This is a genomic window from Bradyrhizobium sp. BR2003, from assembly GCF_009720285.1.
Lineage (GTDB): Bacteria > Pseudomonadota > Alphaproteobacteria > Rhizobiales > Xanthobacteraceae > Bradyrhizobium > Bradyrhizobium elkanii.
Window position 1 is genome coordinate 1 of sequence record NZ_SMYJ01000035.1, and the last position, 57,671, is coordinate 57,671.

Genomic DNA, 57,671 nt, shown 5'->3' on the forward strand with positions numbered 1-57,671 from the left:
CGGGGAGATGTCGACGAATTTGCATATCGCTTGATGTCACTGCCGCTCGACTCGAATCGCGAAGGAAGTTTTCCTGCGTGCGCGAGGGTCGGGCTCTCAGCTCGTTCGGTAAAGAGGAAACGGCCCACCCGAGCAATCGGACGAGCCGTTCCGAAGCGACTTCTATATGCTAAATGCATGTGAACCAATAGCTGGCGCCGCTGATGACGATCACCGCGGGAGCGCCCCACAGCAGAAATACCGGCATCGGTGGTCCTGCTCTTTTTTCTTGGTCAGCCGAAATCGGCCCAGGCGAAATCCTTACTGTTCGGTGCAGACCTTCGTGGTCTTGACGGCGGATTCGGCTTCCGTCTTGGTCTTGTAAACGCCATCGCCCACGACCGTCGTGGTGGTCGTCGTCGGCTTGGTATCGACAACGGTGCACTTCTTGGTGGTGGCATCGCGCACGATATAGAACTCGGCCGCGCTGGCAGCCTGCGTGCCGAGAGTGAACGCGGCGAGCGCGCCGCAAAAGATAAGCTTCTTCATGATGTCTCCTCCAATGGCTTCTAAGTAGTCACTGCCAACGAGCGAGCTGGCGCGAAGTTCCTTTTGTTCCGGATAGCTGGGAGGCCGCGCGTCGCCGCAATGCGGGGATGATTCCTCTGCCGCCCGGAAGGATTTTCGGCTGCGCCGTTTCAACCGATTTGCCGAAACTTCCCGGGCAGGAACCCGACGCTTGGTCCGGTGTTGTTCGGCGACTATTAGGAGGATTTCAGATGAAGCGTTTATTCTTGGCTACGACCGCCGCAGTCGCGCTCGCGACTTCGGCTCTCGCGCAATCTTCTCCGGGCACGTCGAACTCCAATCCGTCGGCTACGCAGCGTCAGCAGGATTCCACATCGGCGCCGCCGCCGTCCTCTTCGGCGTCGACACCGTCGTCCAACTCCTCTTCGGGATCCGCGCAGGCCAATCCTTCGACGAATTCGACCCAGACACAGCCTCCGTCATCGGCCGGCCAGAGCGCTGCAGGCCAGACGTCCAACTCGGGTACGACCACGCAGGCGCCTACGTCGAACAGCTCCGCCAACCAGGCGCGGACCACCCAGCCCTCAAACCAGACCAATCCACCTTCGAACGAGGCGCAGACCAATCCGCCTGCAAACAAACAGACGCAGAGCGCGAACCCGCCGGCTTCAGGCACCAATCAGGCGCGGTCCCCGACGGGTAGCAATTCGACCACCACGGCCCAGCAGCCGAACAGCCAGCATAACACGGCCGATCGCTCGTCGAACACGAACGTAAATGCGTCTGTAAACATCAACGATCAGCAGCGCACCCGGATCAGCACTTCGATTTCGCACCTGAACGTGAAGCCGCTCAACAACGTGAATTTCTCGTTGTCGGTCGGTGCGGCCGTGCCGCGCGATGTGCGCCTGCAGCCGCTGCCTGCGGAGGTCGTCGAGATCGTGCCGCAGTACCGGGGCTACAACTTCGTGCTGGTGAAGGACGAGATCGTGATCGTGGAGCCCTCCAGCTACAAGATCGTCGCGGTCCTGCCGTACTCGGGCCGCTCCACAGCGGCCGCGCCGGCGCCCGCCGAGCAGCGCAAGACGACGTTCACCGACAAGGATCGCGAGGTGATCCGCAAGCACGCCAAGGCGCGCCCGCTCGAGCGCGAGCGTCGCACCACGGGCAGCACGGTTCGTACCGAGATCCGCACCGGAGAGCGCGTGCCGGAGGGTGTGGAGATCGAAGCGTTCCCCGAAGAGGTCTATCGGGATGCTCCGACCCTGCGCGAGTACCGGTACATCAACCGGGATAGCCGCACCTACATCGTCGAACCCCATGCGCGTCGCATCATCGAAGAGATCGACTGACCCGCCAAGGAGACCACCCAAAAGACCATCGCGCTAGGAGCTCTCGCGGCGCCCCTGTGGCGTCGCCCGCGAGTATTGCACCTGCGGCCACCGCGTCGATGGAGGTCGCGTGCATCGAGCACGTGCGCCTCGTCTGCGATGTGTATGGCCGCTGCTACCGGACCCGTGATCGCCGCTATGTCCAACGCTACTACGGCGGAGACGACGGCTATATGGTCCGCCGGAGCTACGGCTACTACAGCGGGCCGGGCTACTACGATCGCGGTTACGGCTTTTACAGCGGTAGCATCGGTTTCAGCTTGGCACCCGGAGCTGGTGAACTGGAAGAAAAGGCCGCTCTCTGCGCGGCCCTTTCGACGTCAATCCTGTTTCTTCGGTGATGAGATGTCCGCTGTTGCGAAGCTCCTTGGTCAGAGGACTCAATTGCTCGCGCGGCTCGAAACCGATCCCGGCTCGAACGAGCGCGCCGAAATCCCGGCGCTCCTCGCCAAGATCGAGACCGCGCTGAAGTTGCTCGGCACCCAGGAATTCCGCTGCTGTAGGCGAAGACGAGCCTCTGGGGAGCAAAGGATCGAGGGATTAGAGCTTTCCCGAAGTCTTCCTCGCGGCGCTTCCCAGGCTTGGCGGACGAAGGCCCAGGGGGTTCGCTCCTTGGGGCAGCGCGTCACCGCAAGGACGAGGGCGCGAAGAAGGGCCTGTGCGTCGGAGCGCCGGGACCCAGCGGCGGCCGCTCTTGATGTGGCGTTTGCCATGACGCTTCCCGTCGCCATAGGGAGCAGCACCTAATAGCGCCGCGGCGATCTCGTTGCTCACCTGCCCGAGCTCCGGCATTCCTGCGATGAGGTTTGCGGAGGTCATTTCGGCGAAGCCAGGCACGCTCTCGATGATTTCAGCACGTTCGGCAACGTGTGGTGTGCTCTTGATCTTGGCAGAGATGGCGGCCTCGAACTTGGCAATTTCGCCGGCCACGCTTTTCAAGCCGCGGGCATTCGCTTTCTGAGCCGGTCCTGGCGCTGCATGTCCGCTTTGGCTCTGCAATCGTATCTTAAGTTCGAGCAGGCCTATCCGAGCTTCCTCGAATTCCGCAACGCCTACTCCGATTCAGAGCTTGGAGCACCTTTCAAGGTGCGCTCTAACTCTACGAGGGCATTCAGCACCAGGTTGCGCCGATAGAGCGAGCGGAGCTACGGCGCGAACTGGTGCGGCGCAAGTCGAAGTTTGCGGAAGTCGACTGGCCGTGATCTTCACCTCGACCAAGCGCGAGCGCCCAATCGAACGCTCGCGCCGACGCGCTACTTCTTCTCGGGCACCCAAGTGGTGCTTGCGCGGTCGTATTTGAAGCCCGGAGCGCCCTTCAGATCGTCCTTGGTTTCGTCCAGGGTCAACCACCACTTGTCGTTCTTCTTGGCGGTCTTGACGGCGGTAAAGGGCACGATGACATCCTTCTCGCCAGCGCCGAGAAACCCGCCGACGCCGATCACAAGACCGGTGATCTTGCCGGTCTTGTCTACGAGAACGTCGTCGATGTCGCCGATCTTGCTTTCCTTCGGATCGTAAACGGCTTGCTTGTAGTAGTTCGTGACCGTCCAGCTTTCCGTCGGCGCCGCCGTGAGCACGGTTGTCGCGGCAAAGGCACCCGTGGCTAGGGTCGCCGCCAGCAAGGATCCGATAGCAAAAGATGTCTTCATCTCGTTGTCCTCCGTGAATAGTATGATCTCAACCAACGGGAAAATGTGGCAAACGTTCCAAAGTCGGAACATCGGGAAGTTAGCAGCGAAGTCCGGCGATGATCAGAGTCTCGCGCTGCGTGCAAATCTTCTTGACCCAGTCGTTGCCGCGTCGGCTGGCATAAGTGCTGTCGCGGACTTCGACACGGCGCCTTCAGCACGGAAACCAGAGAGAAAGTTGCTCGTGCCATGATGGGCTCCTCGTTGTTGATGGAGCCGCCGTCTTCTGAATTCAGTACTTGGGTAACGGGTAGTGTAGCGAACAACTCAATTCAATTATCGGCTTATTACTTGAAGGCGTTTCTCGGGCTGAAGAAAGTCGTTGCCTGGGTGATCAGACATTCCCGCGCTATGGCTTTCACGTCAGTGCGGTGATGTAGAAGATGAACTCAGGGTATATCCTGTACATTTTTCCGCTCCTCATTCTTGCCGAGTTCTGCTTCCTCTTGAATGATCTTCTGGCGCTTCTGACGAAGCGGCATCTTCGGACGCTGCTCGGCGCAACGTTCTCTGAAGTGAAATTTACGTACGATCTCGTCAACATCAATTCTTAGATGCGCAGCTTCTGACGACAGTCATGCGAGCAGATGCGAAAGTTGACGATGCCGGAAAACGAAATCGATGATAAAGGCAGCGACGCGCTTTTGGAAAAGCTCGCCGCGCTGATCGCCGAGCGCAAGAAATACGTTGCCGAGCACCGAAAGAGCGCGCCAAAGGCATCATCCTTCGATCCGGTGGTCGGGATACGCTGAAGGCGCAGATCAAGCGGTAGCCACTCGGCATGGAGGTCGTGCCGCCCCTTGCGGCACGACGCTCCGATCAGGAACCAGCTGCCGCCACGCCGCTTATTCCTCAGCCGCCGACCCCCGGCGGATCGATGAGGACTGCCCGGTGATTGACGACCTCTGGTACAAGAATGGCGTGATCTACTGCCTCTCCGTCGGCACCTACATGGATGCCAATGGCGACGGCGTCGGCGATTTCAGCGGCTTGCTGCGGCGACTGGACTATCTGCACGGGCTCGGCATCACCGCGATCTGGCTGATGCCGTTTCAGCCTTCGCCCAACAGGGACGACGCTACGACATCTCGAACTATTACGGCGTCGATCCGCGTACGGCACGCTGGGCGATTTCGTTGAATTTACCCATGGCTGCCAGCAGCGCGGCATCCGCGTCATCATCGATCTCGTCGTCAATCACACCTCCGATCAGCACGACTGGTTTCGATCAGCGCGCAGCTCGAAGGACTCGCCGTACCGCGACTGGTACGTCTGGTCGGACAAGAAGCCCGCCAATGCCAACACCGGCATGGTATTTCCCGGCGTCCAGAAATCGACCTGGACGCGCGACAAGCAAGCCGGTGCCTGGTACTTTCACCGCTTCTACGATTTCCAGCCGGACCTCAACACGTCGAACCCGCATGTGCAGGCCGAGACCTCAAGATCATGGGGTTCTGGATTCAGCTCGGCGTCTCGGGCTTCCGCATGGACGCCGTGCCGTTCGTGATCGCGACCAAGGGCGCCTCCAGTCGCAAGCCGGTCGAGCAGTACGACATGCTGCGATCGTTTCGGGAATTCCTGCAATGGCGCCAGGGCAACGCGATCATTCTCGCCGAAGCCAACGTATTACCCGAGACGGACATGGAATATTTCGGGCGTGACGGCGACCGCATGCACATGATGTTCAACTTCCACGTCAATCAGCATCTGTTCTACGCGCTGGCGTCCGCCGACACGAAGCCGCTAGCGAAGGCCCTGACGGCAACCAAGCCACGGCCCGCGACCGCACAATGGGGCTTGTTCCTGCGCAACCATGATGAACTCGACCTCGGCCGCCTCTCCAAGCCGCAGCGCGAGACGGTGTTCAAGGCATTCGGTGCCGACAAGAGCATGCAGCTCTACGACCGGGGCATCCGGCGACGGCTTGCGCCCATGCTAGGCGGCGACCGCCGGCGCATCGAGCTCGCCTACAGCGTGATGTGCACGCTTCCCGGCACGCCCGTGATCCGCTACGGCGATGAGCTCGGCATGGGCGACAATCTCGACCTGCCCGAACGCGGTTGCGCGCGCACGCCGATGCAATGGTCCACTGAGCCCCACGCCGGCTTCACCGAGAGCGACTGCCCATGTGTGCCCATCATCGACAATGGACCGTATGGCTACGAGCACGTCAACGCGGCCAAGCAACGGCGCGACCCCAATTCGATGCTGAACTGGACCGAGCGCATCGTCCGGATGCGCAAGGAAGTCCCCGAGGTCGGCTGGGGAGATTTCAAGGTTATCGCAACCCGAAATCGCGCCATCCTGATCGTCCGGTACGACTGGCGTAACAACTCTGTGCTGTTCGTGCACAATTTCGCGGAAAAGCCGCTCGAGATATCTTTCAACGTCGGGCTGCCCGACGACGCCGGCAATCTCCTCGTCAATCTCCTGACCGAGGACCACAGCCGCGCCGACGATGCCAGTCGCCACAAGCTTCTGATCGAGGCCTACGGCTATCGCTGGTATCGGGTCGGTGGGCTCGACTACCTGCTCAAGCGCAGCGACATCGATACCAATGAGCCCCGCACACGGCGTCAATCGTCCTGATGCGGACCGAGGATCACGCCCTCATTGGCGCGCAGATCGAGCACGCCTTCGACCTTCTCGCCCTGCCGGTCCATCAAGGTCGACAGCAGGACTTCATTGCTGAAGCCGATCGCGCTCGAGGAGACCGACGCGGCGGCCGCGCCGAAATTCAGCGCGATCACGACGACGCCGTCGGTGCTGCGCCGCCGGTAGAGCAGCACATCACCGTGCGCCGCCACCGGCTCATAGCTGCCATGGACGAGCTGCGGCAGCCTTCGCCGCAGCTCGATCAGCGCCTTGTAGAGGTTGAGGATCGACGCCCGCTCCGCCTCGAGACTTGCGACATTGTCGCTGGCAAAGTCCTGCGCCAGCGGCAGCCACGGCGGGGCCGTCGAGAAGCCGGCATGGCGCTCGGCGCTCCATTGCATCGGCGTGCGGCAGCCGTCACGGCCGACGCCGATATCCGGCACGTTCTTCTCGAAGGGATCGCGCACCTGATCCGGCGCAATCGCAACCTGGCGCATGCCGATCTCATCGCCGTAATAGAGCGTCGGCGTGCCGCGCAGCGTCAGCAGCAGCATCGCGGCAACCGGCGCCTGCGCCGGCCCCACCCGGCTCGCCACCCGCGGCCGGTCGTGATTGCCGAGCACCCAGTTTGGCCACGCACCCGGCGGCAGCGCCTTTTCGTAATCGGCGATGATCATCTCGACCGCTCGCGCGCTCCACAAGGTCGACAGCAGCGCAAAGTTGAACGGCATCTGCGCGCCGCGCAGATCGTTGCCGTAATAGGCAACCAGCCGGTGCAGCGGCAGATAGATCTCGCCGATCAGCACGCGGTTGTCGAATTCCTCGGTGACGCCGCGCATCTCGGTGATGACGGTGTGCACCTCGAGCTGATCGGTCGAATATTGCGTCAGCAGCTTCTCGTGCGGTGGCCGGTCCGCCCGATAATGCGGGTTCGTCGGGTTATCGCGGAATTCGGCATCCTTGATGAGGTGCCAGATCACGTCGACGCGAAAACCGTCGACGCCCTTGCGCAGCCAGAAGCGCATCACGTCGTAGATCGCGTCCCTGACCTCGCGATTGCGCCAGTTGAGATCGGGCTGCTGCGCGAGGAAGGCGTGATAATAGTATTGGCCCGAGGCCTCGTCATACGCCCAGGCGCTGCCGCCGAACTCGGACAGCCAGTTGTTGGGCGGGCCGCCGTCCGGCGCCGGATCGCGCCAGATGTACCAGTCGCGTTTGGGGTTGTCGTGAGAGCTCTTCGCCTCGATGAACCAGGGATGCTGGTCGGATGTGTGGTTCGGCACCAGATCGAGGATCAGCTTGAGGCCGGAATCGTGCGCGGCCGCGATCAACGCGTCGAAATCCTCCATCGTCCCGAACGACGGATCGATGCCGGTGTAATCGGAGATATCGTAGCCGAAATCGGCCATCGGCGACGGGAAGATCGGCGACAACCACACCGCGTCGACGCCAAGCCGCGTCAGGTAGGGCAGTCGCGTGATGATCCCCTTGAGATCGCCGATGCCGTCACCGTCGCTATCCTGAAACGAGCGCGGATAGACCTGATAGAAAATGCCGCGCCGCCACCAGTCCCTGTTGTCCTGATCCATCCGGTCCCCCCCAAGCTCGCAGCCCGGCCCCAGGCGGCCCCGCGCCCGGGGGCGGCCGATCGGTTCAGGGATGACGCACAATTCGGGACGGAAAAATGGCGCCGTAGCCGGATGAAGCGAAGCGCAATCCGGGACGAACTTGACCGACTGGCCAGGACTCCCGGATTTCGCTGCGCTGCATCCGGGCTACGCTCATCGCAAGGCCCATTAGTGCCGGGCCATCGCCAGCTGATAGATGGTGATCAGCACCTCGAACAGGATCAGAAAGACGATGATCAGCTCCAGCCGCAGCGAGCGGCTGGTGTCGATGATATCGGTCAGCACCTGCGCGGTCTCGGCAACCACCGCGAGCTTGCGGTTCAGCGATTCCGCACGCTCCTTCAATTCATACTCGTCCTCGAGCCGGGCGTAGAGTCGCTCGAGGTGCGGCTTGTCCCATAGGATATCGGGCTTCTCCGACACTTCGACCGGTCCTGCCACGCGATGCCGCACCAGCAGCGCGTTGCCGATGTGCTTGAGGATCGCAACGCGGCCGCCATGGACGCGGCCACCCTTGGCGAGCTCACGTGCAAGCGGCTCGGTCGTGTCGAAGACGGCCCGGACCTCGCGCTCGTGCCGCGCCAGCACCACGCTTTTCGCCAACGCCTCGCCGACCAGGATCAGCCGCTCCGGCGAGAGGCCTTGCAGATAGATCGGGCCGCCCGGCGGAATCTGATCCTCCTTCTCGGCGGCGAGCTCGATGATTGCGATCTCCTCCTCGCGCCGCGTGAACAGGCCGGTCATGCGCGACTGCAGGCTGCGCAGGAATTCATCCTCCTCCAGCGCATTGAGGCCGATCAGGACGACGACGCCGTAGCGGAACAGGATCGCCACGCCGTTTTCATTGACGCGAAATGCCAGCGGCGTCGTGGCCAGCACGTCGCCGCGCTCGAGGCCCGACGTGTTGATGCGATCCGCGACGAAGAAGGCGCGCGCGGTGGTCCGGGGTCCGCCGATCGGTGATTTGGGAGTCTGGGTCATGAAGTTCCGGACTGCGAGGACTTGAATCATGATCGAGAGCAGCCGCGTACCGGCCTGCTCGCGAACTTGGTCTGCTGGAGGAGACCTTATCACGGTCCGTTTTGGGATCACACGCCGGGGCAGCCGCATTTCCCGGCGCGTGTTGACGGCGTTTGCCGGAAGCCTATGGTGCCGTCATGAACGAGACAACCGACACCAAACCGAAGGCCGGCGCGATCATCGTGCCGGTGACGCTGTTCGAGCAGAACTGCACCATCATCTGGCACGAGCCCACCAAGAAGGCCGTGGTGATCGACCCCGGCGGCGACGTGGCGAAAATCCAGGCCGCGATCAAGCAGACCGGCGTGACGGTCGAGAAGATCTGGCTGACCCACGGCCATATCGACCATGTCGGCGGCGCCGCCGAACTGCGCGACGCGCTGCAGGTCAAGATCGAGGGCCCGCATATCGCCGACAAATATCTGCTCGACAATGTCGTCTCGAGCGGCGAACGCTTCGGCATGACCGGGGTGCGCAATTTCGGGCCGGACCGGTGGCTCGATGAGGGTGATCAGGTCTCGATCGGCGACCTCACCTTCGACATCCTGCACTGCCCCGGCCACTCACCGGGCAGCGTGGTGTTCTTCAACAAGGAGCTGCGCTTCGCCCATGTCGGCGACGTGCTGTTCGCCGGCTCGGTCGGGCGGACCGACCTGCCCGGCGGCAGTCATGCGACGCTGATCCAGTCGATCAAGGACAAGCTGCTGCCACTCGGCGACGATGTCGGCTTCATCTGCGGCCACGGTGCGGGATCGAGCATCGGCCAGGAGCGGATGACGAATCCGTTCCTGACCGGTGAGATGTAGCTACTTCATCAGCCCTTACTCATCAGCCCTGCGGCGGAGAGCGCCCGCGTGATGACGCCGCCGACATCGACACCCTTGCTCCGTCGCTTGCGCGGCCGGCCGCTTTTGCGGCCGGATGCCACCTCCGGCTCGGCCGCGGGCACCGGTACCGTCATCGAGACCGTGTCGGCGCGCTCGCGCGGAATTCCGGTTGGCGCGATAGGCGGCTGACGAACCTTGTCGGTCAGACCGAAGAAGCTTGCGATGTGATACGACGAGGAGATTCCGGCCTCGATCAGGAACGCGCCCTCCACGCCATAGCGCTCGTCATTGTCGGCAAGCCCGAGCGGCGTGCCATGCGCCATGTCGGCGATGGTGTAGGACTCGACCAGGGTTTCGCCGTCGGCGTTCCACCAGACCTCGCGCGGATGACCATCGACATCCGCCTTCGACATCGCGGCAAGGGGCAGGCCATGCACGTCGAGCCACTGCCGCACGATCGCATCGGCATTGCCCGGATGCACGGTGCGGTCGGCGCTGCCGTGCCACACCGAAATCTTCGGCCAGGCGCCGCCATGCGTCGAGGCGTTGCGGACGAGACCGCCGAGCTCGGGCGCGGACAGCGCGCTGCCATGCATCATCGCGTGCAGCGCTTCGCGCAGATCGGTGGCGACGCCGAACGGCAGGCCGGCGATGATGGCGCCGGCCGCCAACACATCCGGATAGGTCGCGAGCATGACCGAGGCCATCGCGCCGCCGGCGGACAGTCCCGTCACATAGATGCGGCGCGGGTCGATCTCATGCGTGCCGACCAGATGCGCGATCATCTGCCTGATCGACGCGGCCTCGCCCTGCCCGCGCGCGATGTCTTGCGGATTGAACCAGTTGAAGCAGGTGTTGCCGTTGTTGGCAGCCTGCTGCTCCGGCATCAGCAGCGCGAAGCCGTAATGCGCCGCAAGCGCCGACCAGCCGGCGCCGAGATCGTAGGACGCGGCGGTCTGGCCGCAGCCGTGCAAGACCACGACGAGCGCGGGCGACCGCGCCAGCTGCGCGGGCACGAACGAGAACATTTTCAGATCGCCGGGGTTGACGCCGAATTCGGTCGTCTCGACGAGCGGCGTCGGCACGGCCGGCGCGAGTGCGCCAAGGCCGTTGAACGCGTTCATCTTCGGCAGATGACGCAGAAATTCGACGTTGTTGATCAGGGACAACAGCAACTCCTGAGGTGATTTAGTCTTCTGTGTCACCCGAACAGATAATTGCTGCACTGCGAAATGAAAAGACCGTGTGCTGTCTTCCCCTGCGGAATTGTGAGAATCGGCGTTAATGCGTGATCGCGCTGCGGGCTGGGTGAAATGGTTGCCTTAGCACCTTGTTGAGCATGAACTTTTCGAAAGGAACGCACCACATGCATGCGGATTCATGCGCTCACACGGCGCATCCATGACAGAAATGCGGCTGAAATGGTGATCGACAGCACAAACAATGCGCATGCCGCAAACAGCGCCAGACGTGCTGACATCGTGCTCTCGATTGCGAAGAAGACAGCGCCGATGGCGGCAACGCCGGCCGCGTTGCCGATCTGCGTCGTCGTGCCGTACATGCCGGAGCCGGCACCGGCGCTGGCGGGCTGCACGCTCGCGAGCACCGCGCTCGACAGTGGCGCCATCACAAGCCCTTGGCCGTAGCCGAAGATCATCAGCACCAGTGCGAGCAGCAGTGCCGACGGTGCCGCGACCGCCTCAGTTGTCGCGACCAGCACGGCGAGACCGACGATCTGCAGCGCACAGCCCTCGATCAGCACCAGCGTGCCGCGATGCTTGGCGCGCAGGCCGCTGTGACGCGAGGCGATCACGAATGTCAGCGCCAGCGGCACGAACACCAGCCCGGCCTGAAGCGGCGGAATCTGCAAGCCCTTCTGCATGAACATGGTCATGATGAGGTAGAACGACAGGTTGGCGAAGAAGAAGAAAAACACCGCGACCAGCCCGCGCATGAAGGCGCGATCCGACAGCAGCGACAGATCGATCAGCGGCATGCCGCCGCGGCGCGCGACAGACCGCTCGAGCCGCACGAAGGCCGCGATCACAGCGATGCCCGCTGCCATCACCAGCCACACCCATGCCGTCCAGTTGAGATCATGGCCGAACAGCAGCGGACCGATCAGGCACAGCAGGCCCGCGAACAGCACGATCGCGCCCGGGATATCGAGCCGCGTGCCGGCGCGGCGCGGCACCGTCGGCATGATCTTCAATGCCGCCAAGATGATGACGACGCCGCACGGCACGTTGACGAAGAACACCGCGCGCCAGCCGAGCCCCGCGAGGTCGAGCGTCACCAGCACGCCGCCGAGCATGAAGCCGGCGGCGCCCGCGAGCCCCAGCACGATGCCGTAGATGCCGAACGCCCGCGCGCGGGCGGCGTCTGTGAACAGCAGATGCAGCGTCGCCAGCACCTGCGGCACCATCAGCGCCGCGGTGGCGCCCTGCGCGAGCCGCGCGACGATGAGTTCATGCCCGGACTGCGCGAGACCGCACCACAGCGAGGTCGCCGAGAATCCGGCGACGCCGGCGATGAACACGTTCCGGGTGCCATGGATGTCGCCAAGCCGGCCGCCGGTGACCACCAGCGTGGCATAGGCGATCAGGTAGATCGCGATCACGGCCTCGATCTGCGCCGGCGTCGCGTGCAGCTCCGCCGCGATCGTCGGGATTGCGACGTTGACGATGAAGGCATCGACGCCGAACATGAATTGCGCTGACACCACGATCGCCAGCACCCACCAGCGGCGGGATGTGTCCGCTCGCGTCGAAACGATCTGGTGCATGTCCTGTCCTGCCCGAAATGACGTTACGGCGGACATCAGCAGATTCCGGTCATCGCTTCGATTACCTGCGAGGTAAGCCCGGGATCACAGACGCTGGGAGCCTGGCTGCCAATTTGCGTTGACGCGCTGGGAAACATTCCGGACGGCGGCAATCGCCGCCGATTTGCGCAACAACCATGCGACCGCCGCAACCCCCGAGCATTGCCTTGCCCCGGGCCACCCCGTAGGTTGGCGGAAAGCCCCCGATAACAATAGTCCGGAGAGAACGACCCATGGCGCGCCTCAAGTTCGGAGCCTTCCTCGCCCCGCATCACCCGATCGGCGAGCATCCGATGCTGCAATTCCGCCGCGACCTCGACTTCGTCGAGCAGCTCGACACGCTCGGTTACGACGAATTCTGGTGCGGCGAGCACCACTCCTCGGGCTGGGAGACCATCGCCTCGCCGGAGATGTTCCTGGCCGCCGCCGGCGAGCGCACCAAGCGCATCAAGCTCGGCACCGGCGTGATCTCGCTGCCGTACCACCACCCCTTCAACGTCGCGCAGCGCATGGTGCAGCTCGACCACATGACCGGTGGCCGCGCCATCTTCGGCTCCGGCCCCGGTGCGCTCGCCTCCGACGCCCATACGCTCGGCATCGACCCGATGGCCCAGCGCGACCGCCAGGACGAGGCGATCGCGGTGATCCGCCGCCTGTTCAACGGCGAGCGCGTCACCGCCAAGACCGACTGGTTCGAGATGCACGACGCCGCGCTGCAGATCCTGCCGCTGCAGGAGGACATGCCGTTCGTGGTGGCCTCGCAGATCTCGCCGTCGGGCATGACGCTCGCCGGCAAATACGGCATCGGCATCATCTCGCTCGGCTCGATGTCGACCCAGGGCCTGATGGCGCTGCCGCAGCAATGGCAGTTCGCCGAGGACGCCGCCAAGAAGGCCGGCACCACCGTGAGCCGCGCCAACTGGCGCGTGCTGCTGTCCTGGCACATCGCCGAGACGCGCGAGCAGGCGCGGCGCGAGGCCGGCGCCGGGCTGATGCGCTGGCACAACGAATATAATGTCGGCACCCTGATGCGGCCGGGCCTGACCGCGTTCTCCTCGCCGGATGAGGCCGTCGACAAGACCGCCTTCGTCGAAGGCGCCGCGTCCACCATCGGCACGCCGGACGATCTGATCAAGATGATCAAGAACCTGATCGATGTCTCCGGCGGTGTCGGCTCGATCATCGGCTTCGCGCATGACTGGGCCAATCCGGAAAATACCCGCCGCAGCTGGGATATGGTCGCGCGCTATGTCGTGCCCGAGATCAACGGCTATATCGACGGCCTGCGCAAGTCGCGCCAGTTCCTGATCGACAACCGCGCCGTGTTCGAACGTGCCGGCCAGGCTGTCATGGCCAAGATCATGCAGAACGACAAGGCCGCCGCCGCGCTTCAACAAACCGGCCCCGGCCGCGTCGCGATCCCCGCCGTGAATGCGCCGGATCTTGCGAAGGCAGCGGCCAAGCAGAAGGTGTGATTTGCGACCCGCTTCCCGAGGGGCGGCGGGAACGCACATCGTGCGACATCCACAACTGTCGTCCTGGCGAAAGCCAGGACCTATAACCACCGCCTTTCGTTGTGAAAGGAATCGTGGCCCCAACATCGCTCAACAATGACTATTCGGGGTAATGCGTCCTGGCTTTCCGCCAGGACGACGGTGGGGATGGTTTGCGATTCAAGACGTCGAGCAGCGCGGTGTCATCATCCGCGCATGCGGCGGTGCACGCTATGAATTGCTTCCGCCTTCGCCAAGGCTTCGGCGGACAAGTCGCTTCGCTCGCAATGACGGATGCGGTTACCCCGCCCCCTGATCGAACGCCTTGCGCAGCGCGACGTAGCCGGCCTGCTGCTGGCTCCAGTTGCGGCCGCCGGTGATGGCGCCGTCGATCAAGAGGTCATGGCCGTTGATGAAGCTCGATTCGTCGCTCGCCAGAAACACCGCGGCATGCGCGATGTCGTCGGGCAGGCCGGCGCGCGGGATCGGCTGCGCCGCCTTGTAGACCTCGCGCATCACGGCGGCGGTCTTTTCGGCCGCTTCCGTCGACAATCCGAGCGCCTTGCCGAAAATGCCGGTGGCGATCGCACCGGGCGAGATCGAGTTGACGCGGATGCCGGACTCGCCGAGCTCCATCGCGACGCATTTGGTGAAATGGATGACCGCGGCCTTCGCGGCACCGTAGACCATCGACGAGGAGAAGCCGGCGAGCCGTCCGGCGATGCTGCCATTGTTGATGATGCTGCCGGAACCCTGTTTGCGCATGTAGGGCGCGGCATGTTTCATGCCGAGCATGACGCTGCGCACCAGCGTCGCCATCGCGGCGTCGAACCGCGCGACGTCGAGGCCTTCGATGCCCCCGGTCTGCGCCGGGCCGCCGGCATTGTTGAACAGGCAGTCGATCCGGCCGAACTTCTCGACCGCAAGTGCGATCAGCGCCTGCATCTGTTCCTCGACCGTGACGTCGATCTGACGAAACACGCAAGCCTCGCCGAGCTGTTGCGCCAGTGCCTCGCCCTCCGGCGCGCGCCGCCCGGCGATCACGACCTTCGCGCCCTCCGCGACAAAGATCTCCGCCGTGCGTAGCCCGATGCCGCTGGTCGCTCCTGTGATCACCGCGACCTTGCCGTTCAGCCGTCCCATGTCGGTGCCTCAACTTACGTATGATGTTGCGGATATTCCCCGGCTCCTGCTGCCAATACAAGCACTTGCACGCTGCCACGCCCGCAAGGTCCGCCTGTGGCCAGAAGGCCACAACTGCGGTTTTTCGGTCGCAGCGGCCTTATTTTGGGTCGCCTGTTCACGTGAACTGGAACGAGCAATGGCGAAATGGATCGATGATTTCAGGGCGTGTTGGCGGGGCGATGCCCAGCCGTCGGTGCGGCTTGCGGTCGCCTTCGCGGTGCTTTGTCTCGTTTTGGCCACGGCCGCGCGCTTCGGGCTGGCCCAGATCCGGCCGGACGTGTTCTTCACGCCCTATTTCCCGGCGGTCTTCTTTGCCACCGCCCTTGGCGGTTTCCGGATCGGGATCGCAACCGCGCTGGCGAGCGGCCTGCTCGGCGTGGTGCTCAATTTCAGCGGCGCGCACGCCGATCCGGCGCGCTTTGCGCTGCTGATGATCTTCTGGGTTGTGTGCGGCATCGCGATCTGGGGCGTGGAGCACTACCGTTCCCTGGTCGCGCAGCAGCGCGAAGTTTCCAAGCGGCTGATCGAGGAAGAGCAGTACCGCAAGGTCGTGGTCGACGAATTGCAGCACCGGTTGAAGAACAAGTCCTCGACCATTCACGCCGTGCTGCATCAGGCGCTGCAGGACCGGCCCGATGTTTGGCAGCGCATCGACCATCGCATCCGCGCGCTCTCGGCGACCGACGATCTGATCGCGCGGGTCGATGGCTATGGCTGCGATATCAAGGATTTGCTGCGCTCGGAACTCGGGCCCTACGGCCACGTGCGGTTCAACCTCAATGGCGAGCAGCTGTTCCTGCCCGCCAAGCTCGCCGTCTCGCTGGCGCTGATCTTCCATGAGCTCGCAACCAACGCCGGAAAATACGGCGCCTTCTCCTCGCCGCGCGGATTTTTACAAGTGTCATGGACGGTCGATGACGGACGTCTCAACGTGATCTGGGACGAGACCGAAGGACCGGTGGTCGAGGCGATCGGCGAAGCCGGCTTCGGCACCAAGCTGCTCAAGTCGGCGCTGCGGCCGTTCGACGGCAAGACCGAGATCAGTTACCTGAAGACCGGCGTTCACTGCACCATGCAGTGCAAGCTTCCGAGCTGTTGATAAGTCGCCTTTCCGGCACACGCGCATGTGTTGATGCAACCGCGCGTGCCGCAATCGCTTTCACCAGCGGCCGCAGCCGACATTGATACTCTGTTAATGACGATTGCCGCGACGGCTTGCGAAAGCCGTCGCGGTCTCATTCTGTCACGGCATTTCGCAGGTCCGCTTAACCAAAACTACAACGGACTTTGCCAAGGTCGGCGCATGCATAGTCTCACCAGACACGATTTTCAGACCGGCGCGGCAGTGACCGGCCAAGACGATATTTCCAGCAATGAATTACGGATCCTGCGCGACCTTCTCCAACTGCTGCCGGCGGGCGTGACCGTCCAGGACGAGCAGGGCGAGCTCATCCTGGTGAATGAAGCAGCCGCGAGCCAGCTGCAGCTGGCGGCCAGCGCGAGCCAGCCGTCCCCGCTCGACGAGCGCCACGCCGCCAACCTCGACCTGCTGCGCAGCGGCCGTCCGGTGGTGCTCGAGGAAGTGCTCTCCTGCGGCGCGTCCAAATACGTGTTCCTGACCTCGCACCGGCCGGTCCGGATCGCCGGTCGCAATCTCCTGATCTCGACCTCGACCGACATCAGCGAGCAGAAGGCGTTCGAGGACCAGCTGTTCCGCTCGGCCTATTACGACGAGCTGACCGGCCTGCCGACCCGCCGGGTGATCGAGCACCGCGTCAGCGGCCTGATCCGCGACGATTCGCAAAGCCATTTCGCGCTCGCCTTTCTCGACGTCGACAACTTCAAGCACATCAACGACTATTACGGCCACGCGATCGGCGATGCGCTGCTCGTCGAACTGTCGAAGCGACTCGGCCACGCGCTGCGCGAAACCGATATCCTGTCGCGCATCTCCGGCGACGAATTCCTGCTGCTGCTCAACCCGATCAGCGGCAATGACGAAGTCGCCGAATTCATCCAGGTCATGCAGGAGCGGCTGAAGGCGCCGTTCTTCATCGAGGACTCCGAGATCTTCGCCTCGACCTCGATCGGCGTCAGCCTCTATCCGATGCATGGCCGGAGCTACGAGGCGCTGCGCCAGAACGCCGACATCGCGATGTACCGCGTCAAGAACAACGGCAAGGGCTCGACCGCGTTCTTCGACAACAGCATGGAGCGCGAGGCGCTGGCGCGGATGAAGATCGAGCAGTCGCTGCGGCTGGCGATCCTGGAAAAGCGCTTCTGCTGCGCGTTCCAGGCCAAGGTCGATATCCGTACCCAGGAGGTGAAGGGCATCGAGGCACTGGTGCGGCTGCGCGACGACGAGGGCGTGATCCAGGCGCCGGGCACCTTCATCAACCTCGCGGTCGAGCTCGGCCTGATCGACGAGCTGACGTTCCTGGTGCTGGCGGAGATCGTCAAGTCGATCGACCTGATCAACGACACGTTCGGTCCGACGGCGACGATCAGCATCAATGTCGCTGCCAAGCAGGCCTCCAACCTCGAATTCATGCGCCGGTTCGCGCGCGCGCTCGATGAGACCGGCTTCCCGAAGCGCTTCATGATCGAGGTGACCGAGGACGCGTTCGTGACGCGGTCGCATTTCCAGGACCAGATCCTGCCGATCCTGCGCGGCATCGGCGTCGGCATCTCGATCGACGATTTCGGCATCGGCTATTCGTCGCTGTCGGCGCTCGCCGACATCACCGCCGACGAGATCAAGATCGACCGCTCCTTCATCACCGATATCCATCAGCGGCCGCGCAGCCAGGGCATTTTGCGCGCGATCGAATCGCTGAGCGATGCGCTGGGCATGACCGTGATCGCCGAGGGCATCGAGTCCTACGAGGAGCTGACCTATCTGCAGGCGGCGACCAAGATCCGCTATGCCCAGGGCTATTACTTCGCCAGGCCGATCTTCCTCGAGGATTTGAAGCCGGGGACGCCGGTCGCCAGCGAAACGCGCGCCAGCATGGCCGCGCGCCCGGCCCTGGAAGGCCGCCAGACCTATTCGCGCGCCAGCGGTTTTAGGCGGTAGCAGGTTTCCCTCTTTCGCAAGTTCGTCATGGCCGGGTCAAGCCCGGCCATGACGACGTCGGATTTTGCAGCGGCAGCGCTCCTTCTCCAGCGCGGCCTTGTAGACGGCATCGCTGACCTTCTTGTCGCGATAGAGCGCGATGCCGAGATCGTACAGCGCGGCCTCGTCACGGCAGGCGCGCGGTTAGGCCACACCTACCGCAGCGCGGGGCAGCGGCGTATATAAGGCGTAGTTCCAAGCGGCGCGAAGGTGTCAGCCATGCAGCCTGTGTCTATCCTCCTGAACATCCTCTGGATCCTGATCGGCGGCGCGTGGATGGCGTTCGGCTGGCTGATCGCGGCCGTGATCATGGCTGTGACCATTATCGGGCTGCCCTGGGCGCGCGCCGCCTTCAACATCGCGGTCTACACGCTGCTGCCGTTCGGCTCGCGTGCGGTGCGCCGCGATGAGGTGACCGGCACGTCCGACATCGGCACCGGACCGCTCGGGGTAATCGGCAATCTGATCTGGTTTATCCTGGCCGGCTGGTGGCTCGCGATCGGCCATGTGATCACCGCGATCCTGCTCGCCGTGACCATCATCGGCATCCCCTTCGCCTGGGCGCATCTCAAGCTTGCCGGCATCGCGCTGTGGCCGATCGGCAAGGTGATCGTACCGGCGTGACGCTGGCCTGGCCGTCTGCGGCTAGAGCCAATCCTTCGTCGTCTGCGAACAGGCCTGGAGGTCGCGCCGCCAGATGAAGCCACCGCCGCCACACGGGGGGCGAGCGCGCGAGGTGGCGGGGCACTCGTTCCTGACCCGCGCGCCGGTGCCCCAGCCGTCGATCACGCAGGCACCTCGCGAGGTCCTGTGGCAACCGTCGCCGCATCCCTCTGCGGCATTGGCCGGGGTCAAGCCGAGGAAGGCACCGGCTGTCAGAAGCGTGATCAAGCCTGCTCTCATGATGTTCTCCATCGAGCTGTCGGTCGTGATGCTCCATTCGCGACACGAGCGTAGGCGATCTCGGTGCCGCTTGCCACCGAATCCGCGCACAAATTCCGGTGTGTGGGCTCAGCGCGCCGGCTCGCAGCCGGGGATATCGAACACCGCGGTCAGGCCGCAGGGCGAGTTGAGCATCTTGCCGCCCGCGTGGCCGACGCCGGGCACATCCCATACGCTGTGGTTTGGCGTGCCCTCGTCGCGGGCCTGCATCGCGGCGGCATAGGAATGCCCGCGCGCGTAACGGTACGGCCCTTCGGCTTCCGCCATGCAGGATTTGTCGAGCGCAGGATGATTGGGGTTGGTGTCGAGCGTCCCGAGCAGGTAGATCACGCGGCGCGCGACATAGGCCTGCTCCAGCGCGGCCGGCGAAGGTTCGGCGAGATAGGGCGGGCGGTTGTCCATGCCGAATTTCCAGCTGTTGTAGCCATGGCAGTTCGCCGCGATCGCGGGCTCCGGCCGCTCCTTGGTGAAATAGGCGTAGGAGGACGGATTAGCGACCACATAGGGCACGCCGATGCCCTGACGCAGCAGCACCTGGTCGCCCTTCACCGCGATCGCATAGCGCTGCACCACCTGGCCGCCGCCGGAATGACCGAACACGATGACCTGCTGCAGGTTCGGAAACAGCTTGCGATCGCCGAGCTTCGCCAGGATGGCGTCGAGCGCCTCGAACGAACTCGCCGGGCTCGGTGCCAGCGCAGGCTCGCCGCCCTGCCAGCCATAGAGGCTCCAGCGCAGCGTTTCCGCCGGCAGCTTGAATGCCTCGACGTCGGACTCGATCAGGAATTGCGGCGCGATCATCAGCGTGCTCTTGCCAACGTCGCCCGCCGCGGCCTGCGCGCTCAGCGCCGCGCGAAAATAGTCGTCGGCATTGCGCAGCACGCCGTGCAGCACAAGCACGGCGCGGGTGACATCCGGCAGCGGATTGGACCAGTCGGCCGAGAGGTAGAGCGGAAAGCTCGCATTGCCGACGGCAAGCCGCGCATTGGCGATCTCCTTGACCGGCTTCCGGTCGCGCTCGGTCTGTGCCTGGGTCGCGGACGCTGCGGGTACGTGCGCCGCCGCCACGACGAGCAATGCCGCGGCCGCAAGCCTAGGCCCGGTGATGCATGGTTCTACTCCGTTGCTGCCGCGAGCTCGGCTGGATCATCGCGCGTCAGGCGCAGATTCACCCGTGAATTTTCGGAAAGCTTCCGGATCGCGCCTCAGGCGACGAGCCGCCCGCGATTGTTGGCGGCGAGGATCGGGCGGATCAGGCGGCCGAACCGCTCGGCCTCCTCGTCGTGCAGATAGCCGGACAGGCAGAAGGAGTGGCAGCCGGCATCGATGAACTGCTGCAAGGTGGCGGCGCATTGCGCGGGATTGCCGACCACGGCGATGCCGGCGCCGGGCCGCACCTTGGTGATGCCGGTCCACAGATGCGGCATCAACAGATCGCCATAGTCGCGCGCGAGCTGCTGCACGCGCTGGTTGGCCTCGGAACGATTGTAGAGCGTCTTCATCTCCTGCTTCTGCCGTTCGGTGGCGTGGCGCACCAGCTGGTCGGCCGCCTCCCAGGCATCCGCCTCGTTCTCGCGGCAAATCACCTGCAGCCGCATGCCGAAGCCGATCGCATCCTCGCGGTCATGCGCCCGCGCCATCCGCCGGATCTCGGCGATATTCTCCGCGATGCGATTCGGCAGGTCGCCCCAGAACAGATGGACGTCGGAATGCTTCGCCGACACCTCCCAGGCCTGCCGCGAGCCGCCGCCGAGATAGAATCTTGGGAACGGCTGCTGCAACGGACGCGGCCGGATATGCGCGCCGGAGATGGTGTGAAATCTGCCCTGGAAATGTACCGGGCCGCGAGTCGTCCATAGCGCTTTCAGGATCGAGACCTCCTCCTCCATCAGCGCGTAACGCTCTTCCTTGGGCTGGCGCACGCCCTCGGCCTCGACCTCGCTCTCGTTCTGGCCGGCGATCAGATTGATGCAGATCCGCCCACCCGACATCTGGTCGAAGGTCGAGATCATCTTTGCCATCAGCACCGGGTTGATATAGCCGGGCCTTGCTGCGATCAGTGGCTTGATCCGGCTGGAGCGCGCCGCCATGAACGCGCCCGTGATCCAAGCCTCCCAGCACACGGAGCCGACCGGGATCAGCAGATACTCGAAGCCGGCGTCCTCGGCGGCTGCGACCACGCGCTCACAGAGTTCCGGCGAGCCGGCGATCTGCGCCTCCATCAGCCCATAGGCCGTGGTGTCGCCATGTGTGGGCAGATACCAGCCGAATTCCAGCGGACGCATGGGCAAACTCCCTCGAAAGACGGCCTTTTTTCCGCGGCCTGTCATATTGTCGGGGGCAGTTTACAGCCCTTGACCGGCCGGACAACGCCGTTGCCGACAGGGAGCCAATCAGCTAAATGAACCCTGCACGCACCCGTAGCTCAGCTGGATAGAGCGTTGCCCTCCGAAGGCAAAGGTCACACGTTCGAATCGTGTCGGGTGCGCCATTGCCGCTTCGTTTGCCGCCGATCAATTGTAGCCTTTGCTGCGCTTCCCGCGGCTTTAAGGGATTCTTGCCATAACGTTGGGCCGGTTTTTCTCGAGCCAGGCGACGGCCTCGGGTCCATCGACGACACACTCGAAGGTTTCCCAGATTGGGTCCTCCAGAGATTCCAGTTGCAGTCGATTCGCCGCATACGCAACGAGGTCGTGCAGGCGTTCGTATCCTTGTCTGCGCTCGAGGGAGTCTGCAATCGCTGTGCTGGTCCATCCTCGTTGGGCCAAATCGACAATGCTCGGAGCGTCAGCCTCGCTGAACCACGGTGTGGCATCGAACTCGATGCAGCGAACATTGTCGGCGGTATGGCATGTGGCGTGGATCATTGGATTCCTCCGTTTGCCGGCTATACCTGCGCCAGCATTGTGCTTCTCACATCGCGGCCTCGCACGCCCTCAGGCCTTGACCAAATCCCCCAGCAGGTTCGCCGCCACCGTCAGCTTGGCGAGGGTCAGGCCGCTGGCAGCGATCTCCTCGACCGAGCGGCGGATACGCGTCGCCTCGGGGTGAGCCGCGAGCCAGGTCTCGACGGCCTGCTGACCAGACTGGCCGGTTGCCAGCATATCGGCGGCCAGTCTCCTTTCGGCGCCGGCGATCTGCTCGACGGCGCGATCGATGGCCATGCGTTCGAAATAATCGTTGGCCGGCACACTGCGTGCGGCGGCGATGATGCGGTCGAGACGGAAATTCGCCTCGGCGGCGTAGAAGGTCGCGGCGGCATCGCCGATGGGGCGCCTCGTGCGCTCGGCAACCGTCACGATGTCGGGAGCCGAGACCAAAGCGTCAAGATCGGCGAGCTCGCCGGCAAGGCCGGCCGGGACACCGGCGTCGGCGAGTTCCTGCCGCCGCTTGACGCGCGCGACTTGCAAGTCCGGCGGCAAGACAGTGTCGAGGCCGGCGACGATCTGGCGGATCGCCGGGCCGAAGCGCGCGACGACGGCCTCCAGCCCATCCTTGAAATCGGCATGGCGCACGTACCAGACCATGCGGGAGAGCAGGAGGTCCTGCACTGAAGCGTAGAGGGACAGCTGCAGCTGCCCATCGATGCAGGCGTCGAGCGCGTCGATCGCGTCATTGAGCCACTTCAGGCCGTAACATTCATCGACCGCCACATAGGCCATGACGATGGTCGGGATATCGGCGTCGGTCTCGTCGCTCAGGCGCACGACGCAGGCCGGGCCGCCGCGATTGATCACCGCATTGACGAGGCTGGTCGCGATGATCTCCCGCCGCAGGCGATGCAATCCGGCCGCGGTCGGGAATTTGTCCTGAATCTCGCGCGGAAAATACTGGGATAGTTCGCGGGCAAGATAGGGGTCATCGGGCACGCTGGTGACGAGCAGGTCATCGTAGAGGGTCAGCTTGGCGTAGGCGAGCAGCACGGCAAGCTCGGGCCGCGTGAGGGACTGGCCGCGCCGTGTGCGCTCGGTGAGCGCGGCGTCGTCGGGCAAGAACTCCACAGCGCGGCTGAGCAAGCCGCGCTGTTCGAGCGACTGCATCAGGCGGGTGAGGAAGCCGGTCTCGGCCACACCCTTGCGCTCGGCCAGCGAGAGCGCCAGCGTCTGCAGATAGTTGTTGCGCAGCACCAGCGCGCCGACCTCGTCGGTCATCGCGGCAAGCAGGCTGTTGCGGTCAGCGGGACTGAGGCGTCCCTCGCGCTCGGGCCGCGCCAGCGCGATCTTGATGTTGACCTCGACGTCGGACGTGTTCACGCCGGCCGAATTGTCGATGGCGTCGGTGTTGAGCTTGACGCCCTTCTGCGCCGCTTCGATGCGGCCGCGCTGGGTAACGCCGAGGTTGGCCCCTTCGCCGATCACCCGGGCGCGCACGTCGCCACCCGCGATGCGGATCGGATCGTTGGCGCGGTCCCCGACCTGATCGTCGCTTTCCCCGGAGGAGCGGATATAGGTGCCGATGCCGCCAAACCACAACAGATCTGCGCGAGCCTTCAGGATCGCCGTCATCACCTCGAAAGGCGTGGCTTGCGGCTTGTCGAGATCGAGCAGCGTGCGCACTTCCTGCGCAAGCGGGATCGCCTTGAGCGAGCGCGAGAACACGCCGCCGCCCTGCGAGATCAGCGACTTGTCGTAGTCCTGCCAGCTCGATCGCGGCAGATCGAACAGGCGCTTGCGCTCGGCGAAGCTGGTCGATGGATCGGGCGAAGGATCGATGAAGATGTCGCGATGATCGAAAGCCGCCACAAGCCTTGTCGCCGGCGAGAGCAGCATGCCATTGCCGAAGACGTCGCCCGACATGTCGCCGACGCCGACCGCGGTGAACGGCATGGTCTGAATGTCGGTGCCGAGCTCGCGGAAGTGGCGCTTGACCGCCGTCCAGGCGCCGCGCGCCGTGATCCCCATCTTCTTGTGGTCGTAACCCTGGCTGCCGCCGGATGCGAAGGCATCGCCGAGCCAATGGTTCTTCTCGGCCGAGATCGCGTTGGCGACATCGGAGAAGGTGGCGGTGCCCTTGTCGGCGGCAACGACGAGGTAGGGGTCGTCGCCGTCGTGGCGCACGGTGGATTCGGGCGGCACGATGATGTCGCCGTCGAGATTGTCGGTGAGTTCGAGCAGCGAGCGAACGAAGATGCGATAGCTTTCGGTGCCCTCCGCGAGCCAGGCGTCGCGCTGGGAAGGCGGCGGCAGGCGCTTGGGCACGAAGCCGCCCTTGGCACCGACCGGCACGATCACGGCGTTCTTGACCTGCTGCGCCTTCACCAGGCCGAGGATCTCGGTGCGGAAATCCTGCGGCCGGTCGGACCAGCGCAAGCCACCGCGCGCAACCTTGCCGAAGCGCAGGTGAATACCTTCGACACGAGGGGAATAGACGAAGATCTCGTAGAGCGGTCGTGGAGCGGGCAAGTCGTCGATCCGGCGCGCCTCGAACTTGAAGGAGATCACCGGACGCGGATGTCCATCCTCGCCGATCTGCCATAGATTGGTGCGAACGGTCGCCTGTACCAGATTGGTGAAGCGGCGCAGGATGCGGTCTTCATCGAGCGAGGCGACGGATTTGATCTGTTCCTCGATCTCGGCAAGCAAGGCCGCCTCGCGCGCCGCTCGCTCGGCGTCCGTCAAGCCGAGGCGCGGATCGAGGCGGGTCTGGAACATCGCGACCAGGCTGGCCGTGATCGCGGCGTTCTTGCGCAACGTTTCCCACATGTAATCCTGGGTGAACGGAGCGCGGATCTGGTGCAGATAACGCGACAGCGCCCGGATGGTCGAGACTTCCCGCCAGCTTAGGGCGGTGCGCAGGATCAGGCCGTTATATCCATCGGATTCGGCGCGATCGGTCACCACCGCCATGATCGAGGCTTCCAGGCGATGGCTGAATTCCGGGTTGATCTCGATGGGCTGGCCGTCACTGGTCTCGATCGTCATGTCGTGCAGCCAGACCGGCGCAGACCTGGTGCCGGGCACGATCTGATAGGTGCGTTCGTTGACCACGCGCAGGCCGTGATTCTCGATCACCGGCACGCGGTAGGACAACGACAGCGGTACGGCGTCCGAAAACACCTTGAGGCCGAAGCGCCTCGGATCGTCGCCTTCGATGCGGTAAACCGAAATCGTTACCGGGCGGGCCGGCGTCAGCTTTTCGACGGTCGTGATATCGGCGATCGCCTGCTCCGCGCCGAACACCTCGGTATAGCCGCCGCTGAAGGCCTGGGCATATCGGTTGGTGAGCATGCGCGCCCGCATGCCATCGGTCGACGCGGTGAGCGCGGCCTTCAGCTTGTCGGCCCAGGTCGCGGCAATGGCGCTGATCCAGGCTTCGAGCAGAGCGCGGTCGACGACGGGCGTTTTGCCTTCATAGCGTCCGATGATGAAGTGGACGCGCGCAAGTGCCCCTTCAGGGAATGATACGTAGGAGGCGGACAGCTTCCCTTTGTAGGCCTGCGCCAAAAAGGCTCCGACGCGCGTGCGGACGTCGGTGTCGTATTTGTCGCGCGGAATGAAGGTGAGGATGGAGACAAAGCGATCGAACTTGTCGACCCGCGGCAGCGCCCGGACGCGCGGACGCTCGTAGAGAATCAGAATCTCGATGACGAAGTTGTAAAGCGTGTCGACGTCGATCTGGAACAGCTCGTCGCGCGGATAGTCTTCGAGAATATGCATCAGCGCCTTGCCGGAATGGCCGTTCGGGTCGAAGCCCGCGCGCTGCAGCACCCGCGAAACCTTGTGGCGGACATAAGGGATCTGCCGTACCGAGCGAGTATAGGCGCCCGAGGTGAAAAGGCCGACGACGCGCAATTCGCCTTCGAGCCGGCCGTCGGGCGAGTAGAGTTTGATGCCCACATAATCCATCCGGGTGCGGCGATGGACGCGGCTGGAGACATTGGCCTTGATGACGATCAGCAGGGTCGGCTCGTGCATGAACTCGCGGATTTCCGGCGTCATCACCACCATTTCGCTGCCGCGGCGCAGGACCTTCACGTCCGGATCGCGCAGGATGCCGAGGCCTTCGCCGGTTGTAATGTCGTCCGACGCGTCACTGTCGGGCGAGAAGCGATATTTGCGCACGCCGAGGAAAGTGAAATTGTCCGCGCAGAGCCATTGCAGGAACTGATTGGCTTCGGCGAGTTCGTCGATCGGCAGCGGCGGCGGATTGGAGGAGAACGTCTTGATCGCTTCCTCGACACTGTCACGCATGACGCGCCAGTCGGCAACGCAGGCGTGGACATTGTTCAACGTCCTGGTCAGGCCGTCGATCAGCTTCTGGCGATCGGAATCCGCGTCCAGGCGGGTGATGTGGAGATGAATCAGGCTCTCGCGCGCGCCCTTTGCTCCCTCCGGCAGTGCTTCCCCGTAGAATCGCAGCAGCTTGCCCCCATCATCGCGCTCCACGGCGATGATCGGGTGAGCGACCAGGGTGACCTCAAGGCCCTGCTCGGCGAGCTCCGCCATGGTGGAGTCGAACAGGAAAGGCATGTTGTCGTTGAGAATTTCGAGAACGGAAATCTCGCGCCCGTTCGGCAATGTCGGATTGACGACGCGGATATCGGCGCTGCCGGCTGTGCGCCGCTGCACGTGCTCCCAGGCCTGCTCAGCCAGGAGGGCAAGCGAGGCGGCATCGTAATTGGCGAGATCCTCGATATTGGTGTAGCCGAACAAGGGCTCGGCAAAGGCCCGGGGGCTCTTGCCCGCCGGCACGCTGCCCGCTGCATCGCGGATCAGGGCTGCCCGGGCCTTGTCGTCACGCCACGCCATAATGTCCTCCATTTGCCGTGTCGTCCGATCGCAGCCGCGACCATCCGCTTGATTCTGGAGTGCATCTCTTCGTGCGTCGCGATCGAATGCTACGCGAAATCCTAGCTTCGACGGCTGCCGACGACAATACTACGATCCCGCAGCGAAGGGGGGCGCACGCTGTCGTGAGACGTGCCGAATTTCGCTTGCGACAGCGGCTGGGCCGAAGCCGGCGGCGACGGCGGTCGAACGCCTGGGGCAGGAAAAATCACATGCAATTTCAATTATGTACGGGTTCGTGGTTCTGTTCTGAATGGCGCGCCATTTTTCCACCGTTCGTCCGGCCACCGTTCGGCAGCGATGTCGTATCTGACCAGGGCGGTCAGCGACGGCGGGCGGCGACTGAGCTCAGGTCAGGTCTTTCGGCATCGTGATGCCGAAGCGGAGAATCTGGCGGTGGATGGTCGAGCGATCGACGCCGCGTTCGCGCGCCACCCGCGAGACGTTCCAGCGATTATTGCGCAACGCCGTCAGTAGCGCATCGGCTTGCCGCGAGGTCGCCGCTCCGCCTGCTACCGGCTTTCCGGAGATATCCTCACGCAAAGGCCGAGCGATCCGGTCCGGCAGATCGGCAAGATCGATCGTGCCGTCATTCGACAGCGCGCAGCCATGATCGAGCGCGTTGATCAGTTCGCGGATGTTGCCAGGCCATTGGTACTTGAGCAACGCGCTGCGCGCGCTTGCCGTCAGCGCATAGTTGGCCTTGTGCTCCGTCGAAAGCCGATGCAGGGATTGATCGATCAGCCACTCGATATCGGTGCGCTGACGCAGCGGAGGCAGCGCGAGCACCGCGCCGTTGAGGCGGAAATAGAGATCCTCGCGGAACTGCCCCGCCCTGACCAGCGCGACGAGGTCGCGATGGGTGGCAGCGATGACGCGGACATTGAGGGGGACCGGCCGGGTGCGGCCGACCGGCGTCACCTCGCGCTCGGCGAGCACGCGCAACAGTCGCGTCTGCGACGAGATCGGCATGTCGCCGATCTCGTCAAGGAACAGGGTGCCGCCGTCGGCCTCGAGCACGAGACCCTTCTTGCCCTTGGCCGCCGCACCGGTGAAGGCGCCCGCCTCGTGGCCAAACAGCTCACTCTCGATCAGGCTTTCCGGCAGCGCGGCACAATTGACCGCGACGAAAGGTCTGCCCGCCCGCGCGCTGACCGAATGCAGCGCCTTCGTCAGGTGCTCCTTGCCGGTGCCGGTTTCGCCGGTGATCAGCAGGCCCATCTGGGTATTGATGAGCTTGGCGGCGCGCGTCACCACGTGATGCATGGCGGGATCGCCGCGGAACAGGTTGCGCAGCGGCGCCGGAAGCGCCGACTCGCTGCGGGAGGAGGCCGGCGCCGCCAGCTTGTTCGGGGGCGGCAGGGTCTGCGCGAACAGCGTCGCGCCGCTGTTGGCAAGCCGCAGCGTGCGCTGACCGGTGGGGCGCGAATGGGCGAAGCGCGGCAGATCGTCGACGGAGCATTCGAAGATGTCGGACACGCCGAAGCCATCGGCCCGCAGGCGAAGGTCCGGACGCTTGGCCAGTTCGCGGGCGAGCAGCTGCCTTGCGCGATTGTTGAAGCCGATGATGCGGCCGCCGCTATCGACGGCCATCACATAATCCGGATCGACATCGGCGAATTCCGCGGAGCCGGACAGCTTGATGATCCATTCCTGGCGGAAACGGTTCAGCAGGTTCGCATTCTCGATCTTGTGAGCGAACGACTTGACCAGTTGCAGCGCCAGGAACTGGCTGGCTTTCGGTTCCGGCGAGCGCAGCGCGGAGATATCCAAGACCGCAGCGAGCTTGCCGCTGGGGTCGAAGACCGGCGCTGCCGTGCAGGTCAGCGGAATATGGGTGGCGTCGAAATGGTCGGATTGATGCACCGTCAGGGCTTCTTCGGTCGCGATGCAGGTGCCGACGGCGCAAGTGCCGGCATGCGGCTCGTTCCAGTCGGCGCCGAGATAGAGGCCGGCCTTGCGAAGCGTGTTGTTGAACGTCGGATCGCCGATGAAATCCACCGTGATGCCCCTGGCATCGGTGAGCAGCAGCACATAGCCGAGCCCGGCGATCTGACGATACAGCATCTCGACGCCGAAGCGCGCCGTGTGGAGGAATTCGTCCATGGCGTCGCGGTGCTCGCGCAGCCGCCCGGACGTCACGATATGAGCGTCGCGCAGCACCAACGGATCGAGCTTGTGTTCGGAGACGCATCGTACCCACGACTGATGGATGATTGCATCACGCGCGCTGGTCTGGCCGACCGCAACGCGAACCAGCTCGTCGATGTGCGCAGCCCGCTCCGTCGTCACGGCTGATGCTCCTGGATGTTTCCTCGCACGCTGTTGCTTCGAGTGTCACTCGGATTGTGCCGCCGATCAAGTTTGTTGCGTGCAACACCTGTTGCATGGCGCAACAAGTGAGGCGGCCTGGCGCCGGCAGTTAACGCGAGGAAATGCCGAGCGTTTTTCGAGATGCGCCGCGGTGGCACGAGGCTTGCTAACATGGTTATCGAGGCAAGATTCGACCTCGCTAACGAACGCGCCGGACCCACGACGCAAAGGCGATCGACGCCGGCATATGGGAGAATGAAGCATGCTCACGAAGGCCCCGGACGGAAAGATCACCGCGCTGCTCGACGAGTTCAACGCCGCGTTGTCGTCGGGTGACATCGAACGCGCGATCGCGCTGTTCCAGACCGATTGCTACTGGCGCGATCTGGTCACCTTCACCTGGAACATCAAAACCATGGAAGGCAAGGATCAGATCCGCGACATGCTGAAGGCGCGGCTTGCGGACAGCAAGCCGTCGGGATGGCGCATTGCCGATGGCGAAGCTGCGAGCGAGGCCGGCGGCATCATCGAGAGCTGGATCGAGTTCGAGACCGATGTCGCGCGCGGCTATGGTCACCTGCGCATGAAGGATGGACGCATCTGGACCTTGCTCACCACCATGGCCGAGCTCAAGGGACATGAGGAGAAATCCGGCTTCACCCGTCCGCTCGGCGCCAAGCACGGCCATCGCAAGGACCGCAAGAGCTGGCGCGAGGAACGTGACCAGGAAATCACCGAACTGGGTCATGCAAAACAACCCTATGCGCTGATCATCGGCGGTGGCCAGGGCGGCATCGCGCTTGGCGCGCGGCTGCGGCAACTGAATGTACCGACCATCATCATCGAGAAGAACGAACGCGCCGGCGATTCCTGGCGCAAGCGATACAAGTCGCTCTGCCTGCACGATCCGGTCTGGTACGACCATCTGCCCTATATCGACTTCCCGAAGAACTGGCCGGTGTTCGCGCCGAAGGACAAGATCGGCGACTGGCTGGAGATGTACACGAAAGTGATGGAGCTCAACTACTGGAGCTCGACCACGGCGAAGTCGGCCAGGTATGACGAGAAGGCCGGGGAATGGACTGTCGTGGTCGAGCGCGACGGCAAGGAGATCACGCTGAAGCCGAAGCAGCTCGTGCTGGCGACCGGCATGTCGGGCAAGGCGAACTGGCCCACCTACAAGGGGCAGGACATCTTCAAGGGTGAGCAGCAGCATTCCTCGACCCACCCGGGGCCGGAGAAATATCGCGGCAAGAAGGTGGTGGTGATCGGCTCCAACAACTCCGCCCACGACATTTGCGCTGCGCTGTGGGAAGGCGGTGCCGACGTCACCATGGTGCAGCGCTCATCCACGCATATCGTGAAGTCCGACACGCTGATGGATATCGGGCTCGGCGCGCTTTATTCGGAGCAGGCGGTCGCGAGCGGGATGACCACGCGCAAGGCCGACCTGATCTTCGCGTCGCTGCCCTACAAGATCATGCATGAATTCCAGATCCCGCTCTATGAACAGATGCGCGAGCGCGATAAGGATTTCTACGCCGCGCTGGAGAAAGTCGGCTTCATGCATGACTGGGGCGACGACGGCTCCGGCCTGTTCATGAAGTACCTGCGTCGCGGCTCGGGCTACTACATCGACGTCGGCGCCTGCGATCTCGTGATCGACGGTTCGATCAAGCTCAAGAGCGGCAGGGGCGCGGCGGTGCAGGAGCTGACCGAAACCGGCGTCAGGTTCGTGGACGGCACCGAACTCCCCGCAGATCTCGTCGTCTATGCCACCGGCTATGGCTCGATGAACGGCTGGGCCGCCGACCTGATCTCGAGGGACGTCGCCGACAAGGTCGGCAAGGTCTGGGGCCTCGGATCCGAGACCACCAAGGATCCTGGCCCGTGGGAGGGCGAGCAGCGCAACATGTGGAAGCCGACCCAGCAGCCAGCGCTTTGGTTCCACGGCGGCAACCTGCACCAGTCGCGGCATTACTCCCAATATCTCGCGCTGCAACTAAAGGCGCGGATGGAGGGCATCCCGACCCCGGTCTACGGCTTGCAGAAGGTTCATCACCTGGGTTGATTGCCCGGGCGATATCGCGACGTCGGGCGGATCGTCGCGCGATCCGCCGCTCGACAGATCGGATGGAGAGCGAACTGCGTCGATCGCCGTCCAGCTTCGGGCCGGTGCCTGTGAGACAGCCGGCGCCGGTTGCCTTCCCGGTTGATCATGAGACTGGCCGGTCTGCCGGATTCCCGCAGACCGGCCTCGCTTCAATGATGAGCAGACACGCTCTTCATGCATTGGGACACGAGATCGGCACCGGCAAAGTGGCCTATATCCCCCAGGCTGACCATGCCGACCATCCGTTTGCTCTTGTTGATGACAGGCAGCCTGCGGACCTTCAGCGTTTCCATGTGGTGCACCGCTTTCGTCAGATCGTCGTCTTCCCGGCAGCAGTGGATGCCTTCGGTCATCACATCCCGCGCCGTGGTACGCGCAGAGTTGAAGTCCTTGCTCGCGAGACCTTTGCAGACGAGGTCGCGATCCGTCACCATCCCGATCAGACGATCGTCTTGCCCGATCGGAATGCAGCCGATGTCGTGGCCTTGCATCAATTTCGCGATTTCGGTGATTGGAGTGTCGGGGCTTACCCAATCGACGCCCTTGTGCATTACGTCCTTGACTTTCATGGAGGACCTCCCGTCCAAGGCAGCAGCCCCCTCGCTCGCAACTATACAACAGAGCTGGCGCGACTGCATGCGTGCTGCGCCTTAGGGCGCGATGAAACCGGGTCGAACCGTCATCGCGCATCAGCCCCTTGCTTGAGCATGATCTCCGCGCAAACGCATGCCGCCTTTGCCGCGCGAGAGAGCCGCTTCGCACCCATCCGGATCATGCTCTGCTCGGGACGCACCGACAGATGGTCCCGCTGTCACGCCGCCTCAGTCGTGCACACTGAAGCAGCCGTGCAGAGAACCGGCGGTCAGGCGAGCGAATTGCGCACGACCGAGATGAAGCAACGTCTCATGATCGCCAGCTTCGATATAAATCTCGGGCTGCATCCGGATGCTGTCATCAACGATGACGTCGAGCCCGTAGCAGCTGCCGGCGGCGGGAACCGCCCCATGCGCACAGTCCGTGAACAGCCGATCGATCTCGCTTTCAGCCGCCATAGCGATATCGTCACCGAATCTCGCCCTGAGATCCGCCAGCCTGAGGTGATGCGATGCCGGCAGCACGGCGAGCAGGTACCCGTCGTTGCGGCGCAACACAATGGCCTTGGCCAAACGATCGCCCGAGACGTGACAAGCCTGGGCGGTAAGGGCGGACGACATCGTCAGGACGTGCGGGATTTCGTCGTACTCGATGTTTTCTGCAGCGAGATAGTTGTGCAGTTTGGGAGAAATGGTCATGACGTCACCTCCGGTACGACATGCAACCATCCACCGTGGTCCTGCCCGCCGCACGATGAGCGGCTGCATGGTTCTCACGACAGAACATAGGTCTTGTCGCAAGACACTGCAATTCGATCCCTAATGGGGACGCCGCGCCAGGTTCAAGTTCCGGGCCTTGTCCAGATTGCGGGCCTCGGCCAGCGCGGCCGCGCCCGGCAAGAGGGCCGACGCAAGGTCCGCCTCGGTGAAATCTGCGCCGGCGACATTGGCGTCGGACAGGTCGGCTCCCGCGAGGTCAGCTCTGTAGAGGCTGCAGTTCGCCAGATTGGCGCTCTGCAGTTGCGCGAATTCGAGATCGGCGCGCGAGAGATTGGCGCCGCTGAGATCCGCATTCCGCAGATCGGCGGATTTGAGCACGCCACGCATCAGGCCCATCGATTGGTTGCGCATATCGGCGCTCAGATCGGCGCCCGCAAGCCTGGCCCCGGTCAGGCTGGCACCGGAAAGATCGGCGGTTATCCGGGCGCCGCTCAAATCGGCGCCGCCAAGCTTGGCGCGTTGCATCTGCGTGCCGAGCAGCGATGCCTTGACGAGGGACGCCCCCGTCAAGTCCGCGTCGATCAGCCAGGCCTGGTTCAAGATGGCCCGATCGAACCGGGCGCCTTTCAGATTGGTCCGGTTGAGCTTTACGAGATGGAGGTTGCCGCCGGAGAAGTCGAGGCCCGAGAGATCGAGCTGCGACAGTCGCTTTCCATCCAAATCTGCAGCGCGTCCGTCCCCTTGAGCGACCGACTTGAGAAGCGCGTCGAGCTCGGCGCGCGTCATCTCCGACGTCGTCATTTCCGGACTGTTGAGGTCGACACTCCGCAGCATGTCCTGCGACACGGCGTCAGTCGGATCAACCAGCAGCGCCGCTATCGACACAAAGGCAAATGCGAGACGAAACGACATCGCCGTCTCTCCGCCGCTCAGTAACCCGGTATCGACTCTTGCATTCTCCGGGCTGGCCGCGCCGTCAGGTGAGCTGGCCGGCTCCGGCCTATGCCAGAGTATGAAACCGGATATCGATCCTGGCAATCCTAGTACCCCGTCCGAACGCGCCCTCGTCGGCAAATCTCCCGAGCTGATCGTCGCTCCAGCCGAGCCATTCCGCAAACACTTCGCTCGTGTGTTCGCCGAGCATCGGCGGCGGCGTCGAAGGTGCCGGCGGTTCGTCGCCGAACCGCGTCGGCCTCGCGATGAACTTCACATCTCCCGCGGCCGGATGGCTGATGGTCTGGACCATTCCCCGCTGCGTGAGCTGCGGCGTTTCGCAGACCTCGCCGACCGACTTGATCGCGCCGCACGGAATGCCCGCCGCGCCGAGCGCCTGCAGCCAGTCGGCGCGACTTCGCCGGGCGAAGATCGGCGAAAGGATCGCGACGAGCTCGTTGCGGCTCGCCGCGCGCTTCGGAGCGGTTGCGAAGCGGACGTCCTCGCGCAGCTCCGGGCGGCCGACGACGCCGCAAAACGCCGCCCAGAACTTGTCGTTCGCGACCCCGACATTGATCCAGCCATCGCTGGTTTCGAACGGTTCATACGGGCTGATGGTCGGATGGACATTGCCGCGGCGCTTCGGGCTTTGTCCCGAGGCGAAGTACATGCCGGCGTTGAATGTCAGCAGCGATGCCATGGCGTCGAGCATGGAGACGTCGACCCGGCCGCCCTCGCCGGTGCGGCTCTTCCGCATCAGGGCAGCCAGCACCGAATGCGACGCATAGAGGCCCGTGACGAGGTCGGCGATCGACGTGCCGACCTTGGTCGGCGGTCCGTCCGGATCGCCGGTAATGTCCATCACGCCGGATTCGCCCTGCAGGATCAGATCGTAGCCGGGCCGCGCCGCGTCGGCGCCGGTGCGGCCGAACCCCGAGATGCTGCACAGGATGATGTCGCCCTTGCGGGCCCTCAGCGCGTCGAATCCGAGCCCCCATTTGTCCAGGGTACCGGGACGGAAGTTCTCGATGACGACATCGGCGACGGATGCAAGATCGAGCACCGCGTCGCGCCCCGCTGGCGACTTCAGATCGATGGCGCAACTTCGCTTGTTGCGGTTCACCGACAGGAAATACGCACTCTCGCCGCCGATGAAGGGCGGGCCGTAGCGGCGGCTTTCATCGCCTTGCCCGGGATCCTCGATCTTGACGATGTCGGCGCCGAGATCGCCGAGCTGCATCGTGGCAAACGGGCCGGAGACCACCCGGCAGAGATCGAGAACCCTGATGCCCGACAGCGGCTCGCGATCAGACGATCGCATCGGCGAGGTCCTTCATCGACGGCACCAGGATGTCGGGCTGGTGCGGCGTGATCCCGAACGGGCGGCTGCGCCGGTCGATGAAGGCCGTCCGCATGCCGGCGGACTTGGCGCCGATGCAATCGAAGGCATGATTGGCCACGAACAGCACCTGCGCGGGCTTCACGCCCATGATCTCGGCCGCTTTCGTATAGGTCGCGACATGCGGCTTGAACGAATTGGCTTCGGCCACCGAGATCACGCGATCGAACGGGACCTTGTGGTACTGCTTCGCGGTCTCGAGCATGTCCGGATCGCCGTTCGAGAGCACGACGAGCTTGTACTTGCGTTGCAGCCGCACCAGCGCGTCCGGCACCTCCGGAAACGGCACCAGCTTCTCGATCTCGCCCACGAGGGTGCGCACATCGTCCATCGTGTAGTCGATCTTCGCGCGGTCCATGACGTGGGCAACCGCGCGGTGCCCAATCTCGCGATAGGGCGTGTGCTCGCGATGCAGCAACGCATCGATCATCGAATTCTCGAAATGCGTGCGACGCCACCACGTGACGAAGGAATTCGGATTGCCCTTCCAGCCCTTCTTCTCGAGGAACGGCGCCGCGATCCTGGTCAGGCCCCCCTGCATGTCGACGACCGTGCCGTACTGGTCGAACATGCAGATCTTCACGTCGCGCTTGATCGTCTCGAAGCTCATTGATGCCTCCTTGGTTCTGATCGATTGATACGCCCTGCACCATCATGGATGAAATGGATTTGTGATCTCCCGTCATTCACGATATGAATGATCGCATGAACCTTCGGTCCATCGACCTCAACCTGCTCGTCGCGCTGGACGCACTGCTGACCGAGCGTCACGTCACCAAAGCGGCGGATCGCGTCGGCCTCAGTCAGCCGGCGATGAGCAATGCGCTCAACCGGCTGCGCGCGATGTTCAAGGACGAACTCCTGGTGCGGACCACGACCGGGATGAAGCCGACGCCCCGCGCCACCGAACTGGCGGAGCCGCTGCGCCAGGTCCTGCGCCAGGTCGAGCGCGTGATGGCGAGCGACGCCGGCTTCGATCCAGGCCGGACGGAACGCACCTTCACGATCAGGATGTCGGACATTCTCGCCTGCCTGCTGCTGCCGCGACTCGCCGCAGCGCGGCCGCCGGAGGGGCGGATCTCCTACAACACGATCCATCTGCCGCCCGCCCTGACGATCGATGCGCTGGAGCGGGACGAGATCGACGTCGCGGTGAGCATGGGGCTCGAACATTCCGCATCGATCCGTTCCGAGACGCTGCTGCGCGACCGCATGGTCTGCCTGATGCGACGCGGGCACCAGATCAAGCGCGCCCGGCTGACCTTCGAGCGCTTCATCGCGCAGGAGCACATGAAGGTCTCGATGAGCCCGACCGATCTTCGCTTCGTCGACGACGTGCTCGCCGAACGCGGCCATCGACGACGCATTGCCCTGAACGTGCCGCATTGGCTGGTCGTGCCCCACGTCTTGAAGAAGACCGATCTGCTCGCGGTGATGCCGAGGCACCTCGCGACCGTGCTGATGGACGATGATCTGAGGATGGAAGAACTGCCCTTCGAGTCCGCGCCGTTCGACTGGATGTTGTACTGGCACCGCAGATACGATCAGAGCAATGCCAATGGCTGGCTCCGCGACCGGATCAGGACGGCCTGCTCCGACCTGAACTAGGCGCCGAGGTCCGCCGGCCTCCGCGCCATCGACGACCGCCCTCCCGCCTCGAGGTCCGTAACCGCCGACGCGTCCTCCAGCGATCGTCCCTTGGTTTCGAAACCGAACACGAGGAAGACCACGGCCTGGAAGATGAGGATGCCGGCCAGGGTCGTCAGCACGCCGGTCGGTCCTTGCCAGGCGAAGATTGCAACCACGACGTATTGAACCAGCGCGGTCGCGATGCGTCCGGACGTGGCGCAGATCGCCGTGCCGCGAAGCCGATACCGCGTCGGGAACAGTTCGGGGACGTGCATCGCGAACCCGGTCGCCAGCATCACGTAGATCGCGGTGATGAGCAGGAAGCCCACGGCCGCGAGCGCAACGCCATCCGGCATATAGGGATAGGCGATCCCGAGCACGGCTGCCGCAATCGACGAGCAGACGATCGAGAGCCTGCGTCCCAGCCGGTCGGCCAGCACGAGCCCGATCAGCGATCCGACCGGGCCGCCCAGCGCCATCACCGTGGTATAGCCGAGCGAGGAAACCACGCTATGGCCGCCCTTGACCATGAAGGTCGGCAGCCAGCCGATGAACCCGTACAGGCTGAAGCCGACGACGATGTGCAACAAGCTGCCGAGCAGCGTGCGCGCGAGATAGGGCGGCTGGAACAGACGCCAGACCGCGCCGGGAGACTCCTGCGCCGGCGCGCGGGCAGCAACTGCAGGCAGTACCGCCTTGCGCGCGGCCTCCGCTTCGATCGCCGACAGGATCTTCTCGGCTGCATCGGCACGTCCGTTGGCGGCGAGCCAGCGCGGCGATTCCGGCATCGACTTGCGCAGAAACCAGACGATCATCGCGAGGCAACCGACAAGGCCGAACATGTAGCGCCATCCAAACGTCGGGATCACCCACAGGCCGACCATGGAGGATACGAATAGCGAGAAATTGGTGATCACTGCGAGCAGCCCGATCCAGCGCCCACGCGAGGAAGCCGGCACGAATTCCGTCAAGGTCGCATAGCCGACCACGATCTCCGCACCGAGGCCAATGCCGATGATGAAACGCAGGCCGATCAGGACGATCATGTTCGGCGCAAAGGCCGCGGCAATCGAGGCGAGGCCAAAGATCGCGAGGTTCATCTGGTAGGAGAAGCGGCGACCGAAGCGGTCGCCAAGGATGCCGGAACACCACGCGCCGATCGTCATCCCGACGAAAGTCGCGGAGACGAATGCGGCGTTGAGCTCGAGCGTCGACCAGCCTTCCTTGAGCACGGCGCCCAGCACGCCGCCGGCCAGATAGATATCGAACGCGTCGAGGAACATGCCGGCCCCGATCAGGGCCAGGATGCGCCAGTGGAATCCGCAGATCGGCAACCTGTCGAGGCGCGCGCCCGCGTTGATGTCGATGTCGGCGGATCGCGCCATGCCAAACCTCCCTGCCCGGCCTTTGGCAGCCGGATGCTCCGGGCACCGATTGATGACGCGCAGGGGGTCGTCGTCCAATTCAAATCGAAAATTCGACTATTTGGCGCAGTGATGAAGCTGACGCGACCGCACGATCACGTTCCATCCTGACACCGAGCTGACTTGCATTCGCCGTCGTTAACGATCCCGCCGTCGCGCGATCTCGAAATCACGGTGTCAGCACAAACATTCACAACGGGTTCATGTCGCCGCCACTATTCGACTCCAACGCTGGGGGAAGAAGATTGGAGTATGTGCCATGCGCCGCATCGCCGGACTGCCTTTCGCCTTGGCTCTCAGCCTCTGCTGTCTCTCACCGCCCGCGCCAGCGCGCGCGCAGCTTGCCATCGGCATCACCGTCAGTGCGGCGCCGCCGCCATTGCCGGTCTATGTCCAGCCGCCGATCCCCGCGCCCGGCTACATCTGGACGCCGGGCTATTGGGCATGGAGCGACGACACCGGTTACTACTGGGTGCCCGGCACATGGGTGCTTCCGCCGGCGCCTGAATTGCTGTGGACGCCCGGCTATTGGGGCTGGAGCGATGGCGCCTACGCCTTCCACGCCGGATATTGGGGCGCGACGGTCGGCTTCTACGGCGGCATCTCGTATGGCTTCGGCTACACCGGCGTCGGCTATGAGGGCGGCTACTGGCGCGGCGGCAGCTTCTTCTACAACAGCTCCGTCAACAACATCTCGAACGTCTCGGTCACCAACGTCTACAACAAGACCGTCGTCAACAACACGACCAACGTCAGCTACAACGGCGGCACCGGCGGCACCACGGTGAGGCCGACGCCGCAGCAGCTTGCCGCCCAGGGCGAGCACCACGTGGCTGCGACCGGCGAACAGACGCGACACGCGGAAGCGGCGATGAAGAATCCGGCGCTGACGCTCGCCAACAACCACGGTCATCCTGCCGTCGCCGCGACCGCGCACGCAGCACGGTTCAGCGGTGCCGGCGTGGTGGCCGCGCGCCCGGGCAAGCCGATCGCGGCCCCGCCGCCCCGACATGCGCAACCCACGGCCGAGCACGCCTTGCCAACGGGACATGCTCTCCCGACGGGGAATGCTCCGCCGCCAGGACACGCTCTGCCGACAGCAAATGCTTCGCCGGCCGGACACGCTCTACCGACGGGGAACACTTTGCCGCCGGGACACGCCCTGCCGACTGCGCACGCTCTCCCCGGCGCTGGCACACATCCCGCACCGGCGCCGCACGTGGCTCCGCCAGCGTCAAGACCGCAACTCGTGCAGCATGCCCCGCCGCAGACACGCGCGGTCGAACATCCGCCGGCACCGCGCGTCGCGCAAGCGGTTGTGCATCGGCCCGCGCCACCGCAGGTGTCACGGCCGGCGCCGCGGCCTCATCCTGCTGCGAGGCCGCGGCCGGCGCCGCACCAACACTCATGATCGAGTTCATCGGCGTGCCTGCAAGGGCACGCCGATTTCGTATGAGACCCCGTCGCGGGCACAACAGCACGCGGCTCATTAATCCTGGACTTTCGGGCACGAAGCGCGTCGTCAAGCCAGTTCGTCAGCCGCACACCTGATCCCGTCGTAGATCTCCGCGAGGTCCGCCTCCGTGACGCAGTAGGGCGGCATGACGTAGATTGTGTTGCCGAGCGGCCGCAGCAGCAGATTGCGGCGTTGGAAGAAGGCCTGAAGCTTTGGGCCGATGCCCGCGAGATAGCCTGCATCGCTTGCCTTCAGATCAAGTGCGGTGATGGTCCCGGTGCGACGGACGTTCTGGAAACGCGCATTGGCGCGGAACGGTGCGATCAGGCGCTCCTGCATCGCAGCCACCGCGGCGACGCGCACGCCCGTGCCGTGTTGCCAGAGCTCGAGGTTTGCCTTTGCGGCGGCGCAGGCGATCGGATTCGCCGTGTAGGAACTGGAATGGAAGAAGGTGCGCGAGCGATCGCTGGAATAATGCGCGTCGTAGATCTCGGCCCGGCAGAGCGTCACCGCGAGCGGCAGCGAACCGCCGGTGAGGCCCTTCGAATAGCAGGCGATATCCGGCGCGATGTCGGCCTGCTCGCACGCGAACAATGTGCCGGTGCGGCCCCAGCCGGTCATGACCTCGTCGGCGATGAAGAGCACGTTTGAGGCTGCGCAGACGCGTTTCATTTCCTTCAGCACCCAGGGCGGATACATCAGCATCCCGCCCGCGCCCAGGATCAGCGGTTCGACAATGAACGCTGCCGCGGTTTCCGTCCGGCACGCGGCTTCGAGCGCGTCGAGCGTCTCCTGTTCGTGGCCTGGCGCCGGAAACGGGATCGACACGACGTCGAACAACAGCGGCTCGTAGGCCTTGTTGAAGACGCCGCGCGCGCCGACCGACATCGTCCCGATCGTGTCGCCATGGTAGGAATGCTCCATCACGATGATCTGCGTGCGCGGCGCGCCGATATTGTGCCAGTAGCCAAGCGCCATCTTCAGCGCCACCTCCACGCTGGTCGACCCAGAGTCGGAGAAGAACACGTAATCGAGCCCGTCGGGCGCAAGCTTCAGGAGCTGCGCGGCAACCTGTTCGGCCGGATCGTGGGTATGGCCCGCGAAGATGATCTGGTTGAGCTGCTCCGCCTGGTCCTGGATCGCGCGCACGATGTGCGGATGGCAATGACCGTGGGTCACGACCCACCAGGATGCGATCGCATCGATGATACGGCGATCATCCGCGGTGTAGAGATAGGCGCCCTCCCCCCGCACGATCCTCGTCATCTCGCCGTGCAGCGCATGCTGGGTGAACGGATGCCAGATCGGCGACTTCCGAGCGGATGTCATGGATTGAAATCTTCCCGCCGGAACGACGCCTTGAACGCTGCCTGCAGCGTGTCTGCCGCAAGCAGAGCAAGCCAGGGCAGCCGGCCCAGCCAGCGCACCTGCCCGATCTCGCAAATCGTGCGCTCGCTTTCGGGATTGCTGTCGCCGATGAATGCGATCCCGAGAATGTCGATCCCGCGCTTGCGCAAAGCCTCGACCGACAACAGCGAGTGATTGATGGTGCCCAGCGCGGTGCGGGCGCAGAGCACGACCGGAAGGTGCCATCGCGCGAAGATGTCGATATAGAGTGTGCTGCCGTCGAGCGGCACCATCAGCCCGCCGGCGCCCTCGATGACCAGCGGCCGGTCCCCGACATCGGGCACGCCGAGCGCGGTCGGATCGATGCGCACGCCGTCGAGTGCGGCGGAGTGATGTGGCGACGCCGGCGTTCGCAGCCGATAACGCTCCGGCACGATGCGATCCGCCGGGAGCCCGCCAAGCCGTGCGACCAGTTGCGCATCGGTTTCCTCCTCGATGCCGGCCTGAACCGGCTTCCAGTAGCGCGCGCCGAGGAAACCGGCGAGGCCGGCGGAGAACACCGTCTTCCCGATCCCGGTATCGGTGCCGGTCACCACGATCCGGCTCGTCATTGCGACCAGCCTTTCGTCTCCTCGACCAGCGCATCAAGCAACGCGCGCACGTCGTTCTCGCCGACATTGAGGGTCAGCGCAATCCGCAACCGCGCGGTGCCCGCCGGCACGGTCGGCGGCCTGATGCCTCTGATATCGAAGCCGCGCGCCTGCAGCACGGATGCCAGCTGCATCGCGCGCGCATTGTCGCCGACGATATAGGGCACGATCTGCGAGCGTGACTGATAGCGCCAACCGCGCAGGTCGAGCTCGCGATGCGTGAACGCGATTAGTTTTGCCAGGCGCTGCTGATGCTCGGGCTCCTGCTGCAGGATCAGCAACGCCTCACGCACGGCAACGGCCACCAGCGGCGACGGCGCGGTGGCGAAGATGAACGGGCGGCAGCGATTGACCATGAAGTCGCGCAGCACCGTCGAGACCGTGACCAGCGCACCGGCGGCGCCCAGCGCCTTGCCGCAGGTGTGAACGATCACGAGGTTCTCGCGCCCCTCATAGCACGCCGTCAGCCCGCGCCCCTGCTCGCCATAGACGCCGGTGCCGTGCGCCTCGTCCACCATCAGGAACGCGTCGTGCCGGTCGGCGATGGCGACGAGGTCGTCGAGCGGCGCGACGTCGCCATCCATGCTGTAGACGCTTTCGACCACGATCCAGACCCGGCCCGCGCCGCCCTCGGCGCGCCAGCCGCGAATGGTGTCTTCGACCGACCCGGGATCATTGTGCGCGCTGATCCGGAATTCGGCCCGGCCGGCCCGCGCGCCTTCATGGATGCTGGCGTGCACGAGAGAATCGAGCACCAGGAGGTCGCCGCGCTGCGGCAGCGTCGTCAGCACGGCGAAATTGGCGACGTAGCCGCCGCCGAAGAACAGCGCTGTCTCGGCTCTGAAGAACGCGGCAGCTTCGGCCTCCAGCCGTTCGTGCTCCTCGCAATTGCCGCGCAACAGCCGCGACCCGCCGGCGCCGATCGGCGTGCCGGCCTCGAGCGCGGCCGAGACCGCCTGCCTGATGCGCGGCGCGCTCGCGAGCGCCAGATAGTCGTTCGAGACGAAATCGATGCCCGCGCGCGGCTTGAGACCGCGCAGCCGATCGTCCTTGCTCAGGGCGTGCAAGGCCGCGGCGTAATCAGCGACCTTGGCCGCATGGATTGCGCTCATGCTTCTCTCTCAGATTTGTCGTTGGTCGCGCGGCGAATCCCGCCGCGCGCGTGCCGGAGGTGCGCTCAGGCGAGGGCGGAGTTGATGCCGAGCCGGTCCAGCAGATCGGCGTCGCGATCGCGCTGCGGGTTCCTGGTGGTCAGCAGCACATCGCCGATGAAGATCGAATTCGCGCCGGCGAGGAAGCACATCGCCTGCAGCTCGTCGGTCATGTATTGCCGTCCGGCCGACAGCCGCACCACGCTCTTGGGCATCATGATCCGCGCGGTGGCGACCAGACGCACCAGCGCGATCGGATCGGGCCGTTCCGCGGTATCGTTGACCGGGACGCCCTTGACCTCGTTCCACAGATTGATCGGCACGCTCTCCGGAGGGCTGGGGAGATTGGCAAGCAGCATCAGCATGCCGAGCCGGTCATCGACCTGTTCACCCATGCCGATAATGCCGCCGCAGCAGACCTTGATGCCGGCGTCGCGCACATGCGCGAGCGTATCGATGCGATCCTGCAGGGTACGGGTGGTGATGATCTTGTCGTAGAACTCGGGCGAAGTGTCGACGTTGTGGTTGTAGAAGTCGAGCCCGGCGTCGGAGAGACGCTCGGCCTGCTTTGGCGTCAGCATGCCGAGCGTGACGCAGGTTTCCATGCCGAGACCCTTCACCGCGCTGACCATGTCGCAGACCTGATCGAGATCGCGGTCCTTCGGGCTGCGCCAGGCCGCGGCCATGCAGAAGCGGGTGGCGCCGGCGTCCTTGGCGCGCTGCGCGACCGCGACCACTTCGTCCCGAGGCATCAGGCGGGTGGCCTTCAGGCCGGTGTCGTAATGCGCGCTTTGCGAGCAGTAGCCGCAGTCTTCCGGGCAGCCGCCGGTCTTGATGCTGAGCAGGCTCGCGGTTTCGACGCGGTTCGGATCGAAGTTGACGCGATGAATGCTTTGCGCCTGAAACATCAGGTCCGCGAACGGCAGCTTATAGAGCGCTTCAGCCTCGGCACGCTCCCAGGTCTTGCGGGGCGCTGCGCTGGTGCGGCTGTCGGTCCGTTCGATCTCCACGACATCAATCATAGGGCTTGCCTTCTCGTTTGCTATGGATCATAGATAATCTGGCATATTATCTATGATCTTTGAGCTTAGAACGATGCTAGCCGAGCCCGAACGAACGCGCACCCATTTTTATGATAGATAATCTATGACGTCCGAAGGTGAGAACACGACCACCGCGGGGCGCATCGCCGAGGCGATCGGCGAGCGCATCATCAGCGGCGAATTGCCGCCGGACGCGCCGCTGCGGCAGGACCATGTCGCGCGTGAATTCCACTCGAGCCACGTGCCGGTGCGCGAGGCCTTCAGGCAATTGGAGGCACAGCACCTCGTCGTTGCGGTGCCCCGTCGCGGGGTGCGGGTCGCGCCGCTCGACACGAGGTCGGTGAAGGAGATCGCCGAGATGCGCGCCGCGCTCGAAGTGGTCGCGTTGCGCAATGCCGCCCCCAGGCTCACATCGGCTCATCTGGCGCGGATCGAACTCGCCATGATCGAAGGCGACAACGCCGAGACGGTGCAGGATTTCGAGATGGCCAATCGCGCCTTTCATCACGCCTTGGTGGCGCCGTGCGCGATGCCGCGACTGCTTGCCAGCCTCGACGGCCTGCAGCTTGCGAATTCGCGGCTGGTGTTCGCGATGGCGCGCAACGCCGGCTGGCGGCCGCGGCCGAGCCAGGATCATCGCGTGATCCTGCAGGCGCTGCGCGCACGCAACATCGAACAGGCCTGCAGCCTGCTGGCGCGGCATATTCAAACCATCGAGCGGCTTGCCCTGCCGGCGGCGTGATCTAAGCGATCGCGACGATTTCCAGCTCCTGATCGCCGGCGCCTGCGACGTCGCCCACGGCCTTGCCCATCAGCGACCTCGCCACCGGCGAGACAAAGGAAGTCGAGCCTGCCTTTGGATCGGCTTCGTCCTCGCCGACAATGCGATAGGTCTGCACCCGCCCATCGGCGCGGCTGAACGTCACCGTGCTGCCGAAGGCAACGGTTTCGGTGGAACCAGGGTCAGGCACGACCTGCGCGGTGCGGAGCCGCTCCGTGAGATAGCGCACGTCGCGCAACGGAACCGCCGACTGCCGCCGCCGTTCGTTGACGTCATCCAGCTGTTGCGCGGCCTCAAAGGCCTCGCGCGCCGCCTGGAACTCATGCTCCAGCGCCTTGCGTCCTGCTTCGGTCACCAGGTTGGGATGCGGCGAAATGGGACGATCCGGCAACAGCGTTTCTGACGCGGTCTCGGCACTTTCTTCCTTGGTGAACGCAACGCTCAATCCAGAACTCCATCGATCAGGCAGGCAGTATAGCCCCGCCTCACGCGCCCCGCTAATGCGCGATGGGATTAAGCTCAATGCGACGCTGGCTGTTCCGCCTTGCCCCGACGACCAAAGCGGTTCTTGGCGCCCTCGCGCCAGCCCTGGAAGGTGACGAAGAGCATCGGCACCAGGAAGATGCCGACCGAGCTTGCGGCGAGCATGCCGCCGAACACTGCGGTGCCGACCGCGCGGCGGCTGATTTCCGCAGCGCCGGTCGCGACCACCAGCGGCACCAGGCCGAGGATGAAGGCGATCGAGGTCATCATGACCGCGCGGAAGCGCATTTGCGCGCCCATCGTCGCGGCTTCCGCGATCGGCCTGCCGGCCTCGCGCTGCTCCTTGGCAAATTCCACGATCAGGATGCCGTTCTTGGCGGCGAGCGCGATCAGCACCACGAGGCCGATCTGGCCGTAGAGATCTAGGTTCAGACCCGCGAGCTTGATCGCAAGATAGGAACCGAACACGCCGACCGTGACCGACAGCAGCACGGGAATCGGGATTGTCCAGCTCTCATACAGCGCAACCAGGAACAGATAGGCGAACAGCACCGCGAGCCCGAGGATGATGCCGGTCTGGCCGGAGGCCGCCTGCTCCTGATAGGCGGTGCCGGTCCATTCGTAGGAATAGCCCGAAGGCAGCGTCGACTTGGAGAGGTCGGCCATCGTCGCGATCGCGGTGCCCGAGGACACGCCTGCGGCCGGGCTGCCGTTCACGGTAACCGAACGATAATTGTTGTAGCGCGTGATCACCTGCGGGCCGGTCACGATCCGCAAGGACGCGATCGAGCGGATCGGCACCATCTCGCCGCCGCTGTTGCGCACATAGATCTGCCAGATGTCGGGGATGTCGCGGCGGTCGGCCGCGTCACCCTGGACATTGACCTGCCAGGTACGGCCAAACAGGTTGAAATTGTTGACGTAGATGCCGCCGAGCGTGGCCTGCAGCGCGGTGAAGACGTCGGCCATGTTGAGGCCGAGCGCCTGCGCCTTGGCGCGATCGATATCGAGATAGACCGACGGGTTGGTCGCGGTGAAGGTCGAGAACACGCGGGCCAGATTCGGATTGCGGTTCGCCGCGCCGATCAGCCCGCCCATCACGCTGCTGAGCGAAGCCGGATCCTGCCCTTCCAGCGCCTCGAGCTGATACTCGAAGCCGCCGGATGTCGAAAGCCCGATGATCGGCGGCAGGTTGAACGGCAGCACCGAGGCCTGACGGATCTGCGATCCCCCGACGAAGGTCTGCCCGATCGCCGCCTGCACCGAGTCGGTGACGGCCTTACGGTCGGCGAACGCCTTCATGCGCGCCACCATGAATGCCGAATTCGGCTCGCTGGCACCGTCGAGCAGCGAGAAACCGATGATCGACAGCACATGGTCGATCGCCGGATTCTCCTTCAACAGTGCCTCGACCTGCTTGGTGGCCTCGCTGGTGCGTGCCACCGACGCGCCGTCGGGCAATTGCACCGCGATGAAGAAGGCGCCCTGATCCTCCTCGGGCAGGAAGCCGGTCGGCGTGATTTTCGACACGCCGAACACCGCGCCGGCAAACACCAGCACCGCGACCAGCGACAGCACCGCCACACGAACCAGCCGTTGCACCACGCCGGCGTAGCGGTCGCGCACCCAGTCGATGCTGCCGAGCACCCGTCCCATGATGCCGCGGCGCGGCCCGCCATGGCGCAGGAACACGGCGCACAGTGCCGGCGACAGGGTCAGCGCATTCAGCGCCGAGATCACCATCGCGGCGCTGATCGTCACCGCGAACTGGCGGAACAGCGTGCCGGAAATGCCCGGGATGAACGCGATCGGCACGAAAACCGAAAGCAGCACCAGCGAGATCGCGATGATCGGCGCCGTGATCTGCGCCATCGCCTTCTTGGTGGCGTCGGCCGGCGACAGCTCCGGCTCCTCCTCCATGACGCGCTCGACGTTCTCGACCACGACGATGGCGTCGTCGACCACGATGCCGATCGCAAGCACCATCGCCAGCAGCGAGACCGTATTAGCGGAATAGCCGAGCGCCAGCAGCACCGCGAAGGCGCCGATCAGGCTGACCGGAACCGCGACCGCCGGGATCACCGTGGCGCGCAGATTGCCGAGGAACAGGAACACCACGATCACGACGAGCACGAAGGCCTCGCCGAGCGTCTTCATCACTTCCTTGATCGTATCGGACACGAAGGTGGTGGAGTCGTACTGCACGAGGTAGGTCAGCCCCGGCGGAAACCGCTCCGACAGCCGCGCAAGCGTGGCCTGCACCGCCTTGGCCGTGGTCACGGCATTGGCGCCGGGGGCAAGATAGATGCCCATCGGGACGCCGGGATTGCCGTCGATCCGCGACTCCGAATCCATGTTCTGCGCGCCGATCTCGACGCGGGCGACGTCCCTGATCCGCAGCACCGATCCATCCGGATTGGCCCGCAGCACGATGTCGCCGAACTGCTTGGATGTCGTCAGGCGGCCCTGCGTCTGCACGTTGAACTGGAACTGCTGGTCATTGCTGATCGGACGGGCGCCGATGCGGCCGACCGGCGCCTGCACGCTTTGCGCCCGGATCGCGGCGATCACGTCCGACGGCGCCAGATTGAGGCTGGTCAGACGCTGGGTGTCGAACCAGATCCGCATCGAGTAGTTCAGCTTTGCGAACAGCGAGGCCTGTCCGACACCAGGCGTGCGCGAGATCGCGTCCAGCACGTTGATGATGGCGTAGTTGGTGATGAACAGCGGGTCCTGCTCGCCGCTCTTGCTGTACAGCACGATGAATTGCAGCACCGCCGAAGATTTCTTCTGCACGGTCAGGCCCTGCGCCTGCACCTCGGTCGGCAATTGCGCGAGCGCGCTCTGCACGCGGTTGTTGACGTTGACGGTGTTGATATCAGGGTCGGTGCCCAGCGCGAAGGAGACCGTCAGCGTGTAGCTGCCGTCATTGCCGCTGGTCGACTTCATGTAGAGCATCTTGTCGACGCCCACGACCTGCGCTTCCAGCGGCTGGGCGACGCTCGATTCCACCACTTCAGCCGATGCGCCGGGGAACACGGCGGAGACCGTGACCTGCGGCGGCACGATGTCCGGGAACTGGGCGACCGGAATCTGCATCAGCGCCAGCGCGCCCGCGATCGTGATCACGAACGCGATGACGATCGCAAGCCGCGGACGATCGACGAAGACAGCGGAAATCATGGGTTATTGCCCGTCGATTTCGGCGTGCCGCTGGCGCCGCCGTCCGCCGAAACCTTCATGCTCGACTGGATCAGCGCGCTAACAGGCCCCGGCGCCACCACCTCGCCCGGCTTGACCTTCTGCAATCCCTCGACGACCACCTTGTCGCCCAGCGAGATGCCGCTCGTCACCGCCGCAATCGTTGCGGTCGATTGCCCAAGCTGGATCCGCCTTTGCTCGGCCTTGTTCTCCGCGCCGACGACATAGACATATTCGCCCTGCTGGTCCGACAGCACCGCCGAACGCGGGATCGCCAGCACCTCAACTGGCTGCACGCCTTCGAGCAGAACGGTCACGAACTCATTGTCGGTCAGCTCGCGGACCGAGCCGCCGGCTGCGACGGACGTGTACGTTGACGGGTTGGGGATGACGCCGCGCAGGGAGATGGTGTCGGTATTCTGCGCGATCGTGTTGTTGACGAAGTTCAGCTCACCGGTCTTGTCGTAGAGCCGGCCGTCCGGCAGGCGCAGGCGGATGACGACGGCCTTGAAACCGCCGCGCGTCGCATAGCGGTCGCGCAGATCGAGCGCCTCGCACACCGGCACGGGAAAGGTGACGTACATCGGGTCCTGGCTGACGATGGTCGTCAGGATTCCCGAGCTCGGCGTCACGACGTTGCCCTCGGTAACCGCGGTGCGACCGATCCTGCCGTCGATCGGCGAGTGGATCATGGTGTAGTCGAGATTGATCTGGGAGAGGTCGACCTGCGCCTGCGCGGCCTGCACCTGCGCCTCGAGGCTCTGCTGGTTGGCGACCGCCGCATCAACATTGGATTGCTGGCCGGCCGGGCCGCCCATCAGCGCCTTGGCGCGATCGGTGGTCAGCTTCGCGTTGACCAGCGTCGCCTGCAATTGGGCGACCTGCGCCTTCTTCGATGCGAGATCAGCCTCGAACGGGCCGCGCTCGAGTTGATACAGGAGATCACCAGCCTTGACCTCGGCACCCTCGACGAAGTTCCGCTTGTCCAGGAACGCCGTGACGCGCGCCACCACGTTGACGCGGTTGGGGGCTTCGATGCGCCCAAGAAATTCATTGGTTTCGGTGACCGGCCGCTTCACCGCCTCGAACACGCCCACGGCAGGAGGCCCGGACGGCCCCGCCTGGGCATGGGCCGCCGATACTCCCGCCGCCACCAACCCCGCCGATACGAGAACCCCTGCCAAGCCACCGAGCACGCGTTCCGTACCACTCATGCAGTCCAACCCTTCGGCTACCAACAGACGCTACGAGACGGATATGACGTCGAGTTCCCTCAGACCCGAAGGTCAGGATGGGCAGGTGCATTGCAGCAGATCATAACGCGGCCAATCCGACAATCCTGTAACCTGATCGACCTTGTTCCAGCGATCTCGGCTGAAGACAGTTTTAAGAAACGTCGCGGCGCTGCGATCGCACCGCGATTGCGACCGCCGTTCAGTGCGGGGCATGCCGCGGACACCGAAAACTCCCAGCAATGTGATGCAGGCGAGCGCTACCTCGGTATGGTCGAGATCAGCTCTGCGCGAGGTCGCGACGGATCGGACGCGGCCGCGGACCATGCGCTCACAACGCAATGGCGTTCTTCAAGCGAGCGGTGTCTTGATAGGCTGGCGACGCCAGATGTTCGGATAGCCATGGTCGTGCGCGCTTGCCGCTGACCTCGTGCACACCGTCAAAGACGTCCATGTCGATCAAATGTGGATGGCCTGACGATGCGTAGATCGACTGCATTTGCGAAAACTTCTCATCGCGCCCAAGTTCCACGGCGTTTGCTGCGTCACGGCTCCCGATCTCGACGAACAGCGGGCACGGGCAGAGCAGGTACGCCAGCTCCGCGCCGGTGTACTTGGCGCGGCCGTTGCTGAAATGAATGTAGGCCGCAAGTTCGACGCCGAGATTCTTGCTGATCACGGGCGACGTCAAGAAGCTCTTTTCGTCGCGCATGTATCCGGACACGACAGTCGGCCGCATCCGCCCCGTCGCAGCTTCCAGATGGAGCGCGAGAAAGGCGCCCCACGACACGCCGTACACGCCGACGTTCAGTCCCGACGCGCCGGTGAGCTTCCGGCAAACGATTTCACCGGCGTCGAGCGAAGCGCATGACACGTTGTGGGCGGAGACGCCGTGGGATGCCAGCATCGCGGCGATGTTGTTCTGGCTCTCCTGATTTCCGATCTGAACGATGTAAGGACACCAGACGACATAACCGTCCCGACATAGCCGTTTGCCGAGCGCGTTCATGTAGTCCTTATCGGCATCGTCGAAGCAGCGCTCCGGCGTGCTCGCCATGCCGTGGCCGAGCAGGATCAATCCCTTGAATTCTCCGTCGGGAATTCCGAGACATCCGCGCACCGGCACGCCGCATTCCAGATCGAACTCGACCTTCACGACCGAGAAACCATCCGCGGGCGCGCGCCAGTGAACCCGAATCCCGTCGTGCGACGGCCGATAAAGCCGCCGCGCCCGGAACAAAGATCGCATCTCTCGGCGAATCTCCGACCCGGTTGCGACCGCGTGCAGCTTCCCGCTTGCCGCGATATCGAACAACGACCGGCAGAACTGATCGTAGCCGAGAGTCGGCAAGTCGACATTCGCGCATGATCCCTGGCAATGGTCCAGCGCCAGCCGGTCGTTGCCGGCCCGCGACGAGGGGCCGACCAGCGTCATCAACAATCCGGAAAGCGCCCTGCGGCTGATCAATCGGCTCTCCCCGAGCCGACGATGGCTCGCATGAATGTCAGAGGTGGCTGATGAGACCAGGTTTGAATCGTCATCGCGCTTTGGACCGCCCCTTCGGCATGATCGTCTTCGGAAAACCGCTGCGTACTTTTCCGGATCATGCCCTAGCTGGCGCTACGGATTGCGCGGATACAAATTAAAGGATGTTCATGCGCGAACGATCGCGTGCAGCGTTGCAAATGGGTGACGCCGGCTGGTCTGGCGCAGCGCCTTTCAGGTTTCGGGATGCTTCGGAATATTTCCGCCTGTCACGCAGCTTCGATTTCGCCACACGCGGCGATGATCGTCGGGCCCCCATCGTCGAGTCTTCATCAAGTCTCTATCAAGCCTTGGGCTTGACCCGCCGACCTGGCATCGGCCCTCGAATTCGTCGTCCGGACGCCGGCGGCCGCGCGCCGGGTCGCAGCCGACCGAGCGAGGCCCCACGCGCGCGCACGAATCGCGAAGAAGAGCGGCGAAAACGTCGTAATTCCCCCTGATGCGCGTGAACGCGCACCGGAATAGCCCGGACTCGTGGATTGGGCCGAATTACTCTACGCAATATTTCCGGGGTCGCCGGGTTTATCTATGGGGCAACAACGGTTTTTGGAATGACCGATGGCGAACGACCTGCACGAGCATCTGATTGAACTGGCCTATGAGGCCGCGGTCGTCCCCGAATTGTGGCCGAATGTCCTGCATCAGGTCGGTGCCATCGCGCGTGCGCGCGGTATCGTGCTGCTGACGGCGGCCCCGCACGACGTCCGCTGGGTCGCGTCCCCCGACATGCACGACGACACAGTGGCCTATGTCGAAGGCGGCTGGCACGAGCGCAACGGGCGATTGCCGCGCCTGCTCGCGGCCAACCATGCCGGCTTCCTGCGCGACATCGACGTGTTCGACACGCCCGAGGAGGTGCAGCAGGATTTCCAGATCCGCGAATTCTTCCGCCCGCGCGGGCTCGGATGGGGCGCCGGTACTGCGATCCCGGTGCCGAGCGGCGACGTGCTGATCTACAGCGTCGAGCGCGAATACCAGCACGGGCCGATTGAGCGGGAAGCAATCGAGCAGCTCGACGCGCTGCGGCCGCATCTGGCGCGTGCCGCGCTGCTGTCGGCGCGGCTCGGGATGGAGCGCGCCAGGGCGGCAACCGAATCGCTGGCGATGCTCGGCCTGCCCGCGGCAGTGCTGCGCCGCGGCGGCCGTCTGATGGCGGCCAACACGCTGTTCGACCGCCTGGTGCCCGACGTGATGCAGGATCGCGGCGAGCGCCTGACGCTGGCGGCGACCACTGCCGACACGCTGTTCGCCCAGGCGCTGGCGGCGCTTGATCAGGGACTGATCGGCGTGGAGGTGCGCTCGGTGCCGATCGCGGCGCAGGAGGATCGGCCGCCGCTGATCGTGCATCTGGTCCCGATCCACGGCGCGGCGCGCGACCTGTTCGACCGCGCGGCGGCGATCGTGATCGTGACGCCGGTGGTACCGGCCGAAGTGCCGACCGCGGAAGTGCTGCAGGGCCTGTTCGACCTGACGCCGGCGGAGGCGCGCGTTGCGCGCGGCATTGGCGAAGGACGCACCGTCGAGGCCATCGCCGGCGCATTCGGCATCTCCCGCGAAACGGTGCGCAACCAGCTCAAGGCGGTGCTGGCCAAGACCGGACTGGGCCGGCAGGTGGAGCTGGCCGGACTGCTCGCCGGCGCGAAGGTGCCGCCCGGGTCGTCAGGAGACTAGCGCACGCCGCGCGATCCTCGGTACAGGATCGATCCGATCCTCAGGGACATCGTAAAAGGATCGCATGTTCAAACGGCACCGGGTACGCTAGGGGTAGCTCCCCTCCCTCCGCGCCCGCTCCGGCGCATGTCCAGTCAATGAGTGCATCTGAATGGCCGAAGCCGACCTCGACGCCGTCATCCGGCAAACCGCAAAAGCGCAGACCAAGGCCGTGATGGCGGCTGCCAGGAAACGTCAGGCCGTCTGGGTCGCGCGCGCGGGTAAGGCCAAGGACAAGGAGGCCAAGGCGCGCTTCCGCTTCCTGGCCAAGAGCACGATGCTGAACGCAACCGCGACCGCCAAGCGGTTGCAGAATTCGGCCGAGAACGCCGCCGACGCCTATGCCCGCGCCATGAAGAAGGCGATGGAAGAGCCGCCGCCGGCCAGGAAGCCCGCGAAGAAGCAAGCCGACGGCTAGTCGATGCCGCGTTACGTCGCCCTGCTGCGCGCGGTCAATGTCGGCGGCACCGGCAAGCTGCCGATGACCGAGTTGAAGGCGATGTGCATCGATGAAGGATTTGCCGACGCGCAGACCTATATCGCCAGCGGCAATCTCGTGTTCTCCTCGAAGCTCGGCGCGGCCAAGGTCAAGGCCGCGCTGGAGCGGCGGCTGCAGGCCTATGCCGGCAAGCCGGTCGGCGTCGTCGTCCGCAGCGCGGACGAGATCGCCGCGGTGCTGAAGGCCAATCCGTTTCCGAAGGCGCCGCCGAACTATACTGTCGCGATCTTCCTCGACGAGCCGCCGCCGAAGGACGCCTTGAAGGACATCAAGGGCCAGCAGGACGAACAGGTGCGGCTCGGCAAGCGCGAGATCTATGTCGCCTATGGCAGCGGCATGGGCCGCTCGAAGCTGAAGATCCCCGCCGCAGCCACCGGCACCGCGCGCAACATCAACACCATCGCGAAGCTGGCCGAGCTGGCGGCGGGCGACAACGAAGGTTAGTTCGCCCGTTGAAATCCGTCATCCTGAGGAGCGCGCCCTTGCGCGTCTCGAAGGATCGACGGCCCGGCTGGTGGCCGATTCATCCTTCGAGACGGCCGCGTTGCGGCCTCCTCAGGACGACGGATCAGGTGCGGATCACGCTGCTAAGTTTCACGCACCGCGAACCCTTCAGCGCCGAGTCTTGCCAGCACCTCTTCCAGGTGCGCGCGGTCGCGGGTTTCGATCACGAGCTCGAGCAGCGTCGCCTTCGCCGGAAGATCGGAGAAGGTACGCTGATGCGAGACCTCGATGATGTTGGCGCCGGCATCGGCAAGCAGGATCGACACCGCCGCGAGCTGTCCGGGCCGGTCGACGATGTCGAGCGCCAGTTGGGTCAGCCGCCCCTCGCGCGCGAGCTCGCGAGTCAGGACCGAGGCGATCAGCCTGGTGTCGATATTGCCGCCGGTCAGCACCAGGCCGACATTGCGGCCGACAAAGCGCGCCGGTGCCGCGAGCACGGCGGCGAGGCCGGCGGCGCCGGCGCCTTCGACCACCGTCTTCTCGATCGAGATGAGGGTCGCGACCGCGCGCTCGATCTGATCCTCGCTGACCAGGATGATGTCGTCGACGAGCTGGCGGACGATTTTCGTGGTGATCTGCCCGGGCGCCTTAACCGCAATGCCCTCGGCGAGCGTGTCGCCGCGCATCGGCAGCTGTTCGCCTTTGATCGCATTGTACATTGACGGATAGAGCTGGGCCTGCACGCCGACGACCTGGATCGACGGCTTCAGCGCCTTCGCGGCGGTGGCAATGCCCGAGATCAGCCCGCCGCCGCCGATCGGCACCACCAGGATATCGAGCTCCGGCACCGCCGCGAGCATTTCAAGTCCGATCGTGCCTTGTCCGGCGATGATCAGCGGATCGTCATAGGGATGGATCAGGATCAGGCCCTTCTGCGCGGCATGCGAGCCGACGAACGCGAAGCATTCTTCCAGCGTCTGCCCGGTGATGATGACCTCGGCGCCGTGCCGCCTGGTGTTCTCGATCTTCACCATCGGCGTGCCGATCGGCATCACGATGGTGGCGGGGATGCCGAGCCGCTTGGCGTGATAGGCCACGCCCTGGGCGTGATTGCCGGCCGACATCGCAATCACGCCGCGCTTGCGTTCCTCGGGCGACAGCGCCTGCAAGCGATTCAGCGCGCCGCGCTCCTTGAAGGTCGCGGTGAATTGCAGGTTCTCGAATTTGAGGAACAGGCGGCAGCCGCAGATCTCGCCCAGCGTGCGGCTCTCGTTGCAGGCCGTGACCATAACCGCATCCCGGATCACACCCGCGGCACGGCGTATGTCGGCTAGGGTGATGGCGGCGGTGTCGGAAGGCTGCGGCATCGGGTTTCGCTTTGGTCCGTTTCGTCAGACGGAACCTAGCGGGTTTCGGCGCCGAAAACGACTGCGCAGAGTATGATCCGGAACAGTGCGAAGCGGTTTTCCGGATCATGCCTCAGAAGAAGCCGGCGCTGAGATCGAGGCCGTAGCTTGCCCCGAGCGCCGCGACGAACAGGACCGCCAAGGCGAACAGCAGGACATGCCGGGCAATGCTGTTCCGAAGCGAATTGGCCGGAAACGCGCGTGCGATCGATTGTGTCAAAGCAGTCATCTGCGACCTCCGGAGCCACGTCCCGAAGGTAGGTCGCGTGCCGCGCAGTGAGGTTCAATGCGGCTCGCGGATCGGCCGGCGGCGCGCCAATGTGCTCTGTTCGGGATCACGCTGTGGCCGCACCCGGCTTTTGAAGCGGTGACCGACCACGATCAGCTTGCCCTCGGCGCGGATCGCGGTCTCGGCCGATTGCGCGGACGGCAGATTGTCCTGCGTGATCGCTTCCAGTGCACGCAGGAACTCACGACCGGCCGATGTGATCTCCCAGCCTTCGACGTCACGCACCACATAGCGATTGCTAAAGATGTCGAGTTCGGGAACCCGCGACGCCAGACGTTTGATCCGCGCATGCCAATCGTCGCCGCTCGACGAGAGGATTGCGAGATCGTGCTTGAGTGAATCGAGTGTGGCTTTGCCGCCGACGTGACTGACCAATATTTTTAAGATCGCAACCTGTATGCTCAACTCGACGCCTCGACCGCCACGGTTCTTTTTGTTCTGCGCAGCCGACCTGGAAATTATCGCGCTGATGACTCAGGCGTCCAGTCATCAGCGCCAGTTATCCAGAACCCGGCAAGACGGTATCGACTTACGCTGCGCGTGATGTGCCGACGCGGCGCTCGGGCCGGTGCGACGACATCGATTCCTCCTCCATATCCTGCGGCGCGCCCCAAAATTCCTGCACGGTTGGCCCGTGCGTCAGTCTTTTGTCGCGCAGGAAGCCGAGAATTTCATGCGGCCAGACCCGGCGGCCCATCTGCGTGTACCAGCGCATCGCGTGACGAAGTCCGGCGTCGCGGTGAAGCAGCACGCGGAGCAGCGCCTTCGGGCGGCATTGCAGCACCATCTCGGTGAACTTGAACCAGAGCAGCACGCGCCATGGCGGCATGTGCCGGGTCGCCAACACCTGATGCTTGTAGTCCCAGAGCCTGCGATCGGTCTGGATGACGCGTCGCTCCGCCGCGAGACGGAAATACGGCGTCCAGCGATGCGGCGTGACGTACAGCATCTAGATCTGGTCGGGATCATAGGACAACAGCTGCCTGAGGCCGCGCCAATGATCGCGATCGGTCTCCTCCTCGAAGCCGACCACCCAGGTCGCCATCGACAGGATGCCGTGCCGGCGCATCAAGCGGATGGCCTCGCGATCGATCGTGGTGGTCGCGCCCTTGCGGATCAGCTCCAGCGTCTTCTCGTCGGTATTCTCCATGCCGAGCAGGAAGCGCTGCCAGCCCGCTTTCTTGTAGAGATGAAGGATGTCGGCGTCGCGCACGATGTCGTCGGCGCGGGTCGAGCCGACCAGGATCAGATCGACATCCTCCGCGATCAAGGCCTCGAGAAAGACCCGCCACGCCTTCTTCGAGACGGTCGGATTCTCGTCGGCGAAATTGATCACCTTGACGCCGTGCTCGCGATGGAGCCGCGCCAGCTCCTTCGCGAAGCGTACGGGATCGCGGTGCCGCCATCGCGTCCAGAAGCCGCGCTGGCCGCAGTAATCGCAAAGATGCGGACAGCCGCGCGAGAACTGCACGACGACGGCGCGCAGCCCGCCCCAATAGCTGTAGCGCGCGTGATCGATCAATTCCCAGCCTATGCGATAGGCATCGAGATCACGGATGACGAGCGCAGGCGGCGTGACGCGCGGCCCATAATCGTCGCGGAATGCGATGCCGTTGATGATGCGCAGATCCTCGTCGGCCTCCAGCGCCCGCATCAGACGCCGTGCGGTCTCTTCGCCCTCGCCGCGCACGATCGCGGTGACGTAACGCTCCTCGCGCAGGATGTCGCGCCAGTGATAGGTCGGAAACACGCCGCCATAGACGATCCGCACACCGGGCACGGCCTTGACGACCGCCTGCGCCACCTCGGCGATGACCGGATGGCTCGACGTCGAGCCGGAATGACCGAACAGCACCGCGTCCGGTGCAAATCTCGATGCCTCCGCCACGATGGCTTCGACCGGCATCGGTCCGAACTCGGCATCGATGAGACGGACGTCATGGCCGTCATCGATCAGCGGCCCGCCGATCGACAACAGGCCGAGTGGCGGCAGATGGTCGTCAGGGATCCGGCTGCCGATCGCCGGATGCGGCACGTTGATGAGAAGAATGCGCATGGATGATCGCTCCCGCTTTGGTTGGCGTGATCGTTCGTCCCCGCATCTTGAGAGAGAGAGCCCAACCCCCCGGCCAGGCTTTAGGAAGAGTGCAGTTGGCGCGGCTTGACGCGCTAGAGGTTCGGCACTTCCGCCGGCGCGATCGCGGTCAGTCCGCCGAAGCGGCGCTCGCGGCGATGGAAGGAGCCGAGTGCGTCGGCGAGATCGTCGGCATCGAATTCGGGCCACATCCGCTCGGTGAAATGCAGCTC

49 protein-coding genes, 1 tRNA gene and 2 pseudogenes (1 of these 52 running past the window's edge) are annotated in these 57,671 nt (G+C 64.4%); 19 read left to right on the plus strand and 33 right to left on the minus strand.

What is annotated here, in order from left to right; translation table 11 throughout:
* Positions 1-300 precede the first annotated feature (300 nt).
* Positions 301-528: a hypothetical protein gene (locus tag E2I15_RS29015; protein ID WP_137482897.1), complete on the minus strand. Its 228-nt coding sequence runs from the start codon at positions 526-528 to the stop codon at positions 301-303.
* A 230-nt stretch (positions 529-758) separates the two neighbouring features.
* On the opposite strand from E2I15_RS29015, the gene E2I15_RS29020 reads away from it, so the two are divergent.
* Both E2I15_RS29020 and E2I15_RS29025 read left to right on the plus strand, forming a co-directional pair.
* A complete protein-coding gene (locus tag E2I15_RS29020; protein ID WP_137482896.1) occupies positions 759-1,859 on the plus strand; it encodes a DUF1236 domain-containing protein in 1,101 nt (366 codons plus the stop codon).
* A gap of 56 nt (positions 1,860-1,915) precedes the next feature.
* Positions 1,916-2,239: a hypothetical protein gene (locus E2I15_RS29025; RefSeq protein ID WP_246668353.1), complete on the plus strand. Its 324-nt coding sequence runs from the start codon at positions 1,916-1,918 to the stop codon at positions 2,237-2,239.
* A 199-nt stretch (positions 2,240-2,438) separates the two neighbouring features.
* Here E2I15_RS29025 and E2I15_RS29030 read toward each other — a convergent pair whose 3' ends face one another.
* Together E2I15_RS29030 and E2I15_RS29035 are read right to left on the minus strand one after the other, a co-directional pair.
* Positions 2,439-2,837, minus strand: a complete 399-nt coding sequence (locus tag E2I15_RS29030) for a transposase (RefSeq protein ID WP_155262619.1) — start codon at positions 2,835-2,837, stop codon at positions 2,439-2,441.
* 314 nt (positions 2,838-3,151) lie between these two features.
* Positions 3,152-3,547 (minus strand): PRC-barrel domain-containing protein, encoded by a 396-nt coding sequence (locus E2I15_RS29035; RefSeq protein WP_137482894.1) that lies wholly within the window; start codon positions 3,545-3,547, stop codon positions 3,152-3,154.
* A gap of 641 nt (positions 3,548-4,188) precedes the next feature.
* On the opposite strand from E2I15_RS29035, the gene E2I15_RS29045 reads away from it, so the two are divergent.
* From E2I15_RS29045 to E2I15_RS39900, 4 genes and pseudogenes are all read left to right on the plus strand, one after another.
* Positions 4,189-4,338 (plus strand): hypothetical protein, encoded by a 150-nt coding sequence (locus tag E2I15_RS29045; RefSeq protein ID WP_155262620.1) that lies wholly within the window; start codon positions 4,189-4,191, stop codon positions 4,336-4,338.
* A gap of 139 nt (positions 4,339-4,477) precedes the next feature.
* Positions 4,478-4,726, plus strand: coding sequence for an alpha-amylase family glycosyl hydrolase (locus E2I15_RS39595; protein ID WP_349629421.1), 249 nt, complete (start codon positions 4,478-4,480; stop codon positions 4,724-4,726).
* A gap of 28 nt (positions 4,727-4,754) precedes the next feature.
* Positions 4,755-5,782, plus strand: a pseudogene (locus E2I15_RS29050) (alpha-amylase family glycosyl hydrolase); the annotation flags it as partial.
* Positions 5,783-5,821: 39 nt separating this feature from the next.
* Positions 5,822-6,175: a hypothetical protein gene (locus E2I15_RS39900; RefSeq protein WP_502707207.1), complete on the plus strand. Its 354-nt coding sequence runs from the start codon at positions 5,822-5,824 to the stop codon at positions 6,173-6,175.
* Here the strand turns inward: E2I15_RS39900 and E2I15_RS29055 are convergent.
* Both E2I15_RS29055 and E2I15_RS29060 read right to left on the minus strand, forming a co-directional pair.
* Complete coding sequence (locus E2I15_RS29055; RefSeq protein WP_137478502.1) at positions 6,163-7,770, minus strand: alpha-amylase family glycosyl hydrolase; 1,608 nt, start codon at positions 7,768-7,770, stop codon at positions 6,163-6,165. The two genes, E2I15_RS39900 and E2I15_RS29055, sit on opposite strands and share 13 nt — an antisense overlap.
* A 207-nt stretch (positions 7,771-7,977) precedes the next feature.
* A complete protein-coding gene (locus E2I15_RS29060; RefSeq protein ID WP_137478501.1) occupies positions 7,978-8,790 on the minus strand; it encodes an RMD1 family protein in 813 nt (270 codons plus the stop codon).
* A gap of 176 nt (positions 8,791-8,966) precedes the next feature.
* Between E2I15_RS29060 and E2I15_RS29065 the strand changes: the two genes are divergently transcribed.
* Positions 8,967-9,635 carry an MBL fold metallo-hydrolase gene (locus tag E2I15_RS29065; protein WP_026192007.1) on the plus strand — a complete coding sequence of 223 codons (669 nt, stop codon included), beginning with the start codon at positions 8,967-8,969 and terminating at the stop codon, positions 9,633-9,635.
* A gap of 8 nt (positions 9,636-9,643) precedes the next feature.
* On the opposite strand, the gene E2I15_RS29070 is transcribed toward E2I15_RS29065, so the two are convergent.
* Positions 9,644-10,825 (minus strand): extracellular catalytic domain type 1 short-chain-length polyhydroxyalkanoate depolymerase, encoded by a 1,182-nt coding sequence (locus E2I15_RS29070; RefSeq protein WP_170991479.1) that lies wholly within the window; start codon positions 10,823-10,825, stop codon positions 9,644-9,646.
* Positions 10,826-11,034: 209 nt separating this feature from the next.
* Positions 11,035-12,441: an MFS transporter gene (locus tag E2I15_RS29075; protein ID WP_137478500.1), complete on the minus strand. Its 1,407-nt coding sequence runs from the start codon at positions 12,439-12,441 to the stop codon at positions 11,035-11,037.
* Between the two features lie 272 nt (positions 12,442-12,713).
* On the opposite strand from E2I15_RS29075, the gene E2I15_RS29080 reads away from it, so the two are divergent.
* Positions 12,714-13,955: an LLM class flavin-dependent oxidoreductase gene (locus E2I15_RS29080; RefSeq protein ID WP_137478499.1), complete on the plus strand. Its 1,242-nt coding sequence runs from the start codon at positions 12,714-12,716 to the stop codon at positions 13,953-13,955.
* Between the two features lie 318 nt (positions 13,956-14,273).
* On the opposite strand, the gene E2I15_RS29085 is transcribed toward E2I15_RS29080, so the two are convergent.
* Entirely contained in the window at positions 14,274-15,116 is an 843-nt protein-coding gene (locus E2I15_RS29085) for an SDR family NAD(P)-dependent oxidoreductase (protein WP_137478498.1), read from the minus strand.
* A 178-nt stretch (positions 15,117-15,294) separates the two neighbouring features.
* Between E2I15_RS29085 and E2I15_RS29090 the strand changes: the two genes are divergently transcribed.
* The 3 genes from E2I15_RS29090 to E2I15_RS29100 all read left to right on the plus strand — a co-directional run bounded on the left by E2I15_RS29090 (position 15,295) and on the right by E2I15_RS29100 (position 18,897).
* A complete protein-coding gene (locus tag E2I15_RS29090; RefSeq protein WP_018269225.1) occupies positions 15,295-16,257 on the plus strand; it encodes a sensor histidine kinase in 963 nt (320 codons plus the stop codon).
* A gap of 246 nt (positions 16,258-16,503) precedes the next feature.
* Complete coding sequence (locus E2I15_RS29095; RefSeq protein WP_137478497.1) at positions 16,504-18,234, plus strand: putative bifunctional diguanylate cyclase/phosphodiesterase; 1,731 nt, start codon at positions 16,504-16,506, stop codon at positions 18,232-18,234.
* Between the two features lie 258 nt (positions 18,235-18,492).
* On the plus strand, positions 18,493-18,897 hold the full coding sequence (locus E2I15_RS29100; RefSeq protein ID WP_028335598.1) for a YccF domain-containing protein: 405 nt from the start codon (positions 18,493-18,495) through the stop codon (positions 18,895-18,897).
* A 21-nt stretch (positions 18,898-18,918) separates the two neighbouring features.
* Here E2I15_RS29100 and E2I15_RS29105 read toward each other — a convergent pair whose 3' ends face one another.
* From E2I15_RS29105 to E2I15_RS29115, 3 genes are all read right to left on the minus strand, one after another.
* Positions 18,919-19,176, minus strand: a complete 258-nt coding sequence (locus E2I15_RS29105) for a GCG_CRPN prefix-to-repeats domain-containing protein (RefSeq protein WP_240536778.1) — start codon at positions 19,174-19,176, stop codon at positions 18,919-18,921.
* Positions 19,177-19,284: 108 nt separating this feature from the next.
* The gene (locus E2I15_RS29110) at positions 19,285-20,283 is read right to left on the minus strand and encodes an alpha/beta fold hydrolase (protein ID WP_246668019.1); all 999 of its coding nucleotides are present in this window, start codon (positions 20,281-20,283) and stop codon (positions 19,285-19,287) included.
* 137 nt (positions 20,284-20,420) lie between these two features.
* Positions 20,421-21,500, minus strand: a complete 1,080-nt coding sequence (locus E2I15_RS29115; protein ID WP_137478496.1) for an LLM class flavin-dependent oxidoreductase — start codon at positions 21,498-21,500, stop codon at positions 20,421-20,423.
* Between the two features lie 129 nt (positions 21,501-21,629).
* Between E2I15_RS29115 and E2I15_RS29120 the strand changes: the two genes are divergently transcribed.
* Positions 21,630-21,706 (plus strand) — tRNA-Arg (locus E2I15_RS29120).
* Between the two features lie 55 nt (positions 21,707-21,761).
* On the opposite strand, the gene E2I15_RS29125 is transcribed toward E2I15_RS29120, so the two are convergent.
* The 3 genes from E2I15_RS29125 to E2I15_RS29135 all read right to left on the minus strand — a co-directional run bounded on the left by E2I15_RS29125 (position 21,762) and on the right by E2I15_RS29135 (position 29,294).
* Positions 21,762-22,082, minus strand: a complete 321-nt coding sequence (locus E2I15_RS29125) for a hypothetical protein (protein ID WP_137478495.1) — start codon at positions 22,080-22,082, stop codon at positions 21,762-21,764.
* Positions 22,083-22,151: 69 nt separating this feature from the next.
* Complete coding sequence (locus E2I15_RS29130; protein ID WP_155262621.1) at positions 22,152-26,975, minus strand: NAD-glutamate dehydrogenase; 4,824 nt, start codon at positions 26,973-26,975, stop codon at positions 22,152-22,154.
* A 375-nt stretch (positions 26,976-27,350) separates the two neighbouring features.
* On the minus strand, positions 27,351-29,294 hold the full coding sequence (locus E2I15_RS29135; protein ID WP_137478493.1) for a sigma-54-dependent Fis family transcriptional regulator: 1,944 nt from the start codon (positions 29,292-29,294) through the stop codon (positions 27,351-27,353).
* 283 nt (positions 29,295-29,577) lie between these two features.
* Here E2I15_RS29135 and E2I15_RS29140 point away from each other — a divergent pair, with 283 nt between their 5' ends.
* Positions 29,578-31,386, plus strand: a complete 1,809-nt coding sequence (locus E2I15_RS29140; protein ID WP_137478492.1) for an NAD(P)/FAD-dependent oxidoreductase — start codon at positions 29,578-29,580, stop codon at positions 31,384-31,386.
* A gap of 191 nt (positions 31,387-31,577) precedes the next feature.
* Here E2I15_RS29140 and E2I15_RS29145 read toward each other — a convergent pair whose 3' ends face one another.
* The 5 genes from E2I15_RS29145 to E2I15_RS29165 form a co-directional block, all read right to left on the minus strand.
* Complete coding sequence (locus E2I15_RS29145; protein ID WP_026192013.1) at positions 31,578-31,997, minus strand: CBS domain-containing protein; 420 nt, start codon at positions 31,995-31,997, stop codon at positions 31,578-31,580.
* A gap of 252 nt (positions 31,998-32,249) precedes the next feature.
* On the minus strand, positions 32,250-32,720 hold the full coding sequence (locus tag E2I15_RS29150) for an aminoacyl-tRNA deacylase (RefSeq protein ID WP_170991477.1): 471 nt from the start codon (positions 32,718-32,720) through the stop codon (positions 32,250-32,252).
* A gap of 120 nt (positions 32,721-32,840) precedes the next feature.
* The gene (locus E2I15_RS29155; RefSeq protein WP_137478529.1) at positions 32,841-33,653 is read right to left on the minus strand and encodes a pentapeptide repeat-containing protein; all 813 of its coding nucleotides are present in this window, start codon (positions 33,651-33,653) and stop codon (positions 32,841-32,843) included.
* An 88-nt stretch (positions 33,654-33,741) separates the two neighbouring features.
* The gene (locus E2I15_RS29160) at positions 33,742-34,995 is read right to left on the minus strand and encodes a CaiB/BaiF CoA transferase family protein (protein WP_137478491.1); all 1,254 of its coding nucleotides are present in this window, start codon (positions 34,993-34,995) and stop codon (positions 33,742-33,744) included.
* Entirely contained in the window at positions 34,982-35,683 is a 702-nt protein-coding gene (locus E2I15_RS29165) for a haloacid dehalogenase type II (RefSeq protein WP_137478490.1), read from the minus strand. The genes E2I15_RS29160 and E2I15_RS29165 overlap by 14 nt, the downstream gene beginning before the upstream one ends.
* Positions 35,684-35,778: 95 nt before the next feature.
* Here E2I15_RS29165 and E2I15_RS29170 point away from each other — a divergent pair, with 95 nt between their 5' ends.
* Entirely contained in the window at positions 35,779-36,681 is a 903-nt protein-coding gene (locus E2I15_RS29170; protein WP_137478489.1) for a LysR family transcriptional regulator, read from the plus strand.
* On the opposite strand, the gene E2I15_RS29175 is transcribed toward E2I15_RS29170, so the two are convergent.
* Entirely contained in the window at positions 36,678-38,087 is a 1,410-nt protein-coding gene (locus E2I15_RS29175) for an MFS transporter (protein WP_137478488.1), read from the minus strand. The genes E2I15_RS29170 and E2I15_RS29175 overlap by 4 nt on opposite strands.
* Positions 38,088-38,385: 298 nt before the next feature.
* Here E2I15_RS29175 and E2I15_RS29180 point away from each other — a divergent pair, with 298 nt between their 5' ends.
* Positions 38,386-39,537 (plus strand): YXWGXW repeat-containing protein, encoded by a 1,152-nt coding sequence (locus E2I15_RS29180; RefSeq protein ID WP_137478487.1) that lies wholly within the window; start codon positions 38,386-38,388, stop codon positions 39,535-39,537.
* 111 nt (positions 39,538-39,648) lie between these two features.
* Here the strand turns inward: E2I15_RS29180 and E2I15_RS29185 are convergent, their stop codons facing one another.
* The 4 genes from E2I15_RS29185 to bioB all read right to left on the minus strand — a co-directional run bounded on the left by E2I15_RS29185 (position 39,649) and on the right by bioB (position 43,752).
* On the minus strand, positions 39,649-40,911 hold the full coding sequence (locus E2I15_RS29185) for an adenosylmethionine--8-amino-7-oxononanoate transaminase (protein ID WP_137478486.1): 1,263 nt from the start codon (positions 40,909-40,911) through the stop codon (positions 39,649-39,651).
* The gene (gene bioD, locus E2I15_RS29190; RefSeq protein ID WP_137478485.1) at positions 40,908-41,540 is read right to left on the minus strand and encodes a dethiobiotin synthase; all 633 of its coding nucleotides are present in this window, start codon (positions 41,538-41,540) and stop codon (positions 40,908-40,910) included. Before bioD ends, E2I15_RS29185 begins: the two co-directional genes overlap by 4 nt.
* The gene (locus E2I15_RS29195; RefSeq protein WP_137478484.1) at positions 41,537-42,691 is read right to left on the minus strand and encodes an 8-amino-7-oxononanoate synthase; all 1,155 of its coding nucleotides are present in this window, start codon (positions 42,689-42,691) and stop codon (positions 41,537-41,539) included. The genes bioD and E2I15_RS29195 overlap by 4 nt, the downstream gene beginning before the upstream one ends.
* A 65-nt stretch (positions 42,692-42,756) precedes the next feature.
* Positions 42,757-43,752: a biotin synthase BioB gene (bioB, locus tag E2I15_RS29200; protein ID WP_137478483.1), complete on the minus strand. Its 996-nt coding sequence runs from the start codon at positions 43,750-43,752 to the stop codon at positions 42,757-42,759.
* Between the two features lie 124 nt (positions 43,753-43,876).
* Between bioB and E2I15_RS29205 the strand changes: the two genes are divergently transcribed.
* The gene (locus tag E2I15_RS29205; RefSeq protein WP_137478482.1) at positions 43,877-44,515 is read left to right on the plus strand and encodes a GntR family transcriptional regulator; all 639 of its coding nucleotides are present in this window, start codon (positions 43,877-43,879) and stop codon (positions 44,513-44,515) included.
* A gap of 1 nt (position 44,516) precedes the next feature.
* Here the strand turns inward: E2I15_RS29205 and greA are convergent, their stop codons facing one another.
* The 4 genes from greA to E2I15_RS29225 all read right to left on the minus strand — a co-directional run bounded on the left by greA (position 44,517) and on the right by E2I15_RS29225 (position 50,905).
* The gene (gene greA / locus E2I15_RS29210; protein ID WP_137478481.1) at positions 44,517-44,999 is read right to left on the minus strand and encodes a transcription elongation factor GreA; all 483 of its coding nucleotides are present in this window, start codon (positions 44,997-44,999) and stop codon (positions 44,517-44,519) included.
* A gap of 74 nt (positions 45,000-45,073) precedes the next feature.
* Positions 45,074-48,220: an efflux RND transporter permease subunit gene (locus E2I15_RS29215; protein WP_137478480.1), complete on the minus strand. Its 3,147-nt coding sequence runs from the start codon at positions 48,218-48,220 to the stop codon at positions 45,074-45,076.
* Complete coding sequence (locus E2I15_RS29220) at positions 48,217-49,452, minus strand: efflux RND transporter periplasmic adaptor subunit (protein WP_246668018.1); 1,236 nt, start codon at positions 49,450-49,452, stop codon at positions 48,217-48,219. The genes E2I15_RS29215 and E2I15_RS29220 overlap by 4 nt, the downstream gene beginning before the upstream one ends.
* A gap of 349 nt (positions 49,453-49,801) precedes the next feature.
* Complete coding sequence (locus tag E2I15_RS29225; RefSeq protein WP_155262622.1) at positions 49,802-50,905, minus strand: hypothetical protein; 1,104 nt, start codon at positions 50,903-50,905, stop codon at positions 49,802-49,804.
* 669 nt (positions 50,906-51,574) lie between these two features.
* Between E2I15_RS29225 and E2I15_RS29230 the strand changes: the two genes are divergently transcribed.
* From E2I15_RS29230 to E2I15_RS29240, 3 genes are all read left to right on the plus strand, one after another.
* Positions 51,575-52,687 (plus strand): helix-turn-helix transcriptional regulator, encoded by a 1,113-nt coding sequence (locus tag E2I15_RS29230; RefSeq protein ID WP_038382539.1) that lies wholly within the window; start codon positions 51,575-51,577, stop codon positions 52,685-52,687.
* Between the two features lie 151 nt (positions 52,688-52,838).
* Entirely contained in the window at positions 52,839-53,144 is a 306-nt protein-coding gene (locus E2I15_RS29235; protein ID WP_137478478.1) for a hypothetical protein, read from the plus strand.
* A gap of 3 nt (positions 53,145-53,147) precedes the next feature.
* Positions 53,148-53,669, plus strand: a complete 522-nt coding sequence (locus E2I15_RS29240; protein WP_137478477.1) for a DUF1697 domain-containing protein — start codon at positions 53,148-53,150, stop codon at positions 53,667-53,669.
* Positions 53,670-53,812: 143 nt separating this feature from the next.
* On the opposite strand, the gene E2I15_RS29245 is transcribed toward E2I15_RS29240, so the two are convergent.
* The 5 genes and pseudogenes from E2I15_RS29245 to E2I15_RS29265 form a co-directional block, all read right to left on the minus strand.
* Positions 53,813-55,036, minus strand: a complete 1,224-nt coding sequence (locus E2I15_RS29245) for a threonine ammonia-lyase (RefSeq protein ID WP_137478476.1) — start codon at positions 55,034-55,036, stop codon at positions 53,813-53,815.
* 112 nt (positions 55,037-55,148) lie between these two features.
* Entirely contained in the window at positions 55,149-55,304 is a 156-nt protein-coding gene (locus tag E2I15_RS29250; protein WP_246668017.1) for a response regulator, read from the minus strand.
* A 54-nt stretch (positions 55,305-55,358) separates the two neighbouring features.
* Entirely contained in the window at positions 55,359-55,769 is a 411-nt protein-coding gene (locus E2I15_RS29255; RefSeq protein WP_246668016.1) for an aminoacyl-tRNA deacylase, read from the minus strand.
* A 124-nt stretch (positions 55,770-55,893) separates the two neighbouring features.
* A pseudogene (gene bchE / locus E2I15_RS29260) lies at positions 55,894-57,420 on the minus strand (magnesium-protoporphyrin IX monomethyl ester anaerobic oxidative cyclase).
* Between the two features lie 113 nt (positions 57,421-57,533).
* Positions 57,534-57,671, minus strand: partial view of a di-trans,poly-cis-decaprenylcistransferase gene (locus E2I15_RS29265; RefSeq protein ID WP_018269238.1) — the end only. It continues 603 nt past the right edge of the window; 138 of the gene's 741 nt are visible here — the last part of the coding sequence; its start codon lies beyond the right edge, outside the window — the gene reads right to left on this strand; it ends in the stop codon at positions 57,534-57,536.

Coding starts and splice junctions, on each gene's coding strand:
- E2I15_RS29015 (WP_137482897.1), bottom strand. CDS start 528: ATGAAGAAGCTTATCTTTTGCGGCGCGCTCGCCGCGTTCACTCTCGGC.
- E2I15_RS29020 (WP_137482896.1), top strand. CDS start 759: ATGAAGCGTTTATTCTTGGCTACGACCGCCGCAGTCGCGCTCGCGACT.
- E2I15_RS29035 (WP_137482894.1), bottom strand. CDS start 3,547: ATGAAGACATCTTTTGCTATCGGATCCTTGCTGGCGGCGACCCTAGCC.
- E2I15_RS29045 (WP_155262620.1), top strand. CDS start 4,189: ATGCCGGAAAACGAAATCGATGATAAAGGCAGCGACGCGCTTTTGGAA.
- E2I15_RS39900 (WP_502707207.1), top strand. CDS start 5,822: ATGCGCAAGGAAGTCCCCGAGGTCGGCTGGGGAGATTTCAAGGTTATC.
- E2I15_RS29055 (WP_137478502.1), bottom strand. CDS start 7,770: ATGGATCAGGACAACAGGGACTGGTGGCGGCGCGGCATTTTCTATCAG.
- E2I15_RS29060 (WP_137478501.1), bottom strand. CDS start 8,790: ATGACCCAGACTCCCAAATCACCGATCGGCGGACCCCGGACCACCGCG.
- E2I15_RS29065 (WP_026192007.1), top strand. CDS start 8,967: ATGAACGAGACAACCGACACCAAACCGAAGGCCGGCGCGATCATCGTG.
- E2I15_RS29075 (WP_137478500.1), bottom strand. CDS start 12,441: ATGCACCAGATCGTTTCGACGCGAGCGGACACATCCCGCCGCTGGTGG.
- E2I15_RS29080 (WP_137478499.1), top strand. CDS start 12,714: ATGGCGCGCCTCAAGTTCGGAGCCTTCCTCGCCCCGCATCACCCGATC.
- E2I15_RS29085 (WP_137478498.1), bottom strand. CDS start 15,116: ATGGGACGGCTGAACGGCAAGGTCGCGGTGATCACAGGAGCGACCAGC.
- E2I15_RS29090 (WP_018269225.1), top strand. CDS start 15,295: ATGGCGAAATGGATCGATGATTTCAGGGCGTGTTGGCGGGGCGATGCC.
- E2I15_RS29100 (WP_028335598.1), top strand. CDS start 18,493: ATGCAGCCTGTGTCTATCCTCCTGAACATCCTCTGGATCCTGATCGGC.
- E2I15_RS29105 (WP_240536778.1), bottom strand. CDS start 19,176: ATGAGAGCAGGCTTGATCACGCTTCTGACAGCCGGTGCCTTCCTCGGC.
- E2I15_RS29115 (WP_137478496.1), bottom strand. CDS start 21,500: ATGCGTCCGCTGGAATTCGGCTGGTATCTGCCCACACATGGCGACACC.
- E2I15_RS29125 (WP_137478495.1), bottom strand. CDS start 22,082: ATGATCCACGCCACATGCCATACCGCCGACAATGTTCGCTGCATCGAG.
- E2I15_RS29130 (WP_155262621.1), bottom strand. CDS start 26,975: ATGGAGGACATTATGGCGTGGCGTGACGACAAGGCCCGGGCAGCCCTG.
- E2I15_RS29140 (WP_137478492.1), top strand. CDS start 29,578: ATGCTCACGAAGGCCCCGGACGGAAAGATCACCGCGCTGCTCGACGAG.
- E2I15_RS29145 (WP_026192013.1), bottom strand. CDS start 31,997: ATGAAAGTCAAGGACGTAATGCACAAGGGCGTCGATTGGGTAAGCCCC.
- E2I15_RS29150 (WP_170991477.1), bottom strand. CDS start 32,720: ATGACCATTTCTCCCAAACTGCACAACTATCTCGCTGCAGAAAACATC.
- E2I15_RS29155 (WP_137478529.1), bottom strand. CDS start 33,653: ATGTCGTTTCGTCTCGCATTTGCCTTTGTGTCGATAGCGGCGCTGCTG.
- E2I15_RS29160 (WP_137478491.1), bottom strand. CDS start 34,995: ATGCGATCGTCTGATCGCGAGCCGCTGTCGGGCATCAGGGTTCTCGAT.
- E2I15_RS29165 (WP_137478490.1), bottom strand. CDS start 35,683: ATGAGCTTCGAGACGATCAAGCGCGACGTGAAGATCTGCATGTTCGAC.
- E2I15_RS29170 (WP_137478489.1), top strand. CDS start 35,779: ATGAACCTTCGGTCCATCGACCTCAACCTGCTCGTCGCGCTGGACGCA.
- E2I15_RS29175 (WP_137478488.1), bottom strand. CDS start 38,087: ATGGCGCGATCCGCCGACATCGACATCAACGCGGGCGCGCGCCTCGAC.
- E2I15_RS29180 (WP_137478487.1), top strand. CDS start 38,386: ATGCGCCGCATCGCCGGACTGCCTTTCGCCTTGGCTCTCAGCCTCTGC.
- E2I15_RS29185 (WP_137478486.1), bottom strand. CDS start 40,911: ATGACATCCGCTCGGAAGTCGCCGATCTGGCATCCGTTCACCCAGCAT.
- bioD (WP_137478485.1), bottom strand. CDS start 41,540: ATGACGAGCCGGATCGTGGTGACCGGCACCGATACCGGGATCGGGAAG.
- E2I15_RS29195 (WP_137478484.1), bottom strand. CDS start 42,691: ATGAGCGCAATCCATGCGGCCAAGGTCGCTGATTACGCCGCGGCCTTG.
- bioB (WP_137478483.1), bottom strand. CDS start 43,752: ATGATTGATGTCGTGGAGATCGAACGGACCGACAGCCGCACCAGCGCA.
- E2I15_RS29205 (WP_137478482.1), top strand. CDS start 43,877: ATGACGTCCGAAGGTGAGAACACGACCACCGCGGGGCGCATCGCCGAG.
- E2I15_RS29215 (WP_137478480.1), bottom strand. CDS start 48,220: ATGATTTCCGCTGTCTTCGTCGATCGTCCGCGGCTTGCGATCGTCATC.
- E2I15_RS29220 (WP_246668018.1), bottom strand. CDS start 49,452: ATGAGTGGTACGGAACGCGTGCTCGGTGGCTTGGCAGGGGTTCTCGTA.
- E2I15_RS29225 (WP_155262622.1), bottom strand. CDS start 50,905: ATGACGCTGGTCGGCCCCTCGTCGCGGGCCGGCAACGACCGGCTGGCG.
- E2I15_RS29230 (WP_038382539.1), top strand. CDS start 51,575: ATGGCGAACGACCTGCACGAGCATCTGATTGAACTGGCCTATGAGGCC.
- E2I15_RS29235 (WP_137478478.1), top strand. CDS start 52,839: ATGGCCGAAGCCGACCTCGACGCCGTCATCCGGCAAACCGCAAAAGCG.
- E2I15_RS29240 (WP_137478477.1), top strand. CDS start 53,148: ATGCCGCGTTACGTCGCCCTGCTGCGCGCGGTCAATGTCGGCGGCACC.
- E2I15_RS29245 (WP_137478476.1), bottom strand. CDS start 55,036: ATGCCGCAGCCTTCCGACACCGCCGCCATCACCCTAGCCGACATACGC.
- E2I15_RS29250 (WP_246668017.1), bottom strand. CDS start 55,304: ATGACTGCTTTGACACAATCGATCGCACGCGCGTTTCCGGCCAATTCG.